At 60.0% G+C, this 57,671-nt stretch carries 45 protein-coding genes (1 of these 45 running past the window's edge); 28 read left to right on the top strand and 17 right to left on the bottom strand.

Annotation, left to right across the window (positions count from 1 at the left end):
- From AACY49_RS13740 to AACY49_RS13720, 5 genes are all read left to right on the top strand, one after another.
- Positions 1–821, top strand: partial view of an amino acid adenylation domain-containing protein gene (locus AACY49_RS13740; protein WP_339524416.1) — the 3' portion only. The gene continues 781 nt to the left of window position 1, outside the view; 821 of the gene's 1,602 nt are visible here — the last part of the coding sequence; its start codon lies off the left edge, out of view; the stop codon is at positions 819–821.
- Positions 818–2,152: a hypothetical protein gene (locus AACY49_RS13735; protein WP_339524414.1), complete on the top strand. Its 1,335-nt coding sequence runs from the start codon at positions 818–820 to the stop codon at positions 2,150–2,152. The genes AACY49_RS13740 and AACY49_RS13735 overlap by 4 nt, the downstream gene beginning before the upstream one ends.
- 56 nt (positions 2,153–2,208) lie before the next feature.
- Positions 2,209–2,973: an enoyl-CoA hydratase-related protein gene (locus AACY49_RS13730; RefSeq protein ID WP_339524545.1), complete on the top strand. Its 765-nt coding sequence runs from the start codon at positions 2,209–2,211 to the stop codon at positions 2,971–2,973.
- 123 nt (positions 2,974–3,096) lie between these two features.
- Positions 3,097–4,188: a catalase family peroxidase gene (locus AACY49_RS13725; protein ID WP_339524412.1), complete on the top strand. Its 1,092-nt coding sequence runs from the start codon at positions 3,097–3,099 to the stop codon at positions 4,186–4,188.
- The gene (locus AACY49_RS13720; RefSeq protein ID WP_258699983.1) at positions 4,185–4,733 is read left to right on the top strand and encodes a cytochrome b; all 549 of its coding nucleotides are present in this window, start codon (positions 4,185–4,187) and stop codon (positions 4,731–4,733) included. The genes AACY49_RS13725 and AACY49_RS13720 overlap by 4 nt, the downstream gene beginning before the upstream one ends.
- Positions 4,734–4,756: 23 nt before the next feature.
- Here AACY49_RS13720 and AACY49_RS13715 read toward each other — a convergent pair whose 3' ends face one another.
- Positions 4,757–5,956: an MFS transporter gene (locus tag AACY49_RS13715; protein WP_258699984.1), complete on the bottom strand. Its 1,200-nt coding sequence runs from the start codon at positions 5,954–5,956 to the stop codon at positions 4,757–4,759.
- A 96-nt stretch (positions 5,957–6,052) separates the two neighbouring features.
- Here AACY49_RS13715 and AACY49_RS13710 point away from each other — a divergent pair, with 96 nt between their 5' ends.
- A complete protein-coding gene (locus tag AACY49_RS13710; RefSeq protein WP_339524409.1) occupies positions 6,053–6,499 on the top strand; it encodes a winged helix-turn-helix transcriptional regulator in 447 nt (148 codons plus the stop codon).
- 63 nt (positions 6,500–6,562) lie between these two features.
- Here AACY49_RS13710 and AACY49_RS13705 read toward each other — a convergent pair whose 3' ends face one another.
- Positions 6,563–7,714, bottom strand: coding sequence for a M14 family metallopeptidase (locus AACY49_RS13705; protein WP_339524407.1), 1,152 nt, complete (start codon positions 7,712–7,714; stop codon positions 6,563–6,565).
- Between the two features lie 480 nt (positions 7,715–8,194).
- Positions 8,195–8,536 carry a DUF6124 family protein gene (locus AACY49_RS13700; protein WP_339524405.1) on the bottom strand — a complete coding sequence of 114 codons (342 nt, stop codon included), beginning with the start codon at positions 8,534–8,536 and terminating at the stop codon, positions 8,195–8,197.
- A 129-nt stretch (positions 8,537–8,665) separates the two neighbouring features.
- Here AACY49_RS13700 and AACY49_RS13695 point away from each other — a divergent pair, with 129 nt between their 5' ends.
- Positions 8,666–9,331, top strand: a complete 666-nt coding sequence (locus AACY49_RS13695) for a LexA family protein (RefSeq protein WP_258699988.1) — start codon at positions 8,666–8,668, stop codon at positions 9,329–9,331.
- A 39-nt stretch (positions 9,332–9,370) separates the two neighbouring features.
- On the opposite strand, the gene AACY49_RS13690 is transcribed toward AACY49_RS13695, so the two are convergent.
- Genes AACY49_RS13690 through AACY49_RS13675 form a run of 4 tightly spaced genes read right to left on the bottom strand, consistent with a single transcriptional unit; the run spans position 9,371 to position 14,938 of the window.
- The gene (locus tag AACY49_RS13690) at positions 9,371–11,326 is read right to left on the bottom strand and encodes an acetyl/propionyl/methylcrotonyl-CoA carboxylase subunit alpha (protein ID WP_339524403.1); all 1,956 of its coding nucleotides are present in this window, start codon (positions 11,324–11,326) and stop codon (positions 9,371–9,373) included.
- Positions 11,326–12,141: a gamma-carboxygeranoyl-CoA hydratase gene (locus tag AACY49_RS13685; protein ID WP_258699990.1), complete on the bottom strand. Its 816-nt coding sequence runs from the start codon at positions 12,139–12,141 to the stop codon at positions 11,326–11,328. Before AACY49_RS13685 ends, AACY49_RS13690 begins: the two co-directional genes overlap by 1 nt.
- A gap of 13 nt (positions 12,142–12,154) precedes the next feature.
- Entirely contained in the window at positions 12,155–13,762 is a 1,608-nt protein-coding gene (locus tag AACY49_RS13680) for a carboxyl transferase domain-containing protein (RefSeq protein ID WP_339524402.1), read from the bottom strand.
- A gap of 12 nt (positions 13,763–13,774) precedes the next feature.
- Positions 13,775–14,938 carry an isovaleryl-CoA dehydrogenase gene (locus AACY49_RS13675; RefSeq protein WP_223489832.1) on the bottom strand — a complete coding sequence of 388 codons (1,164 nt, stop codon included), beginning with the start codon at positions 14,936–14,938 and terminating at the stop codon, positions 13,775–13,777.
- Between the two features lie 328 nt (positions 14,939–15,266).
- Between AACY49_RS13675 and AACY49_RS13670 the strand changes: the two genes are divergently transcribed.
- Entirely contained in the window at positions 15,267–16,964 is a 1,698-nt protein-coding gene (locus tag AACY49_RS13670; protein ID WP_339524401.1) for an AMP-binding protein, read from the top strand.
- 679 nt (positions 16,965–17,643) lie between these two features.
- On the opposite strand, the gene AACY49_RS13660 is transcribed toward AACY49_RS13670, so the two are convergent.
- The 3 genes from AACY49_RS13660 to AACY49_RS13650 all read right to left on the bottom strand — a co-directional run bounded on the left by AACY49_RS13660 (position 17,644) and on the right by AACY49_RS13650 (position 20,227).
- The gene (locus tag AACY49_RS13660) at positions 17,644–18,543 is read right to left on the bottom strand and encodes a hydroxymethylglutaryl-CoA lyase (RefSeq protein ID WP_258699994.1); all 900 of its coding nucleotides are present in this window, start codon (positions 18,541–18,543) and stop codon (positions 17,644–17,646) included.
- Between the two features lie 146 nt (positions 18,544–18,689).
- Positions 18,690–19,091, bottom strand: coding sequence for a MerR family transcriptional regulator (locus AACY49_RS13655; protein WP_339524400.1), 402 nt, complete (start codon positions 19,089–19,091; stop codon positions 18,690–18,692).
- A 206-nt stretch (positions 19,092–19,297) separates the two neighbouring features.
- On the bottom strand, positions 19,298–20,227 hold the full coding sequence (locus tag AACY49_RS13650; protein ID WP_223489839.1) for a LysR family transcriptional regulator: 930 nt from the start codon (positions 20,225–20,227) through the stop codon (positions 19,298–19,300).
- A gap of 205 nt (positions 20,228–20,432) precedes the next feature.
- Between AACY49_RS13650 and AACY49_RS13645 the strand changes: the two genes are divergently transcribed.
- Complete coding sequence (locus tag AACY49_RS13645) at positions 20,433–21,662, top strand: acyl-CoA dehydrogenase (protein WP_339524399.1); 1,230 nt, start codon at positions 20,433–20,435, stop codon at positions 21,660–21,662.
- Between the two features lie 113 nt (positions 21,663–21,775).
- Here the strand turns inward: AACY49_RS13645 and AACY49_RS13640 are convergent, their stop codons facing one another.
- Both AACY49_RS13640 and xthA read right to left on the bottom strand, forming a co-directional pair.
- The gene (locus AACY49_RS13640) at positions 21,776–23,116 is read right to left on the bottom strand and encodes a phosphate ABC transporter substrate-binding/OmpA family protein (protein WP_339524398.1); all 1,341 of its coding nucleotides are present in this window, start codon (positions 23,114–23,116) and stop codon (positions 21,776–21,778) included.
- 152 nt (positions 23,117–23,268) lie between these two features.
- Complete coding sequence (gene xthA / locus AACY49_RS13635) at positions 23,269–24,081, bottom strand: exodeoxyribonuclease III (protein ID WP_339524397.1); 813 nt, start codon at positions 24,079–24,081, stop codon at positions 23,269–23,271.
- Positions 24,082–24,411: 330 nt separating this feature from the next.
- Between xthA and AACY49_RS13630 the strand changes: the two genes are divergently transcribed.
- The 7 genes from AACY49_RS13630 (at position 24,412) to AACY49_RS13600 (ending at position 35,525) form a co-directional block, all read left to right on the top strand.
- Entirely contained in the window at positions 24,412–25,062 is a 651-nt protein-coding gene (locus tag AACY49_RS13630; RefSeq protein ID WP_339524396.1) for a GNAT family N-acetyltransferase, read from the top strand.
- A gap of 64 nt (positions 25,063–25,126) precedes the next feature.
- Positions 25,127–26,854, top strand: a complete 1,728-nt coding sequence (locus AACY49_RS13625; RefSeq protein WP_339524395.1) for an autotransporter assembly complex protein TamA — start codon at positions 25,127–25,129, stop codon at positions 26,852–26,854.
- Positions 26,851–30,519: a translocation/assembly module TamB domain-containing protein gene (locus tag AACY49_RS13620; RefSeq protein WP_339524394.1), complete on the top strand. Its 3,669-nt coding sequence runs from the start codon at positions 26,851–26,853 to the stop codon at positions 30,517–30,519. Before AACY49_RS13625 ends, AACY49_RS13620 begins: the two co-directional genes overlap by 4 nt.
- Positions 30,520–30,759: 240 nt before the next feature.
- Positions 30,760–31,239: a MarR family winged helix-turn-helix transcriptional regulator gene (locus tag AACY49_RS13615; RefSeq protein WP_339524393.1), complete on the top strand. Its 480-nt coding sequence runs from the start codon at positions 30,760–30,762 to the stop codon at positions 31,237–31,239.
- A complete protein-coding gene (locus AACY49_RS13610) occupies positions 31,229–32,698 on the top strand; it encodes an efflux transporter outer membrane subunit (RefSeq protein WP_339524391.1) in 1,470 nt (489 codons plus the stop codon). The genes AACY49_RS13615 and AACY49_RS13610 overlap by 11 nt, the downstream gene beginning before the upstream one ends.
- Before the next feature lie 15 nt (positions 32,699–32,713).
- Complete coding sequence (locus AACY49_RS13605; RefSeq protein WP_339524389.1) at positions 32,714–33,916, top strand: efflux RND transporter periplasmic adaptor subunit; 1,203 nt, start codon at positions 32,714–32,716, stop codon at positions 33,914–33,916.
- Between the two features lie 79 nt (positions 33,917–33,995).
- Positions 33,996–35,525 (top strand): DHA2 family efflux MFS transporter permease subunit, encoded by a 1,530-nt coding sequence (locus AACY49_RS13600; protein ID WP_258700010.1) that lies wholly within the window; start codon positions 33,996–33,998, stop codon positions 35,523–35,525.
- A gap of 124 nt (positions 35,526–35,649) precedes the next feature.
- Here the strand turns inward: AACY49_RS13600 and lpxH are convergent, their stop codons facing one another.
- Together lpxH and AACY49_RS13590 are read right to left on the bottom strand one after the other, a co-directional pair.
- Entirely contained in the window at positions 35,650–36,402 is a 753-nt protein-coding gene (lpxH, locus tag AACY49_RS13595; RefSeq protein WP_258700011.1) for a UDP-2,3-diacylglucosamine diphosphatase, read from the bottom strand.
- The gene (locus tag AACY49_RS13590) at positions 36,399–36,902 is read right to left on the bottom strand and encodes a peptidylprolyl isomerase (protein WP_320393957.1); all 504 of its coding nucleotides are present in this window, start codon (positions 36,900–36,902) and stop codon (positions 36,399–36,401) included. Before AACY49_RS13590 ends, lpxH begins: the two co-directional genes overlap by 4 nt.
- 262 nt (positions 36,903–37,164) lie before the next feature.
- On the opposite strand from AACY49_RS13590, the gene AACY49_RS13585 reads away from it, so the two are divergent.
- A complete protein-coding gene (locus AACY49_RS13585; protein WP_339524386.1) occupies positions 37,165–38,862 on the top strand; it encodes a glutamine--tRNA ligase/YqeY domain fusion protein in 1,698 nt (565 codons plus the stop codon).
- A gap of 20 nt (positions 38,863–38,882) precedes the next feature.
- Complete coding sequence (cysS, locus tag AACY49_RS13580) at positions 38,883–40,265, top strand: cysteine--tRNA ligase (RefSeq protein WP_258700014.1); 1,383 nt, start codon at positions 38,883–38,885, stop codon at positions 40,263–40,265.
- A 214-nt stretch (positions 40,266–40,479) separates the two neighbouring features.
- Here the strand turns inward: cysS and AACY49_RS13575 are convergent, their stop codons facing one another.
- On the bottom strand, positions 40,480–42,327 hold the full coding sequence (locus tag AACY49_RS13575; protein WP_339524382.1) for a sigma-54-dependent Fis family transcriptional regulator: 1,848 nt from the start codon (positions 42,325–42,327) through the stop codon (positions 40,480–40,482).
- A 338-nt stretch (positions 42,328–42,665) separates the two neighbouring features.
- On the opposite strand from AACY49_RS13575, the gene AACY49_RS13570 reads away from it, so the two are divergent.
- From AACY49_RS13570 to AACY49_RS13545, 6 genes are read left to right on the top strand one after another with little or no spacing between them, the layout of a single operon-like run.
- Entirely contained in the window at positions 42,666–43,760 is a 1,095-nt protein-coding gene (locus tag AACY49_RS13570) for an ABC transporter ATP-binding protein (RefSeq protein WP_018925486.1), read from the top strand.
- On the top strand, positions 43,760–44,857 hold the full coding sequence (locus AACY49_RS13565) for an ABC transporter ATP-binding protein (protein WP_320393961.1): 1,098 nt from the start codon (positions 43,760–43,762) through the stop codon (positions 44,855–44,857). Before AACY49_RS13570 ends, AACY49_RS13565 begins: the two co-directional genes overlap by 1 nt.
- Positions 44,854–45,720 carry a carbohydrate ABC transporter permease gene (locus AACY49_RS13560; protein ID WP_339524376.1) on the top strand — a complete coding sequence of 289 codons (867 nt, stop codon included), beginning with the start codon at positions 44,854–44,856 and terminating at the stop codon, positions 45,718–45,720. Before AACY49_RS13565 ends, AACY49_RS13560 begins: the two co-directional genes overlap by 4 nt.
- Before the next feature lie 8 nt (positions 45,721–45,728).
- Positions 45,729–46,529, top strand: coding sequence for a carbohydrate ABC transporter permease (locus AACY49_RS13555; protein ID WP_018925489.1), 801 nt, complete (start codon positions 45,729–45,731; stop codon positions 46,527–46,529).
- Positions 46,530–46,539: 10 nt separating this feature from the next.
- On the top strand, positions 46,540–46,812 hold the full coding sequence (locus AACY49_RS13550; RefSeq protein WP_052967033.1) for a DUF2160 domain-containing protein: 273 nt from the start codon (positions 46,540–46,542) through the stop codon (positions 46,810–46,812).
- 47 nt (positions 46,813–46,859) lie between these two features.
- The gene (locus tag AACY49_RS13545) at positions 46,860–48,602 is read left to right on the top strand and encodes an ABC transporter substrate-binding protein (protein WP_007940906.1); all 1,743 of its coding nucleotides are present in this window, start codon (positions 46,860–46,862) and stop codon (positions 48,600–48,602) included.
- Positions 48,603–48,799: 197 nt separating this feature from the next.
- Here AACY49_RS13545 and AACY49_RS13540 read toward each other — a convergent pair whose 3' ends face one another.
- Both AACY49_RS13540 and AACY49_RS13535 read right to left on the bottom strand, forming a co-directional pair.
- Complete coding sequence (locus AACY49_RS13540; protein WP_339524366.1) at positions 48,800–50,209, bottom strand: heavy metal sensor histidine kinase; 1,410 nt, start codon at positions 50,207–50,209, stop codon at positions 48,800–48,802.
- The gene (locus AACY49_RS13535; protein ID WP_320393964.1) at positions 50,206–50,880 is read right to left on the bottom strand and encodes a heavy metal response regulator transcription factor; all 675 of its coding nucleotides are present in this window, start codon (positions 50,878–50,880) and stop codon (positions 50,206–50,208) included. Before AACY49_RS13535 ends, AACY49_RS13540 begins: the two co-directional genes overlap by 4 nt.
- 480 nt (positions 50,881–51,360) lie before the next feature.
- Here AACY49_RS13535 and AACY49_RS13530 point away from each other — a divergent pair, with 480 nt between their 5' ends.
- The 4 genes from AACY49_RS13530 (at position 51,361) to AACY49_RS13515 (ending at position 57,502) form a co-directional block, all read left to right on the top strand.
- Positions 51,361–52,641, top strand: a complete 1,281-nt coding sequence (locus AACY49_RS13530; protein ID WP_339524362.1) for a TolC family protein — start codon at positions 51,361–51,363, stop codon at positions 52,639–52,641.
- A gap of 49 nt (positions 52,642–52,690) precedes the next feature.
- Positions 52,691–53,896, top strand: coding sequence for an efflux RND transporter periplasmic adaptor subunit (locus AACY49_RS13525; protein ID WP_339524360.1), 1,206 nt, complete (start codon positions 52,691–52,693; stop codon positions 53,894–53,896).
- 52 nt (positions 53,897–53,948) lie between these two features.
- Positions 53,949–57,101, top strand: coding sequence for a CusA/CzcA family heavy metal efflux RND transporter (locus AACY49_RS13520; RefSeq protein WP_339524358.1), 3,153 nt, complete (start codon positions 53,949–53,951; stop codon positions 57,099–57,101).
- Positions 57,102–57,301: 200 nt separating this feature from the next.
- Entirely contained in the window at positions 57,302–57,502 is a 201-nt protein-coding gene (locus tag AACY49_RS13515) for a co-regulatory protein PtrA N-terminal domain-containing protein (protein ID WP_339524356.1), read from the top strand.
- Positions 57,503–57,671 lie beyond the last annotated feature (169 nt).

Genomic DNA, 57,671 nt, shown 5'->3' with positions numbered 1-57,671 from the left:
AGGACATCGGCCAGACTGCCGAACAATGCGATGTACTGATCGCCACCCCCTCGATTCTCGGCACACTCGATCCATTGCGTTGTCAGCAAGTCAAGGTCGTGGCCCTTGCAGGGGAACCGTGCCCGCAACCCCTGGCCGATCGCTGGTCTTCGTTCTGCACTTTTTACAATGCCTGCGGCCCGACCGAAACCACCATCGTCAACACCATGCAGCATTACAAGGGCGCAGGTGCGTTGACGATTGGCAAACCCACGCCCAACAACACGGTGTACGTGCTCGATGAGGCGGGCCAGCCCTGTAAGGTGGGTGAGCAAGGCGAGATGTGGGCCGGTGGCGACTGTGTGACGGCTGGCTATTTGGGTAACCCGGCGCTGACCACCGAACGCTATCGCCCCGACCCGTTTCTGGGGCAGGGCCGGATGATGTTCCGCACACGTGATCTGGGGCGCTGGACAGCGAACGGCGAACTTGAACACCTGGGACGCGTCGATGATCAGGTCAAGGTCAGAGGGTTTCGGGTGGAGCTCGACGCTGTTTCTGCGACTCTGGAGTCATCCGGTCGCTGCGAGCGGGCGGTCACGCTAAAACTCGACAGTCGCCATCTGGTGGCCTTCGTCTATCCCGTCACCACGGACATCGATGCGGCAAGACGTCGCTGTGAAGAGCGGCTTGCCTACTATTGCGTCCCTTCGCTGATCATCGCCGTGGATCAAATTCCGCTGACATCACGGGGTAAGGTCGACAAACGTTTGTTGCTGGAGTGGGCGGTGGCGCATCAGGCCGACCTTGCCGCGGCCACCAGGCAAGGGGTGAGCGCATGAAGGGGGGGAATCCGGATACCGCGCTGCCTGCCAGGCGCGCGCTGTGGCGGCGATGGGGAACGTTGCCGATATTTTCTCATTACAACCGCCTGGTAGCCCTGGTGCTTGCACTCAATATTGCGGCACTGGCGCATGGGCTGACCGCCGGGCAGTGGTGGACATCCTCGGGGATTGTCCTTGAGGCGCTGTCGGGTTTGGTGGTGGCCAATCTGTCGATGGCGATTTTGATTCGCCAGCAATACATCATCAATCTGCTGTTCTGGCTGGCAACCCGGGCGCCCACTTGCTGGCCGCTTGCGATTCGCCGCTCACTGGCCAAGGTTTACCACTTCGGCGGCTTGCACAGCGGCGGCGTGCTGGCAGCCATTGGCTGGTTCGCGGTGTTGAGTGGCTCCTTGAGCTGGCATTGGATTGAGGGTCTGAATGGGGTTTCTCTGGCGCTGCTAGGGGTGAGCGCCGGGTTGCTGGGCATCTTGCTGTTGGTGGCGATCATGGCTCATCCACGGATTCGCGCACGTTTTCACAACGGGTTCGAGCGAATGCACCGCTTTGGTGGATGGACCGCGCTCGCCCTGTTCTGGGTATGGACCGTTCTGTTTGTCCGGGACCAGAATCTGCAGACTCCCGTGCATGAGGCGCTGTCGACGTCGGTGGCATTCTGGATGCTGATTGCGCTGACGTTCAGCATCGCCTTGCCATGGTTTCGTCTGCGTAAAGTGCCGGTGCAACTGATCAGGCCTTCTCCTCATGCGGTAATAGCCCGTTTTGGCCATGTCACGCCGTTTGCCGGCTCGTCCAACGCTATCAGTCGCAACCCGCTTATGGAGTGGCACTCCTTTGCCAATATTCCCACACCAGGTGAGGCGGGTTTTCGCCTGATCATTTCCCGGGCAGGTGACTGGACCGGCGAGTTCATCGAACAGATGCCGACTCATGTCTGGGTCAAAGGCATTACCACTGCCGGCGTGGCACACATTGAAACCCTGTTCAAATCGGTGGTGTACATCGCCACGGGCAGCGGCATCGGACCGGTATTGCCCCATTTGCTGGCTAAACAGGTACCGATACGGCTGGTCTGGTCGACCCGCAGCCCCCGAAAAACCTACGGTGACGAACTGGTGGAAGAGATCCTGCGGGCCAATCCTGATGCCTTGATTTGGGACACTGACGTGCTCGGCAAGCCAGACCTTGTGCAATTGGCCTATGACGCGGTGCGAACGTTCGGTGCCGAGGCGGTGATCTGCATTTCTAACCAGACGCTCACTCAGCGAGTGGTTGAGGAAATGGAGGCACGGGGCATTCCGGCTTATGGCGCGATCTGGGATTCCTGATGTTTGCCAAAAGCATTTTTCAGTCAAACCTTTCACAGGTATTCAATGAGGTCACCATGCACACACTGATCGAACGTCATGATCGAGTTGTATTGATTCGTCTCAATCGCCCCCAAGCCAGGAATGCTTTGAGCTCGGCCCTGATGCGCGAACTGCTGGACACATTGCAACAGCTGGACCGCGACCCCGGGGTCGGCTGTTTCGTGATCACCGGGACGGCGGATTTTTTTGCGGCTGGCGCCGATATCAAGGAAATGTACGAAAAGTCTTATCTGGACATGGTCCACGAAGACTATTTTGCTGAGTGGGAGGCCTTTGCTGCGTTACGTACGCCCAAACTGGCCGCTGTTGCCGGTTATGCGTACGGTGGCGGTTGTGAGTTGGCGATGATGTGCGATCTGATCTTTGCTGCGGATACCGCCCGCTTTGGCCAACCGGAGATCAGGTTGGGGGTGATGCCTGGTATGGGAGGAACCCAGCGTCTGACACGGCTGGTAGGCAAGTCGAAGGCCATGGATATGATTCTGACCGGACGCTCGATGTCGGCTGAGGAGGCTGAGCGAGCAGGGTTGGTATCGCGTGTGATTTCTGCCAGCGATCTGCTGGAACAATCCTTGGCCGCGGCGCAGATAATTGCCGGTTTCGCCAAGACAGCCACACTGGCTGCGCGAGAAGCAGTGGACCGTGCACTGGAGTCAGGATTGCGCGATGGCCTTCTTTTCGAGCGAAGAGTGTTTCATGGTTTGTTTGCCACGGGGGGGCAAAAGGAAGGCATGCAGGCTTTTTTGGAGAAGCGTGAGCCGTGTTTCAACCCGGTTTGACCCAACCTTGAGGATTCGTCGCTAGCGGTGCTTTGAAAGAAACTACAGTTCAGGGGGAATAATCCTACGTGACGTTCGTCTCATAGCTCTTTTCCCCTGTGGCCCACGGCCCTGGAGACTTTCATGGTTGATCGCTCATCTACAACAGGGCCGTCTCGGCCGCCCCTGAGCACCGCGAGCCTGACGTTGCGCCTGACCGGTATTGCCGTGGTGGTCGCTGCGCTGGTCGGGGCTTTTGCCTACGTCAACGGCACACTCGACCCACAGCGTCTGACGCCGAAAGCGTTGATCAATGTGTTGGAGAAAAACAACGGTGTGCACCCGGGGTTCCGTCGTAACCACGCCAAAGGGGTGTGCGTGATCGGGCATTTCGAGAGCAGCGGCCAGGCGCGCGAGTACTCCAGCGCCCAAGTGTTCAGTGAAGCGCGGACCCCGGTGGTCGGGCGTTTCGCACTGCCTGCCGGCAACCCTTACGCACCAGACAACAGTGTGCCGATCCGCAGCCTGGCGTTGCGTTTCACCCAGGCCAACGGTCAGCAGTGGCGCACCGGGATGAACAGCATGCCGGTGTTCCCGGTGGGCACGCCCGAGGCGTTCTATCAGTTGCAACAAGCGCAGGCGCCGGACCCTGCGACCGGCAAACCGAACCCTGCGGCTGTTCCGGCGTTCTTCGGTTCTCACCCGGAAGCCGCGCCGTTCCTTGCCTGGATCAAAACCGCCAAACCTTCTGCCAGTTATGCGACGCAGACTTATAACAGCGTCAACGCGTTTTACCTGGTGAACGCAGCCGGTCAGCGGCAAGCGGTGCGCTGGAGCATGACACCAGTGGCTCAGGACGCGGCGGGTGCGACGGCAGCGGAGGGCGCTGACTTCCTCGAAAAAGATTTGGTTCAGCGCTTGTCCGCCGGACCATTGCGTTGGCAGTTGAACATTACCCTGGCGAACCCCGGGGACCCGGTCAACGACGCGAGCAAGGCCTGGCCCGACGGCCGAAAAGTGCTGAACGCCGGCACCTTGGTGCTCGAAAGCACCCAACCGCAACTCAATGGCGAGTGCCGTGACATCAACTACGACCCACTGGTATTGCCCAGCGGTATCGAAGGCTCCGACGACCCGCTGCTCGCCGCTCGTTCAGCGGGGTACGCCAGTTCCTACCTGCGCCGCACCAGCGAAGTCAGCCAGTTGCCCGCCGCCAAACAGGAGTCTCGTCAATGAGCGCTCAACCGAACCATTTCGCGCCCTTGGCGCGGCTTCTGCACTGGCTGATGGCGCTGATGATCATTGCGATGCTGTTTATCGGCGCGGGCATGGTGGCCTCGGTGTCCGAGCGTCATGAATGGCTGATCCATCTGCACAAGCCTTTGGGCATTGCGATTCTGCTGTTGGTGGTCGTGCGCCTGGCCGTGCGTTTTTCGACCCGGCAACCATCGCTGCCGGCGGACTTGCCGGGTTGGCAGGTGCTGGCGGCGAAGGCCTCGCATGTTTTGCTGTACGCCTTGATGCTGATTTTGCCGCTGCTGGGCTGGGCGATGATTTCGGCGGCTGGCGATCCGGTAATGCTCAGTCGTTCGTTGCAGTTGCCGTCGATCCTGCCGGCCAATGCGCAAGTGTTTGCGTTTCTGCGCAAGGCGCATGGGTATTTGGCGTATCTGCTGTTTCTGACCGTGCTGCTGCACCTGGCGGCGGCGTTGTTTCACGGTTGGGTGCGCCGCGATGACGTGCTGGACAGCATGTTGCGAGGCAGGGAGCGCGATTTGTAGCAGCCTGCGGCAGCTGCTACAGGTCAGCGTGAAGCTGCTTCCACAGGTTGGTCCTTCGGGGCCAACGTCAACCACCAATAGATCAACGCCACGGCGTTGATACCTGCACCCAGCCAGCACACCGCGATCCAGCCGCCCAAGGCATACATCGCCGTCGAACCGATCGAGCCCAAGGCGCTGCCGATCGAATAGAACAGCATATAGCCGGCGGTGAGTCGGCTTTGCGCTTCGGGGCGCACGTTGTAGATCATGCTCTGACTGGTGACATGAACGGCTTGCAGCCCCAAGTCCAGCGTAATGACCCCCAGCAATAACGCCCACAGCGACGATTGAGTGAGGGCGATGGGCAGCCATGAGGCGAGCATCAGCAACAACGACAGTCCGCTGGTCCATTGACCCAGCCCGCGATCGGCTAAGTGCCCGGCTCGGGCGGCGGCCAGTGCGCCGGCGGCCCCGGCCAGGCCAAACAATCCGATTTCGGTGTGGGACAGTGAAAGCGGTGGGGCGCTCAGCGGTAATACCAGAGGGGTCCACAGCACCATGGCGCTGGCGAAGGTCAACAGGGCGAGCATAGCCCGTTGACGCAACACCGGTTCTTCCTTGAACAACGTGAAAACCGAGCCGATCAATGCACCGTAAGCGCTATCCGGTCGCGGATCTTCGTGCTTGGGCAGCACGCGAAACAACAGCAACGCCATCACCAGGGTTAATCCGGCGGACAACAGATAGATCGAGCGCCAACCGGCCAGATCAGCCATGCCGCCTGCCACCGTTCGTGCCAACAGAATACCGACGACGATGCCGCTGGTGATAACCCCCACCACACGTCCACGTTGCGCCGGGATGGCCAGGGTCGCGGCGTAGGCCACCAGAACTTGCGTCACCACCGCCAGCAACCCGGTCAGCGCCATGCCGAGCAGCAACCAAGCGCTGTTCGGTGCTAACGCGATCATCAACAAGGCCAGTGCCGACAGCAGGGTTTGCAGGACGATTAATCGGCGACGGTTGAGCAGATCCCCCAGAGGGACCAGCAACAACAGGCCCACGCCATAGCCGATCTGGGTGAGGGTGACGACGATGCCGATGGTTGCCGGGTCCATGGCGAAGGCCTCAGCCATGGCATCGAGCAGCGGTTGTGCGTAATACACATTGCCGACGGCTAAGCCGCAGGCCACGGCAAATAGCAGCACTACGGCGCCGCTTAACGGATGATCAGGTTTCATCATGGGTTTCCTTGTGTGGTTTCAAAATAAAACCAGTTGTACGGTAGAGAGTCTGGTTTTATATTGCAACCACATTGGTTGTCGGCGGACGCGGTTATGGTTAAACGTACAAGCATGGAAGGCGCCGAGTGCCCGGTCGCCCGTTCACTGGACGCGATAGGGGATTGGTGGTCGCTATTGATCGTGCGCGATGCGTTCGATGGTCTGCGGCGATTTGGTGAGTTCCAGCGCAATCTGGGCATGGCCAAGAACATTCTCTCGGCGCGCCTGCGCACATTGGTGGCCCACGGGATTTTCGATCTGGTGCCGGCGTCGGACGGCAGTGCGTATCAGGAGTACGTGCTGACGGAGAAGGGCAAGGGTCTGTTCCCGTTGATCATCGGGTTGCGGCAGTGGGGCGAGGCGTTTTTCTATGAGACGGGGGAGGCGCATTCGCGGGTGGTCGATCGTGAGAACGGTCGACCGGTGCGGTCGCTGGAATTGCGCGCCGAGGATGGGCGGTTGCTGGGGCCCCAGGATTGTGTGCGGATCCCGGCTGAGTAAAACATCAAAAAATCGCAGCCTTGTTGGAACTGCTGAAGGCTGCGATCTTCGATATTCAAATAATCAACGCAGAGCATCGACCATGTCGGCAATGGTCGTCAGCACATCCTTGCCCAACTGCTTCGATCGCTTACCCGACCAGCCAGTCAGCGCATTTGGCGCGTCGTTGTTATCTTTGAAGGGCATTTCCAGGGTCAACGACAGGCAGTCGAACTTCTGACCGACACTGTTACAGGCCAGAGTCATGTTGGCTTTACCGGGCTCGTCGCGGGTGTAGCCGTGTTTGGTCTGGAAGTCTTTGGTCAGGTGCTTCAGATGGCTGCGGAAGCGCTCTTCGAGTTTTTCGATCCGCGGTGTATAGCCAGGGTTGCCTTCACAGCCGGCGGTGAACACGTAGGGGATTTCTTCATCGCCATGGATGTCGAGGAACAGGTCGACGCCATACTTTTCCATCTGTTGCTGAACGAACAGCACTTCCGGGCTGATTTCCTGGCTGGCGCTCTGCCAGGCACGGTTCAGGTCCTGGCCCATGGCGTTAGTACGCAAATGACCGTGGAAGGCACCGTCCGGGTTCATGTGCGGCACCAGGTACAGGTCGGCGCTGGCCAGGAGTTTCTTCAGAACCGGGTCGTCGTGTTTTTCCAGACGCTCGATCACGCCTTCCATGAACCACTCGGCCATGTGTTCGCCGGGGTGTTGCTGGGCGATGATCCAGACCTTGCGCTGGCCTTCGGCGCCAGTGCCTTTGCGTAATAGCTGGATGTCGCGACCTTCAACGCTCTTGCCGGTGGCCAGCAGTTCGGTGCCGGCCTTGGACAGTGCCTGCTCGATCAGCCAATCGTGACGGCCACGGCTGTAGGGTTCGAAATAGGCGAACCAGGCGTGGGTGGCGGTGGCTTCCAGGCTGAAACGCAGGCAGTCGCCTTCGAAGATGGTCGGCACGCGGAACCAGTTGACGTGGTCGTAGGATGCCACCGCCTGATAGCCATCCCAAGCCTTGTTATACGAGGATTTACTGGCGTTGTTCAGACGAAACCAATGCTCCTGACCGACGTGCAGACCGCTGGCCTTGAAGTGGAACCACTGGAAATGCTGGCTGCGGGTGTCTGGCCTGATGGCCAGCAGCGCTTGCAGAGGATTGCTGATGTCCAGCACTTCAATGTTGCCGCTGTCGAAGTTTGCGCTGATGTCGAAAGAAGATTTAGCCACGGCCATAGTCGGTTCCTGAATATGATTTTTATGGCTGCTACTTTACACGCAAGGGAGGGAGAAACCGGGGGAAATTGCGGGGTTGAAAGGGGGGCGTCCTCCTTGACGCCGATGCAGCTTAGAGACTGCGCGATTGATTCTCAAGTGCTATTTTCATTAGTTTGGCCCAATGCTGCCGGGCGTCTCTTGCTAACAGATATTGTTTTGATATCATCCGCGCCAATCGAATTTGCAGCACCCACAGACTTCATTAGCCTGAAGCCAAAGCCAGACTAACTGGCAAAAAAAAGACCCGGCAAAAAGCCGGGTCAAAAACCGTGATTAGCCTGATGAGGAGATAGTCCAGGAGACCGACCTAAGGTCTCTTGGTCCATCGACTGATCTCGCGATCAGCCGATGCAATAATAATCATTATCATTTGCAAGTCAAATTTTTTTACCTGCTCGATTGGAAAGTTTTTCCTGTCCCCTCCAAAGCGCTCCCGCCTCAATCGTTCCGATCGCCCTCCAGGGATCGGTCGAGCATCGCCTTGGCCATGTCGATCATATGCACCGTAGAAAACGCCAGATCCCGGCTTGCGCCCTGCAGCTGGTTGGCTGATTCATTCGCGGTGGCGGCGGCACACCGCAACAGATCCGAAGCATGGACCAGCGCCTCTTCGCAACTGATGCTACGGTTCACATCAAAGAAGCGTTCTTCGTGGGTCACTTCTGACACAGCTGGTTTCAAGTAATAGTCCAGTGCCCGTTGCGCGGCGGCAGAGCCTTTTGGCGAGGTGAGGCTGGTGTCGATTTGCATGTCGGGCAGGGTATTGCTGGGGATGGTCATGATGATGGCAAGCTCCGTGATAGATTCAAATCCGTGAGCCCAGCTTAGTACGTACTGTATTTGTGTCTTGAATTTAAATACTACAATTTGTGTTTTGTTGGTCGGAGTACCCCCCGTATCGTGCCGCACATGGATAAATGGATTGAATTGGTCAAGGCCAAAATGAGTGAACTCAAAGTCACTCAGGAAATACTCGCCGAGCGCATAGGGATGTCCCAGGGTGGCGTCGGCCACTGGCTCAATAAACGTCGTCAGCCCGGCCTCGAGGAGATGAACCGTGTCTTGCGGGCGCTGGGCATGGACTATCTGGAAGTCGCGATGGTGATCAGGGAGCCGCAGATCTCACAGGATGAGGGGATCCCTCTGACGCAAAAGTACAACCCGTACTTTCGCTACCCGGTCAGTGACTGGCGGGAAACCGCAGAGGTGCGCGACGGAGAGCTATCGACGTACGGCGCTTCAACGGCAGTCAGCAAGCCACGTTTCGAGCTGTCCGACTACCACGCACAGGGCGCGGCGTTCTGGCTGGTGGTGGTCGGCGATGCGATGACGGCACCCTCGGGTGCGAGCATTGCCGAGGGCATGCTGATTCTGGTCGACCCGGCTATCGTGCCGGAGCCTGGCAAACTGGTGATCGCCCAATGGCCCGGAAGCGCCGAGGCGGTCTTTCGCAAACTGATCGAAGAGGGCGGGCAGCGTTATCTGGTCCCGCTCAATCCGACGTATCCGAAAGCCCTTTACACCGAAGAGTGCCGAATCATCGGCGTGGTGGTTCAGGCGACTGCCAAATTCTAATCAGATCGGTCCTCGCAACGCGTAGGACCGATCTTCATTTCACACGTGTTCCAACGCCACCAACGCACTGCCTTCGCTGACCATTTCGCCTTCCTGGCAATACAGCGCCTTGATCACCCCGGCATGGGGCGCGCGAATGCTGTGCTCCATCTTCATCGCTTCCAGCACCACCAGTTGCGCCCCGGCTTCGACCGTTTGCCCGGCCTCCACCAGCACTCGCACGATGCTGCCGTTCATCGGCGCGGTGAGCCCGCCCTGATGGCTGTGGCTGGCTTCGACGGCGCCGATCGGGTCATATGACTCGATGCGACGCAGCTCACCGTCCCATTGCAGATACAGCGTATCGCCACGACGGATGGCCCGGTGCTGACGGCGCAAGCCGTTGTGTTCGGTCAGCAGGTATTCACCCTTGAGCTGTGCTGTATGAGCGTCGGCATCGCCCAGAGTCAGCGCCCGGTCTTGTTCTTCGCAACTCAAATGCAGGGTGATTTCGGTCGGTAGTCCGGCACGCAAACCGTTGTTGATGGCCCAAGGCGAGCTCGGATCATCGGTGCGCGAAACAGTCGGCTGGCTTTGCGCAAACGCCTGGGCCGCCGCTTGCCAGAACTCATCACTCAGCTGTGAAGGTTCTGGCAGTAGCTGTTCCTGATAACGCGGAATGAACCCGGTATCCAGTTCGGCTGCGGCGAACGCCGGGTGGCCGATGATCCGGTGCAGGAAGTTGATGTTGGTCTTCAGCCCGCCAATGGCAAACTCATCGAGCATGCTCAACAAACGCAGCCGGGCCTGTTCACGGTCTTCGCCCCAGGCAATCAGCTTGCCGAGCATCGGGTCGTAGAACGGCGAAATCTCGTCGCCTTCTTCGACGCCACTGTCCACGCGACGCCCCGGCCCTTCAGCGGATTCGCGGTACAACGCCAGACGCCCGGTGGCCGGCAGAAAGTCGTTGCCTGGGTCTTCGGCGTACAGCCGCACTTCGATCGCATGGCCGTTCAGTGGCACCTGATCCTGGGTCATCGGCAGCGCTTCACCACGGGCCACGCGAATTTGCCAGGCCACCAGATCAAGGCCGGTGATGGCTTCGGTAACCGGGTGTTCGACTTGCAGGCGCGTGTTCATCTCCATGAAGAAGAACTCACCGCGTGCATCCAGCAAAAACTCCACGGTGCCGGCACCGACGTAACCGATGGCCTGCGCCGAACGCACGGCGGCTTCGCCCATGGCCCGACGCAATTCCGGGCTCAGGCCTGGAGCGGGCGCTTCTTCGACGACTTTCTGATGCCGCCGCTGAATCGAGCAATCACGTTCGTTGAGGTACAAGCAATTGCCATGCTGGTCGGCGAATACCTGGATTTCCACGTGACGCGGCTTGAGCAGGTATTTCTCCACCAACATCCGCGAGTCGCCGAACGACGACTGTGCTTCACGTTGCGCCGAGGCCAGGGCTTCGGCCAGTTGGCTGACATCCTCGACCACTTTCATGCCTTTGCCGCCGCCGCCCGCCGTGGCCTTGAGCAGCACCGGATAACCGATGCGTTCGCAGGCGTCGCGGAAGGTGTCCAGGTCCTGAGCCTCGCCGTGATAGCCGGGCACCAGCGGCACACCGGCCGTTTCCATCAAGGCTTTGGCCGCGGACTTGCTGCCCATGGCGTCAATGGCCGAGGCGGGCGGGCCGAGGAAGATCAGACCGGCCGCTTCGATCGCGCGGGCGAACCCGGCGTTCTCCGAGAGAAAACCATAACCGGGATGAATCGCCTGAGCGCCGCTGGCTTTCGCGGCGGCGATCAGTTTGTCGATTTGCAGGTAACTGTCGGCGGCTTTGCTGCCGCCCAGATCCACGCGGATATCCGCTTCTCGGCTGTGCCGGGCGTCACGGTCGGTAGCGCTGTGCACGGCCACGGTGGTCAGGCCCAGGGCCTTGGCGGTGCGCATCACCCGGCAAGCGATTTCGCCGCGGTTGGCCACCAGCAGGGTGGTGAGGACTGGTGCGCTCATCAACGCGGCTCCTTGAGGGTGGTTTCGGCTTGCCAGGTGGGCGAGCGTTTTTGCAGGAATGCGCGCAATCCTTCCTGACCCTCGGGGCTGACGCGGATTCGGGCGATGGCGTTCTCGGTGTAGCGCCGCAGCGCCGGGGTCAACGCGCCGCTGCCGACTTCGCGCAGCAAATCCTTGCTGGCGCGCATGGCCGCCGGACTGTTGAGCAGCAGGTTGTCGATCCACTGATCGACTTTCTGCTCCAGTTCAGCCATCGGGTAGCTCTCCGACAACAAGCCGATTTCCCGCGCCCGTTGCCCGCCGAATCGTTCGGCGGTCAAGGCATAGCGCCGTGCCGCACGCTCGCCGATCGCCTGCACCACGAACGGGCTGATGACCGCCGGCGCCAGGCCGATGCGCACTTCCGACAGGCAGAATTGCGCGTCGTCGGCACCGATGGCCATGTCACAGCAACTGATCAGGCCCAGCGCGCCGCCATAGGCCGCGCCTTGCACCACCGCCACGGTCGGGATTTTCAGCTTGGCGAGGTTGTACATCAACTCCGCCAGTTCCCGGGCGTCGTCGAGGTTGGTGTGGTAATCGAGTTCGGCCGATTGCTGCATCCAGGCCAGATCGGCGCCAGCGCTGAAGTGCTTGCCGCGTCCACGGATCAGCAGGAAACGCAGGCTGGCATCGCTCGACACTTTGTCCAGCGCGAGGATCAGTTCGCGGATCATTTCGGCGTTGAAGGCGTTGTTCTTTTCTTCACGGCTGAGCCACAAGGTCGCAAAACCCCTTGGATCGCTCAGCAGTTCGAGGGTGTTGAAGTCGCTCATGGTTTTCTCCAGATCACATCCGGAACACGCCGAAGCGGCTCGGTTCGATTGGCGCGTTCAGCGACGCCGACAAGGCCAGCGCCAACACGTCGCGGGTCTGCGCCGGGTCGATGACGCCGTCGTCCCACAGCCGGGCGCTGGAGTAGTAGGGGTGACCCTGTTCTTCGTACTGATCGAGGATCGGTTGCTTGATCTCGGCTTCCTGCTCGGCGCTGAACGGATGTCCGCTACGCTCGGCCTGCTCACGCTTGACCTGCACCAGCACACCCGCCGCCTGTTCGGCACCCATCACGCCGATCCGCGCGTTCGGCCACATCCACAGGAAGCGTGGATCATAGGCCCGACCGCACATGCCATAGTTACCGGCGCCGAAGCTGCCGCCGATGATCACGGTGAATTTCGGTACTTTGGCGCAGGCCACGGCGGTCACCAGTTTCGCGCCGTGCTTGGCGATGCCGCCGGCCTCGTATTTCTGGCCGACCATGAAACCGGTGATGTTTTGCAGGAACAGCAATGGGATGCCGCGTTGGCAGGCCAGTTCGATAAAGTGCGCGCCTTTCTGCGCGGCTTCGGCGAAAAGAATGCCGTTATTGGCGAGGATCGCGATCGGGTAACCGTGCAGATGGGCAAAACCGCACACCAATGTCGTGCCGAACAATGCCTTGAACTCATCGAACACCGAGCCGTCCACCAGGCGCGCGATCACTTCGCGCACGTCGAAGGGTTGCTTGGCATCCGCCGACACCACGCCATACAACTCATCGCTGCTGTACAGCGGCGCGATCGGCGTACGTTGCTGGAGTTCACCGAGCTTGCGCCAATTGAGGTTGGCGACGCTGCGCCGGGCCAATGCCAGGGCGTGTTCATCGCTCTCGGCATAATGGTCGGCGACCCCGGAAATCTTGCAGTGCACATCGGCCCCGCCGAGGTCTTCGGCGCTGACCACTTCACCGGTCGCGGCTTTCACCAGCGGTGGGCCGGCGAGGAAGATCGTTGCCTGCTGACGAACCATGATCGCTTCATCGGCCATCGCCGGTACGTAAGCGCCACCGGCGGTGCAGGAACCCATGACCACCGCGATTTGCGGGATGCCCATGGCACTCATGTTGGCCTGGTTGAAGAAGATCCGCCCGAAGTGTTCGCGGTCCGGGAACACTTCATCCTGACGCGGCAGGTTGGCACCGCCGGAGTCCACCAGATAAATGCAGGGCAGGCGATTTTGCTGGGCGATGGTCTGCGCGCGCAGGTGTTTTTTCACGGTCAGCGGGTAGTACGAGCCACCTTTCACGGTGGCATCGTTGGCGACGATCATGCATTCGACGCCTTCCACCCGGCCAATACCGGCAATTACGCCAGCGGCGGGAACGTCTTCGCCGTACACCGCGTAGGCCGCCAGTTGGCTGATCTCGAGAAACGGCGAGCCGGGATCGAGCAGACGATTGATCCGCTCCCGGGGCAACAACTTACCCCGCGAGGTGTGGCGTTCTTGAGCCTTCGGGCCACCACCTTGCTGCACTTGCGCGAGCAGGGTGTGCAGGGCGTCGACCTGTTTGAGCATCGCCGCGCTGTTGGCCGCGAACTCCGCCGAACGGGGGTTGAGCTGGGTATGCAGGATAGCCATGGACAGCTCCGTTTAGCGGGTTTCGTTGAACAGTTCGCGACCGATGAGCATGCGACGAATCTCACTGGTGCCGGCACCGATTTCATACAGCTTGGCGTCACGCAGCAGACGACCGGCCGGGAATTCGTTGATGTAGCCGTTGCCACCGAGGATCTGGATCGCGTCGAGGGCCATTCGGGTCGCGCATTCGGCGCTGTAGAGGATGACTCCGGCGGCGTCCTTGCGGGCGGTTTCGCCGCGCTCGCAGGCCTGGGCCACCGCGTAGAGGTAGGCGCGGCTGGCGTTGAGTTGGGTGTACATGTCGGCGACTTTGCCCTGGATCAGCTGGAACTCGCCGATGCTCTGGCCGAACTGTTTGCGGTCGTGGATGTACGGAACGATCAGGTCCATGCAAGCCTGCATGATCCCTGTCGGGCCGCCAGACAGGACAACGCGTTCGTAATCGAGGCCGCTCATCAGCACTTTCACGCCGCCGTTGAGCACACCGAGAATGTTTTCTTCCGGCACTTCGACGTCATCGAAAAACAGCTCGCAGGTGTTCGAGCCACGCATGCCGAGCTTGTCGAACTTGTTGCTGCGGCTGAAGCCTTTCCAGTCACGCTCGACGATGAACGCGGTGATGCCGTGCGGGCCTTTTTCCAGGTCGGTCTTGGCGTAGATCACGTAGGTGTTGGCGTCAGGGCCGTTGGTGATCCAGGTCTTGCTGCCGTTGAGCACGTAATGGTCGCCGCGTTTGTCGGCGCGCAGCTTCATCGAAACCACGTCGGAACCGGCGTTCGGCTCGCTCATGGCCAGGGCGCCGATGTGCTCGCCGCTGATCAGCTTCGGCAGGTATTTGCTTTTCTGTTCGTGAGTGCCGTTGCGGTTGATCTGGTTGACGCAGAGGTTGGAGTGGGCGCCGTAGGACAGGGCGACCGAGGCCGAACCGCGACTGATTTCTTCCATCGCCACCACGTGCGCCAGATAACCCAGGCCAGCACCGCCATACTCTTCCGGCACGGTAATGCCCAGCAGGCCCATGTCGCCGAATTTACGCCACAAGTCGGCCGGGAACAGGTTGTCGATGTCGATCTGAGCGGCGCGCGGGGCGATCTCTTTGGCGACGAAGGACTGAACCTGATCGCGCAGCATGTCGATGGTTTCACCGAGGGCAAAGTTCAGGGAGGGGTAGCTCATGGGGCACCTTTTGGCTTTTTTGTAGGGTGGGGAGGGCAGTGATTCGGCTCTCACCTTTACGTTAACGTAAGCCTGTGATGAATGGCTGTCAATCACCCTTTACGTTAACGTCAACTTGAGCGAGAGTAGAGCCAGTTCTGAAAGACCAGCGTCGCACTCTGTGGCGAGGGAGCTTGCTCCCGTTCGAGCGCGAAGCGGTCGCAAATCGGTAAATAAGGTGCATCAGACAGCACCTGATTGGCTGATAACGACTGTTGCGCAGCCGAGCGGGAGCAAGCTCCCTCGCCACACAAGCCACGCTCCTACAATAAAGACAATAGGGGTCGTCATGGATCAACCCAGTGCAAGCCCGCAGCGCAGCTATACCCGTGGTTCCCAGGACAAAGCCTTGCTGGCGATGACCATCGGTCAGGCGTTCGATAACACGGTCGCGCAATATCCGACCGGGGAGGCGCTGGTCGTGCGCCATCAACAGCTGCGCTACACCTGGCAGCAGCTGTCAGAGGCCGTCGACTTGCATGCCAGAGCATTTTTGGCGCTGGGCTTGCAAACCGGTGACCGGCTCGGCATCTGGGCACCGAACTGTGCCCAGTGGTGCATCAGCCAGTTTGCCAGCGCGAAAATCGGCGTGATCCTGGTCAACATCAACCCGGCTTACCGCAGTTCCGAACTCGAATACGTGTTGAAGCAATCCGGTTGCCAATGGCTGGTCTGTGCCGGGGCCTTCAAGACCTCCGACTACCACGGCATGCTGCAAGGATTGGTACCGGAATTGGCGGAACAATCCATCGGTCGCTTGCAGAGCGAACGCCTGCCGGAACTGCGTGGGGTCATCAGCCTGGATGCGCAGCCACCCTCGGGTTTCCTGCCATGGTCGCAATTGGCCGATCTGGCGGCCAGCGTGTCGGTCAAGCAATTGCACGAACGCCAGGACAGCCTGCATTTCGATCAGGCGGTAAACATCCAGTACACCTCCGGCACCACCGGTTTCCCCAAGGGCGCGACCCTCAGTCACTACAACATTCTCAACAACGGTTACATGGTCGGCGAAAGCCTCGGGCTGACTGCCCGTGATCGGCTGGTGATGCCGGTGCCGCTGTATCACTGCTTCGGCATGGTCATGGGCAACCTCGGCTGCGTCACCCACGGCAGCACCATGATTTACCCCAACGATGCCTTCGATCCGCTGCAGACCCTGGCCACGGTCGCCGAAGAAAAAGCCACCGTACTCTACGGCGTACCCACCATGTTCATCGCCATGCTCGATCAGCCCAAACGCGCCGAGTTTGATTTGTCGAGCCTGCGCACCGGGATCATGGCCGGGGCAACGTGCCCGATCGAGGTGATGCGCCGGGCTATCAGCGAAATGCACATGAGTGAAGTGCAGATTGCCTACGGCATGACGGAAACCAGCCCCGTGTCTTTGCAGACCGGTCCGTCAGACGAGCTGGAATTGCGCGTCACCACCGTCGGCCGCACCCAGCCGCAACTGGAGAGCAAGATCATCGACGAGGCAGGCAACCCGGTGCCCCGAGGCACCATCGGCGAGCTGTGCACTCGGGGCTACAGCGTGATGCTCGGCTACTGGAATAACCCGCAAGGCACCGCTGAGGCTATCGATGAGGCGGGCTGGATGCACACCGGCGATTTGGCGAGCATGAACGATGGAGGTTATGTGTGCATCGCCGGACGTAACAAGGACATGATCATCCGCGGCGGTGAGAATATTTACCCAAGGGAGCTGGAAGAGTTCTTCTTCACCCACCCGGCGGTAGCCGACGTGCAGGTGATCGGCATTCCTTGTTCCCGGTACGGCGAAGAGATCGTTGCCTGGATCAAATTCCACCCCGGCCACAGCGCTACCGAGCAGGAACTGCAAGCCTGGTGCAAAGAGCGCATTGCGCACTTCAAGACGCCGCGTTACTTCAAGTTCGTGGAGGAATTTCCGATGACCGTGACCGGCAAGATCCAGAAATTCCGGATGCGCGAGATCAGCATCGAGGAGCTGCGAGGTCATCCCGTCTGACCACAACTCCTTGTGGGAGCGAGCTTGCTCGCGATGACGGCAGCGCATCCAATATAGATGTCGACTGAACCACCGCTATCGCGAGCAGGCTCGCTCCCACAGGGGGCGCAGTGGAAATGGCAAACACGAGAAAGCACAAAGGGGAGCCGAAGCTCCCCTTTAATTTTGTCGTTACGTGCTCTTTTTTTATTATTGAGGGGCGGTCTGTTGTTGTTTTTGGCAACCGTGGCCCTTTACCGCTGTTTTTGTCGATCCCCATCCGGGATCAAGAGCAAACGTATTTTTTTGAGCGCTGATCTACTTTTTCGCCAAGCGATCCAACCAGTTCGGGAGCTACCTGACGGTAGTTTTATTGTTCTCTGCCCGGTTGCGGGTTACTCCGAAAAGCACCCTGAAAAGCACATCTTCTCCAAAAAAATCTGTTAGCTGCGTCTCTGCCGTGTTGTTCTTGTTATGTCAGAGTCGTTACGTCTTATTTTTATTGGTTTGCAGCTTTTTATTCTTGTTATGCCATAGAGATAGCAGAAGCCGTGCCAACTTTAAAAATCCTTTTAAAATCAATGGATTGAATTTTTGTTGGATTTTTTCATCCGTGCCAAACCTGACAATTTGTTTCCGTGTTACTCGTTTCCACCCCACGAGCCAGAACACGCGGTAACACCCGGATACATCCACGTTGTCACTGTGCGCTGCGGGCCTTGGCCACGCGCGAACCGGTAGGGCGCCCCAGCACCGCGCAAATCTGCTGGCCGGCCCGAATCAAGGCGTCCAGATCGATGCCGGTCTCGATGCCCAGGCCGTTGAGCAGGTAAACCACGTCTTCGGTCGCGACGTTACCGCTGGCGCCCTTGGCATACGGGCAGCCGCCGAGGCCGGCGACCGAGCTGTCGAACACCGCGATGCCTTCCAGCAGGCTGGCGTAGATGTTGGCCATGGCCTGGCCATAGGTGTCGTGAAAGTGCCCGGCCAGTTTGTCCCGTGGCACGTCGGCCGACACCACTTCGAACATCTTGCGGGTTGCGCCGGCAGTGCCGGTGCCGATGGTGTCTCCCAGCGAAACTTCGTAGCAACCCATGGCATAGAGCTCGCGAGCGACCCGGGCAACTTGCGCAGGCGCGACATCACCCTCGTAAGGGCAGCCCAGCACACAAGACACATAACCGCGCACGCTGACGCCGTGTTGTTTGGCGGCGTCCATGATCGGCACGAAACGCTCCAGGCTCTCGCTGATCGAGCAGTTGATGTTGCGCTGGGAAAACGCTTCGGACGCTGCGGCGAACACGGCGACTTCCTTGACCCCGGCCGCAACGGCGTCTTCAAAGCCCCGAAGGTTGGGGGCGAGGGCGCCATAGGTCACGCCCGGCTTGCGCTGGATTTGCGCGAAGACCTCGGCGGAACCGGCCATTTGCGGCACCCATTTGGGCGAGACGAAACTGCCGACTTCTATATAGCCGAGGCCGGCGGCGGTCAGCGCGTCGACCAGTTGCACCTTGTCCGCAACGCTGATGGGCTGGGCTTCGTTTTGCAGACCGTCGCGGGGGCCGACTTCGACCAGGCGTACGTGGGTGGGTAGGGACATGGAATCGACCTGTTGTGATTGTCTGAATGCTGAGAAAACCCTGTGGGAGCGGGCTTGCCCGCGATGGCAGTGGGTCAGTCAGCATCAATGTTGAATGTCATGCCCTCATCGCGGGCAAGCCCGCTCCCACAGGGAATTGTATAGATCTACTGGACCGATTCCTGGCTCTTGATCGTTTGCTCCAGCGCCTGGGTACAGCGCTCTTCGGCCGTGTCGAGTTCCAGTTTCATCTGTTCGATGTCCAGCAGTTGCTGTTCGAGTTGGTCCCGACGCTCGGCAATTTTCGCCAGCATACTGTGCAGTTGCTTGGTGTTACCGCTGGAGGGGTCATAAAGTTCGATCAGCTCGCGGCATTCGGCCAGGGAAAAACCAATGCGCTTGCCCCGCAGGATCAGCTTCAGGCTGACCTTGTCACGGGGCGAATAAATGCGTTCCTGGCCGCGACGCTCGGGGCTGAGCAGGCCCTGCTCTTCATAGAAGCGAATGGCCCGGGTGGTGACGTCGAGCTCGCGGGCGAGGTCGGAAATGCTATAGGTCTGGCTGCTCATGGAAGCGCTCGAAAAAGGTCATGGCGCTAAGCTAATGGTAGGTTGACGTTTACGTCAAGGGCTATGGATTCTCAGTGTGCTTGCGGGCCTCTTCGCGAGCAGGCTCGCTCCCACAATAGATCTACGGTGAACACAACATTTGTGTGAAACAGCGATTCCCTGTGGGAGCGAGCCTGCTCGCGATGAGGGCGCTGTGGTCTAAAGCCCTACACCTTATCCAGCTTCTTCTCATGGGCCGTGACCTGCTGGCACAACTCGATCATCTGTTCGCGCATCCAGCGGTTGGCCGGGTCCTGGTCAGTGCTTTCGTGCCAGTAGAGGTGGGTTTCCACCGGCGGCACATCATTGACCGGCAGGTTCACCGAGTACAAGTCATGGCGACGGGCGAAGCGTTCCGGCACGGTCATGACCATGTCGGTCTGTTGCAACACCTGGGACGCCATCAGGTAATGCTGGGAGCGCAGGGCGATCTTGCGCTGGATGCCCATTTTGCCCAGGGCCAGGTCGACATAACCCAGGCCACTGCGGCGGCTGGAAATATGGATGTGGGTCAGGGACAGGTAATCGTCGAGAGTGAATTTTTCTTTGCCCGCCAGCGGATGGCCCTTGCGCATGGCGCACACATAACGGTCCTCCATCAACTTGACGTGACGCACCTGCGGGTCGGTGTTGAGCGGCGCATCCACCGCGAAATCGAGACGCCCGGCCGCCAGTTCCTTGGTGGTTTCGCGACGTTTGGACAGGAAGCTTTCGATGATCACCGTCGGCGCCAGGCGCCGCAGGCGCTGGAACAGCGGCGGCAGGATCACCGCCTCGGTGAGGTCGGTCATGCTGATGCGGTAGGTCTTGACCGCCTGCAACGGGTTGAAGATGCGGCTTTCCTGCACCGACACCCGCAGCAAGGAAAGGGCGTTGCGCACGGGGCCAATGATGTTCTGCGCCATTGGCGTCGGCACCATGCCTTGGGCGGTGCGCACGAAAAGCGGATCGTTGAAGGTCTCGCGCAGGCGAGCCAGAGCGTTCGAGACTGCCGGTTGAGTAATGCCGACAATCTGCCCGGCGCGAGTCAGGTTGGCTTCGGTGTAGATCGCGTCGAAGACGATGAAAAGGTTGAGGTCGACCTTGCTCAGATTCATGCGCTGCACTCTTTTTTTATAGGGGCATCTGTTTTTAGCGGCGTTTTGATCGGACCCGAGGGCCTTGGCAATCAGCCGATCATATATCGGTGATGAATGTTAATACACGCCGAGAATAGGTTAGGTAAATTATCAACGCTGTTCTAGCATCGATTGCATGACCTGAACAACTCCTCTGAACCCCTGATAAAAAGGTAGAGCTGCCATGGATTTCGCTTATTCGCCCAAGGTCCAGGAACTGCGTGAGCGCGTGACTGCGTTCATGGACACCTACGTTTACCCCGCCGAAGCGGTGTTCGAACGCCAGGTCGCCGAGGGCGATCGCTGGCAGCCAACGGCAATCATGGAAGAACTCAAACTCAAGGCCAGGGCCGAAGGCCTGTGGAATCTGTTTCTGCCTGAGTCCGAACGCGGTGCCGGCCTGACCAACCTCGAATACGCGCCATTGGCGGAAATCATGGGCCGCTCATTGCTGGGTCCTGAGCCGTTCAACTGCTCGGCGCCAGACACCGGCAACATGGAAGTGCTGGTGCGTTACGCCAGCGAAGAACAGAAGCAACGCTGGCTCGAACCACTGTTGCGCGGCGAGATCCGCTCGGCGTTCGCCATGACCGAACCGGACGTGGCCTCGTCTGATGCCACCAACATGGCCGCCCGCGCCGTGCGTGATGGTGACGAATGGGTGATCAACGGCAACAAATGGTGGACCTCAGGTGCCTGCGATCCGCGCTGCAAGATCCTGATCTTCATGGGCCTGAGCAATCCGGATGCACCGCGCCATGCGCAGCACTCGATGATTCTGGTGCCGGTGGACACCCCAGGTGTGAAAATTGTGCGCCCGCTGCCAGTGTTCGGTTACGACGACGCGCCTCACGGCCACGCCGAAGTGCTGTTCGAAAACGTCCGGGTGCCGTACGAAAACGTCCTGTTGGGTGAAGGGCGCGGCTTCGAAATCGCTCAGGGTCGCCTTGGCCCGGGCCGGATTCACCACTGCATGCGTTCGATCGGCATGGCCGAGCGTGCGCTGGAGTTGATGTGCAAACGTGCGGTCAACCGCACCGCATTCGGCAAACCCCTGGCGCGGCTGGGCGGTAACATCGACAAAATCGCCGACTCGCGGATGGAGATCGACATGGCACGACTACTGACATTGAAAGCGGCGTACATGATGGACACCGTCGGCAACAAGGTGGCGAAAAGCGAAATCGCACAGATCAAAGTCGTCGCGCCGAACGTGGCATTGCGGGTGATCGACCGGGCGATCCAGATACATGGCGGGGCAGGGGTTTCCAACGATTTCCCGCTGGCCTACATGTATGCCATGCAACGCACCCTGCGCCTGGCCGACGGCCCGGACGAAGTGCACCGTGCGGCGATCGGCAAGTTCGAGATCGGCAAGTATGTGCCGAAAGAGATGATGCGCAGCGGGCAGTAACACCGTGTCATCGTTCTTCGCGGGCAAGCCCGCTCCCACAGGATTGGTGGTTACCTGCAGGAGCGAGGCTTGCCCGCGATGGCGTCGGCCCATTCAACCCATCAGCATCAGACTCAATACACCCAAACCTCAACCCGCCGATTCTTGATTCGCCCCTCATCCCCGCTGTTGGCCGCCACCGGCATCTCGGCGCCGAAACCGCGAATCTCGCGAAACACCACGCCGTTTTTCACCAGTTCTCGTCGCACCGCCATGGCCCGCAGTTTCGACAGCAGATCGGCCCGCGCGGGGTCGCTCTTGGCGTCGCCAAACCCTACCAGCGTCACCTGCCGATTGGTTTTGTCGTGCTGCTTTATATAGTCGAGCACCCGCGACAGGTCCTGTCGGGCCTTGTTGTCCAGCGTTGCGCTGCCTTCTTCGAAACGAAAATTCACCGTCAGACGCTGGGCATGGCGACTGAGTGCCTGATAACCCTCGGGCATCAGCGCATTCGGTGTGACCGCCATGGCCTGAACGGTCTGCGCGATAAAGCCATTGGCCGCGACGATCGCCTGGCCTTTGCTGCTTTGGGCAAACGTCACCAAGGCCTTGGCCCAGGGATTTTTCCCATTCGGTGGTAGGTAAAAGAACAGCCGACGGGACAGCGGGTAATCTTCCGTCGCGATCAGGCTATTGAGCGGCAACATGGCCTGGGAGTCGCCATCGACAATGGCCACGGCCTTGGCCTGGCGCACATAAGGCAAACCGATGAAGCCGATGGCTTGCGGGTCCAGACTGACCGCGTCGGACAATTGCTCGCTGGATTCGAAGCGTTTCGCGTTACCGCTCAGCATTTTCCCATGTGGACTGAGGACCAGCTCCTTGAACGTGTCGTAGGTGCCTGATTGGTCATCCCGCGCATAGAGATGAATCGTCCCACCGGTGCCGCCGAGTTCTTCCCAGGTTTTCGCTTCGCCGCTGAAGATTCGCGCCAGTTGCTCGGTGTCGAGTTGCTTCAGCGGATTGTGCGGATGAAGGATGATGGCCAGCCCATCGATGGCGATGACTTGCTCGGCAGCCGGGCTTTTCAGGTCGCCCAATGGTTCGAGATCCACCCGTTCGCTGTCCTTGATCGGGCGCGATGAGGCCGCGAGATCGGCAGAGGCGTTTTTCAGGGCTTTGAACCCGGTGCTGGAGCCGTGGGCCGCGACCTCCACCTCGACTCGGCGGCCCTGAGCGGTTTCGCCGACGATGCGTTGTTCGTTGGCCTTGTCCGGGGCTTCGCGGTGAACCTTCAGCAAGCCCTGTTCACGCATCAACCCCTCGACCAGCGCCGGGCCCAATGCCGCGCCGATGGTGTTGGAACCCTGGATGCGCAGCACCGGGCCACGTTCGGGCGTCGGCAAATCGCCAGCCGACACCGTCAGCGGCAGCACGGCGCCGAGCAGTAACAGGAACAACACGCGCAGGGTCATGCCGGCACCTTATAAGCCAAAGAAAGTGCCGGGAGAATAAGTCAGTAAGGTTTCTGAACGATGACAGATCAAAAGATCGCAGCCTTCGGCAGCTCCTACCGGATGTACGCCGAACCCATGTAGGAGCTGCCGAAGGCTGCAATCTTTTGCTCTTAGCTCAACTCAAGCCAGATCGGCGCGTGATCGGAGGGCTTTTCCATCCCGCGCAGTTCATAATCCACGCCCGCGTCTTTAACCCGTGGCAACAATCCATGGGACGCCATGATCAGGTCAATCCGCAGCCCGCGCTTGGGCTCATCCTCGAAACCGCGGCTGCGGTAGTCGAACCAGCTGAAACGGTCGGCAACGTCCGGGTTCAGGTGACGGAAACTGTCCACCAGCCCCCAGTTCTTCAGGCGGGCCATCCATTCGCGCTCTTCGGGCAGGAAGCTGCATTTGCCGGTTTTCAGCCAGCGTTTCATATTGTCCGGGCCGATGCCGATGTCGCAGTCTTCCGGGGAAATGTTCACATCGCCCATCACCACAATGGGTTGGTCGTTGCTGAACTGGCTTTCCAGCAACTGCTGCAAATCACCGTAGAAACGTTCCTTGGCCGGGAACTTGGTAGGGTGATCGCGGCTTTCGCCCTGTGGGAAATAGCCGTTCATGATGGTCACCGGCAGGCCATTGGTGTCGGCGAACGTGCCCCAGATGAAGCGCCGCTGAGCGTCTTCTTCGTCAGTGACGAAACCTTTGTGCAGCGCAATCGGCTCCTGGCGCGAGAGCAGGGCCACGCCGTAATGACCCTTTTGCCCGTGGAAATACACGTGATAACCCAGCGCCTGAACCTCGTCCAGGGGGAATTGGTCGTCGTGGACCTTGGTTTCCTGCAACCCGATCACGTCCGGTTGATGCTTTTCAATCAGCGCCGCCAGCTGATGCGGGCGAGCGCGCAGCCCGTTGATGTTGAAGGAGACGATCTTCATGGTCGGCAGTCCTGGCAAAAGTGCGATGCTAGCTGACATGTAGGAATGGGGCCAGCCTTGGGGTGAGGCGATTCGCTTTCCCCCGTCAGCTTTGTGTTGGCATATAGGGCCTCTTCGCGGGCAAGCCCGCTCCCACAGTTTCGGTGGTGTTCACAGATTTTGTGTACGACACGGACACTGTGGGAGCGAGGCTTGCCCGCGAAGGCGTCAGCCCAGTCGATGAAGATCCTGGCTTGGTCTATACCTGTCTGGGGAACTGTGAAGCCACCCCAAGGTTCGTACCAAGAAGAGCGCAGCCATCTGAGCTGTGCCCCAGGGAGATCCGCCGTTATGCCCGAAACCTCGACCGCCACCGCCGATATTCACATGCTCGACAGCGGCTATTCCCGCGAAGCACGTTCCCTGTTGTACCAGGCGTACCGGCACGAGCCGACGTTCGGCTACCTGTTCGAAGCCGAACGCCCCGGTTATGAACAGCGGGTACGGGCGACGGTGCGCGAACTGGTCAAACAACATTTTTTTCAGGAGTTGCCGGCCATCGGCCTGCTGGTGAATGACCGCTTGATCGGCATCGCCCTGATCGCGCCGCCGCAACGCCGCCTGGGCATCACCGAAAGCTGGGCCTGGCGCCTGCGGATGGTGCTCAGCACCGGGTTTCGCTGCACCCGACGTTACCTCGAATACCACGCGGCCGTGATGGCGTGCGTGCCGTCCGACTCGGTGCACGTCCTGCCATTGCTGGGGGTTCACCCGCAATTTCAGGGCAAGCACTTTGGCGAACAATTGCTGCAAGCGGTGCACAACTGGTGCGCGGTCGATGAGCACTCCCAGGGCGTGATCCTCGACACCGGGAATCCTCGTTATCTGGAGTTCTATAAACGTCAGGGCTATGAGGAAATCGGCGAAGTGGCCGTAGGACCGATTCGTGAGCACGTGTTTTTCCACGCCAACCCGCAGGTGTTACAAACAGCAACGGCGTAAAGGTAGAACTTTCGCGGCAGGTCAGGCTCTATCACGATCCCAGCCTCGTGATAGCATCCGCGCCATGAAGTTTCCAGGAAGAATGACCAGCGGCCTGCTGATGCTGTTATCCAGCTGCGCGGCGCTGGCACAAAGTGAATTGGATGTGCGGATCAAACCGTCCAACGATGAACTGAAGGCCAATATAGAGGGCTATATCGGTAGCCTCGGCGATCGCGATGAAGAAGCCTTGCTGCGCTTCAGTCGCGGCGCCGAAGAACAGGCGCGCAAGGCCGCCCAGGCCTTGGGGTATTACCAGCCGCAAATCGACAGCGACGTAAAGGGCGGCAAGACGCCGCGCCTGGTGCTGAACATCGATCCCGGCGAGCCGATCCATTTGCGCAACGTCACGGTGCGTGTCGAGGGGCCTGCGGCCGACCTCAAATCCTTTCGTGTGCCGAAAGGCGACCTGCTGAAGCCTGGCGCGGTGCTTAACCATGGCCGTTACGAAGACGCCAAGCGGCTGATCCAGAACCAGGCCTCGCGCTTCGGTTTTTTCAGTGGGCGTTTCACTCGTCAGAAGCTGTTGGTGGACCCGCGTGCGGGCGTCGCCGACATCGAATTGATCTACGACAGCGGCCCGCGTTATGCGCTGGGCAAGGTCAGTTTTGAAGGCGACACGCCGTTCGACGAAGACCTGCTGCAACGCATGGTGCCGTTCAAGGCCGGTACGCCCTATGACTCCGAACTGATCGCCGAACTCAATCAGGCGCTGCAATCGAGCGGTTATTTCGAAGGCGTGCGCGTCGACGCGGCGCCGACCGCGTCCAGGGACGAGGTGATCCCGGTGGCGGTCAAACTCGACACCCGCAAGCCTCGGACCATAGGCTTGGGTCTGGGGTTTTCCACCGACGTCGGCCCGCGAATCAAGGCCAACTGGACCCGGCACTGGGTCAACCCGCAAGGCGACAGCTATGGCTGGGAAGCCGAACTGTCGGCACCGCGGCAGAACGTCGGGGTGTTTTACGACATTCCCCTGGACCCACCGCTGACCGACAAACTGCGCTGGGCCGCTGGCTATCAATATGAAGAAATCGCTGGCACCGATTCCCTGAGCAAACTGCTGACCCTCGGCCCCGAATGGCACAGCAAGTTGCCCAGCGGCTGGCAGCGGGTGGTGTCGCTCAAGTGGCAGCGCGAGGAATACACACTCGGCGACGACTCGGGGCTCAGTACCTTGCTGATGCCCGGCGTGAGCTATTCGTACCTGAAAAGCGACAACCGCATCGATCCGCATAACGGCTATCGCCTGCAATTCGAAACCAAAGTCGCCAAGGAAGGGTTGGGGTCAGACACCAACCTGATCTACGGCACGGCGTTGGTCAAAGGCCTGACCACGGTCTTCGACAAACACCGCTTCCTTGGTCGGGTGCAGGTCGGCGGCAGCGCCACCAATGGCTACAAATCGGTGCCGCCGTCTCTACGCTTCTTCGCCGGTGGCGATCAGAGCGTGCGCGGTTACGACTACCAGAGCCTGTCCCCGGAGAACTCTGAGGGCGACCGTATCGGTGGCCGTTACATGGTGGCCGGCAGCGTCGAGTATCAATATTCCATCGCCGAAAAATGGCGGGTCGCAACCTTTATCGACCAGGGCAACTCCTTCAACACCCTTGAACTGCCGAACCTCAAGACCGGCGTCGGTGTCGGCATACGCTGGGTCTCGCCGGTGGGGCCGATTCGCCTCGACCTGGCCCGTGCGATGGACGACGACGGCGGCATTCGACTGCACTTTTCCATGGGGCCTGAGCTGTGAAGCGTGGTTTGAAAATAGCGCTGCTGGCGATCCCGGCGCTGCTGATACTGGTCGTGCTGGCCTTGATCACCGTGCTGGGCACGGCGACGGGCAGCCGCTGGGCGCTCGGGTTTGTGCCGGGTTTGACCGTTGAGAATTTCCAGGGACGCTTGGGGGGGCAGTGGAGCGCCGACCATCTGCTGTGGCAGCAGGACAACAGCCGGGTTGAGCTGAACCAAGCGATTTTCGCCTGGTCGCCGCTGTGCCTGACGCGCATGACGCTGTGCATCGAGCAATTGCAGGCCGAGCAGGTCAGCCTGCAATTCCCGCCCGGCGCGCAAGAGCAAAACAGCGGGCCGATCAGTCTCCCTGACTTGAAGTTGCCGCTGGCCATCGAATTGGGCGACGTCAAGGTCGGTCGTCTGCTGTTCAACGGCAGCGAAGAACTTAAAGGCCTGCAACTGGCGGCGCACTGGACCGCCAAAGGTTTGCAGATCGACTCGGTAAACCTGCAGCGTGATGAACTGAGCCTGAACCTGTCCGGCCTGTTGCAACCGAGCGGCAACTGGCCGCTCACAGCCGAAGGCAAACTGACCCTGCCGGCTCCCGAGCCTTGGGCTCTGGCCTTGAAGGTTGACGGCGACCTGCTGAAAACCCTGAAGCTGAAAGCCGACAGCAGTGGTTACCTGAATGGGCAGCTCACCGGTGAACTGCAACCGCTGGTGGAAAACCTGCCGGCCAAATTGCGCATCACCGCTGACGGCTTCAAGGCCAGCGCCGATCTGCCGGACACCCTGCAACTCAATCAACTGGAGCTCACCGGCGACGGCGACCTGAAAAACGGCTACCAGTTGCTCGGCAAAGCCACGTTGCCCGCCGAGCTTGGCCCGGTCGCGCTGTTGCTGCAAGGCAAGGTCGACGCCAAGGGCGCGCAGATCGCCGCCCTTGACCTGACAGCCAACGACAAACAAAGCCTCAAACTCACAGGGCTTGTGGACTGGAGCAAAGGCCTGAGCGCTGATGCAAAAATCGACTGGCTGGATTTCCCGTGGCATCGCCTCTATCCGCTGATCGACGAGCCGCAAGTGGCACTGCGCAGCTTCAACGGTGAAGTCTCCTACACCGACGGCAACTACATCGGTAACTTCAAGGCCGCACTGGATGGCCCGGCCGGGGCGTTCAGTCTGAACAGCCCGCTCAGCGGCGACCTGAGCCAAATCCATCTGCCGCAATTCAAGCTCGAAGCCGGGCAGGGCAAGGCCGAAGGGCACCTGAACCTGCAATTTGCCGATGGTATCGCCTGGGATACGGCGCTGGACCTCTCGGCGATCAACCCGGCGTACTGGCTCGCGGAGTTGCCGGGTACGTTGGCTGGCCCGTTGCGCAGCAAAGGCGAAATGAAGAATGAAACGCTCAGCCTGACCGCCGACCTGGACCTGAAAGGCAAACTGCGCGGGCAACCGGCGGTGTTGCAAGCCAAGGCCGATGGCGGCGGCGAGCAATGGAACCTCAGCGCGTTGCAGATTCGCCTCGGTGACAACAGCATCAATGGCAAGGGCAGCCTGCAACAGAAACTCGCCGGCCAGATCGACATCAAGCTGCCGCGACTGGCCCAGCTCTGGCCGCAACTGCGCGGCCAGCTCAATGGTCGGGTCGATGTCGCTGGCACGCTCAAGGCACCGCAAGGCAAGCTCGCCCTGCAAGGCACGCAACTGGTTTTCGAAGACAACCGCCTGCAAAGCCTCAATCTGGACGCCACCCTCGACAGCGCCCAGCGAGCGAAGGTCGACCTCAAGGGCAGCGGCATTCAGACCGGCGACACATCACTGGGCACGTTGACCGCCAGCGGCCAGGGCGACATCAAAAACCAGAAACTGATGCTCGACCTGCAAGGGCCGAAGCTGAAACTGGCCCTTGGTCTTGACGGCACGCTGGATAAGGGCAACTGGCGCGGGCGTCTGGCCAGCGGCGATATCCAGGCCGGCGGTCAGGACTGGAAGCTGCAAAGTCCGGCGAAACTTGAGCGGCTGGCGGACGGCAAAATCAATTTCGGCGCCCATTGCTGGATGTCCGGCCCGGCCAGCCTGTGCGGCGAAGATCAGCGCTTGATGCCTGAGCCGAAGCTGCGTTACCACCTCAAGCAATTCCCCATCGACAGCCTGGCGCAATGGTTGCCGAAGGATTTCGCCTGGCAGGGCAAGCTCAACGCCGACCTGCAACTGGACGTGCCGGCCAGTGGCCCGAATGGCCAGATCAGCGTCGATGCCAGCGGCGGCACATTGCGCATGAAGGAAAAGGAGCAATGGCTGGACTTCCCGTACCAGACCCTGAAACTTACCAGCAAGCTCACGCCCAAACGCATCGACACCGACCTCAACTTCGTCGGCGGCAAGCTCGGTGAGCTGATGCTTCAGGCGCAGATCAACCCGTTGCCGAAGAACAAACCGCTGACCGGCTCGTTCCGCCTCAGTGGTCTGGATTTGTCGGTGGCGCGGCCGTTTGTGCCGATGGTCGAGAAACTCACCGGGCATTTGAACGGCAGTGGCACGCTGTCCGGCGGGTTGCTGGCGCCGCTGGTCAACGGCAACTTGTTGCTCAGTGACGGCGAAATCTCCGGCTCTGAATTACCGATGGATTTGGAGGCCTTGCAACTTCAAGCCGTGATTGTCGGCGAAACCGTTCAGTTGAACGGCGGCTGGAAGAGCGGCAAGACCGGGCAGGGCAGCCTGAACGGCAACATCGCCTGGGGGCAGGCATTGATCGTGGATCTGGCGCTCAAAGGTTCGCAGTTGCCGGTCACGGTCGAGCCTTATGCCAAGCTGGAAATGGCACCGGACCTGAAAATCTCCATGAAGGACGACAAACTGGCGGTCGTCGGCAAGGTGCTGGTGCCCAAGGGCGAAATTACCGTGCGCGAGTTGCCGCCGTCGACGGTCAAGGTCTCCGATGACACGGTGATCGTCGGTCAGCAGACCGAAGAGGGCAAGCCGCCGATGGCCATGGCGATGGACGTCGATGTGGTGGTCGGGGAAGACAAACTCAGCTTTGCCGGGTTCGGCCTGACCGCCAATCTGCAAGGCCATGTGCACATCGGCGACAACATGGACACCCGAGGCGAGCTGTGGCTCAACGACGGGCGTTATCGCGCCTACGGTCAGCGGCTGACGGTGCGCCGGGCGCGTCTGTTGTTTGCCGGCCCCATCGATCAGCCGTACCTCGATATCGAAGCGATTCGCCAGACCGACGACGTGATCGCCGGCATTCGCCTGAGTGGCAGTGCCGAGCAGCCGACCACGCAGATCTTTTCCGAACCGGCGATGAGTCAGGAGCAGGCGTTGTCCTATCTGGTGCTGGGGCGTCCGCTGAGCACCACGGGTGAAGACAACAACATGCTCGCCCAGGCCGCCCTCGGGTTGGGCTTGATGGGCAGCTCCGGCGTGACCAGCGGCTTGGCCAAGGATCTGGGCATTCAGGACTTCCAGCTCGATACTCAGGGCAGCGGTACTAACACCGCGGTGGTGGCCAGCGGCAATATTTCGGAAAAACTCAGCTTGCGTTATGGGGTTGGGGTGTTCGAACCAGCCAACACCATCGCCTTGCGCTACAAGCTGAGCAAAAAGGTCTACCTCGAAGCCGCCAGCGGCGTGGCCAGTTCGCTGGACATCTTCTACAAGCGGGATTTCTAACCCCGCTTTCCCTTCCAGATACCGCGTCGCCCCCAATCGCGGGCAAGCCCGCTCCCACAAGGTTCAGTGTGATCCCTGTGGGAGCGGGCTTGCCCGCGATGGCGTCAGAGCGTCCACCGCATAATCCGGCCCCGTTTATCAGCTAAATACAAAGCAGCCTAACTATTGCGTTGACATTGGCTGCCTAGGCAGTAATATCTCGACATACATTCACTGCCTAGGCAGCTAATTGGTGGTCAGATGAAACATTTCTCCTCATACGATTTCCATAATTGCCATCTCGGCCTCTTGCTCGGCCGCGCCGCGCTGCTCAAGGACCGGATCATCGACACGCACATGGAACCCCACGGCATCACCGCCGCGCAGTTCAAAGTGCTGATCATCATGGCCCAGTTCGGCGTCGATACCCCGGCCGAGCTGTGCCGTCACTTGTCGCTGGACAGCGGTTCGATGACCCGCATGCTCGATCGTCTGGAACAGAAAGGTTTCCTTGCCCGCCAACGCTCCGAGGCAGACCGCCGTCAGGTGCAACTGATGCTGACCGAACAAGGCCAGCAGTTGACTGACCAGCTGCCGCAGATCGGCGCCGATGCCATGAACGAACTGGCTGGCGCCATCACCCCGGAAGAATTGAAAACCCTGGAAAAGATCCTGAAGAAAATTCTGGTAGCGGCGGGTGACTCGATCACCTTGCTGCGGGTAGGTGGCAATGAACAGTAAAAGCCTGCGTAGCGGCCTGAGCCTGGTGCTGTTGGCCATGAGCCTCGCCGGCTGCGCCAGCTACAGCGGCCTGACCACCGAAGGCGTCAGCCTCGATGCGAAAAATCTCAAGGCCGGGCAATCCCTCAACGGCGTGACCCTGTCGCCCGCGGCTTGGCCAAAAAGCGACTGGTGGAAAAGCCTCGGCGACCCGCAGCTCAACGGCCTGATCCGCGAAGCCCTGCACGACAGCCCCGACATGCAAATCGCCGACGCCCGCGCTCACCAGGCCAGCGCTGCCGCCTATGCCGCCGACGCCGCGCGCATGCCGACCCTCGATGCCAGCGCCGGTGTCAGCCGTTCGCGTCTGGCTCGCGATCAGGACCCGAGCGGGCAGGGTGGAACGTATTCCACCGTGCGTAATCTCGGCGCCAGCTTCAATTACACCTTCGACCTCTGGGGTGGTCAGCGCGACGCCTGGGAAGCCGCATTGGGCCAGGCCCGTGCCGCCGAAGTCGATCAGCAGGCGGCGCAGTTGACCTTGTCTGCCGAAGTCGCCCGTGCCTACAGCGATCTGGGGCAGGCGCACGTCATCCATGACCTGGCCAGCGAAGACCTCAAACGCACCAAGCAAATGCTCGACCTCAGCCAGCGTCGCCTGAGTTCGGGGATCGACAGTCAGTACCAGTTCCAGCAGACCGAAAGCCTGGAAGCCAGCGCCGAAGCCAGCCTGATCGACGCCGAGAAACGCCTGCAAAGCGCGAAAATCGCCTTGGCGGTGCTGCTGGGCAAAGGCCCGGATCGCGGCAATGAAATCGCCCGACCGCAAGTCCTTCAGGCCAGTGCAGTCGCGTTGCCGTCGGTGTTGCCTGCGGAATTGCTCGGTCGTCGCCCGGACCTGGTGGCGGCACGCTGGCGGGTTGAAGCGGCGAGCAAAAACATCGCGGCGGCCAAGACCCGGTTCTACCCCAACCTCAACCTGAGCGCGGCGGCCGGTGTCGAGTCGTTGCTAGGCGATGCGATGTTCGGTTCCGCCAGTCGCTTCTTCAACATCGCTCCAACCCTCTCGGTACCGATTTTCGACGGCGGCCGCCTGCGTGCCGACCTCGATTCCCGCGACGCCGATTACGACCTCGCGGTGGCGCAGTACAACAAAAGCCTGGTGAGCGCTCTGGGTGATGTCAGCAACACCATCAACCAGTTGCACGATATCGGCCGGCAAATCGGTGCCCAGCAACACGCCACCGACATTGCCCAGGATTCTTACAACACCGTGGTCCAGCGCTACGGTTCCGGCATCGGGAATTACCTGGACGTGCTCAGCATCGAGCAGCAATTGCTCCAGGCCCAGCGTCAGCTGGCCAATCTGAATGCCGAGCAGATCGACCTGTCGATTCAACTGATGCAGGCGCTGGGTGGCGGTTTTCAGGGCGAAACCCTGACCGCAGCCAACGCAACCCCAGCCACGCAGCACAACTAATTCAAGGTACTTGTCATGGCCACTGCCAATACAATTTCAACCCCTGACGACACTCAAGACACGAGCAACCCGCGCAAGCGCAAAGTGATGCTGTTTGTCCTGACGATCATGGTGATTTTTGCCGGAGCCGGCGTCTGGGGTTATCACCAATTCTTCGGTCGCTGGAGCGAAAGCACCGACGACGCCTATGTGAACGGCAACGTGGTGGAAATCACCCCGCTGGTCACCGGCACGGTGGTCAGCATCGGCGCCGACGATGGCGACCTGGTTCACGAAGGCCAGGTGCTGGTCAATTTCGACCCGAACGATGCCGAAGTCGGCCTGCAAAGTGCCCAGGCCAATCTGGCCCGCACCGTGCGCCAGGTACGCGGTTTGTACAGCAACGTCGACGGCATGAAAGCCCAGGTCAATGCCCAGCAGGCCGACGTGCAAAAGGCTCAGGACAACTTCAATCGCCGGAAAAACCTCGCCGCTGGCGGAGCGATTTCCCAGGAAGAACTGTCCCACGCTCGCGATGACCTGACCTCGGCGCAAAACGCCCTGGCCAACGCCCAGCAACAGCTCAAGACCACCAGCGCACTGGTCGATGACACCGTGGTTTCTTCGCACCCGGACGTGATGTCCGCCGCCGCGCAATTGCGTCAGGCGTACCTGAACAACGCCCGCAGCACCTTGATCGCGCCGGTCACCGGTTATGTCGCCAAACGCACCGTGCAACTCGGCCAGCGAGTCCAGCCGGGCACGGCGCTGATGGCGGTGATCCCGCTGGATCAGCTGTGGATCGACGCCAACTTCAAGGAAACCCAGCTGCGTGACATGCGCATCGGTCAGCCGGTGGACATCGAAGCCGACGTTTACGGCGGCGACGTCAAATACCGCGGCACCATCGACAGCCTCGGCGCCGGGACCGGCAGCGCGTTTGCCTTGCTGCCGGCGCAGAACGCCACCGGTAACTGGATCAAGATCGTGCAGCGGGTGCCGGTGCGGATTCACATCAATGCCGAAGAGCTGGCCAAACACCCATTGCGGGTCGGCCTGTCGACTCAGGTCGCTGTGAACCTGCGCGACCAGAGCGGCCCGGTGCTGGCGCAACAGCCGCCGCAAAAGGCGTCGTTCAGCACCAGCGTCTACGACCGTCAGTTGGCCGAGGCCGACGCGATGATCACCCAGTTGATCCACGACAACAGCGCCGCGGTCAGCAAAACCGCGCAACGCTGATTCGCCAATCCGTCAGCTGCGCCTGTAACGGGCGCAGCGCGAGCCCCGCTCCAAAAAATTCAGCACCAAAGGATTCGCGATGAGCAATAACGCCTCTTTCTCGCCCCCCAGCTTGCTGCTCAGCACCATCGGCCTGTCGCTGGCGACCTTTATGCAGGTGCTCGACACCACCATCGCCAACGTGGCCTTGCCGACGATTTCCGGCAACCTGGGCGTGAGTTCGGAGCAGGGCACCTGGGTGATCACCTCGTTTGCGGTGAGCAACGCTATCGCGCTGCCGCTGACCGGTTGGCTCAGCCGGCGTTTCGGTGAGGTGAAGTTGTTTCTCTGGGCGACGATGCTGTTCGTGCTGGCGTCGTTTCTGTGCGGTATCTCAACCTCGATGCCGGAGCTGATCGGCTTTCGGGTGCTTCAAGGCCTGGTGGCCGGGCCGTTGTACCCGATGACCCAGACGCTGTTGATCGCGGTCTACCCGCCCGCAAGGCGCGGCATGGCCCTGGCGTTGCTGGCGATGGTCACGGTGGTGGCGCCGATTGCAGGGCCCATCCTCGGCGGCTGGATTACCGACAGCTACAGCTGGCCGTGGATTTTCTTTATCAACGTGCCGATCGGGATCTTTGCGGTGATGGTGGTGCGCCAGCAACTCAAGGCGCGTCCAGTGGAGACCAGTTACCAGCCGATGGATTACGTGGGACTGATCACGTTGATCATCGGTGTCGGGGCATTGCAGGTGATCCTCGACAAGGGCAATGACCTGGACTGGTTCGAATCGAACTTCATCATCATCGGCGCGGCTATTTCAGTGATTGCGCTGGCGGTGTTCGTGATCTGGGAAATGACCGACAAACACCCGGTGGTCAACCTGCGGCTGTTCGCTTACCGCAACTTCCGCATCGGTACCATCGTGCTGGTGGGCGGTTACGCCGGGTTCTTCGGCATTAACCTGATCCTGCCGCAATGGCTGCAAACCCAGATGGGCTACACGGCCACCTGGGCCGGACTGGCGGTGGCACCGATTGGCATTCTGCCGGTGCTGCTGTCGCCGTTTGTCGGCAAGTATGCGCACAGGTTCGACCTGCGGCTGCTGGCTGGTGGCGCGTTCCTCTGCATCGGTTTGAGTTGCTTCATGCGTGCCGGGTTTACCAACGAAGTGGACTTCCAGCACATCGCGCTGGTGCAGCTGTTCATGGGCATCGGCGTGGCGCTGTTCTTCATGCCGACCCTGAGCATTTTGATGTCGGACTTGCCGCCGAGCCAGATTGCCGACGGCGCGGGTCTCGCGACTTTCCTGCGGACCCTGGGCGGTAGTTTTGCGGCGTCGTTGACCACTTGGATCTGGATTCGCCGGGCCGATCAGCACCATGCGTATTTGAGTGAAAGCATCACCACCTATGAGCCGGCGACCCGGGATGCCTTGAATGCATTGGGCGGTGCGGGCAATCCGGCCTACGCACAGCTGGATCATGTGCTGACCAGTCAGGCGTACATGCTCTCCACCGTGGATTACTTCACGTTGCTGGGGTGGGCGTTCATGGGGTTGATTCTGTTGGTGTGGTTGGCGAAACCGCCGTTTGCGGCGAAGGCGGGGCCGGCTTCTGCCGGTCACTAAGTCAAACACAATCCCTGTGGGAGCGAGCCTGCTCGCGAATGCGGTGGCATATTCAACATCATTGTTGACTGATCCACCGCTTTCGCGAGCAGGCTCGCTCCCACAAGGGTTTTGTGTTCGGCCGTTAGTTTGCGGGTGCTGCGAGTTGTGGCGGCGGGGCGAAATCAAACGGCGCCAGCGCAAACCCTTGCTCATCCACCTGCAACGCCCAACCCTGACGATCCCAATCCCCCAACACAATGCGTTTGGCAGCCTGCGCGCCAATCTGCAACTTGTGGATGGCCGGGCGATGGGTATGGCCGTGGATCAAGGTTTTCACGCCATATTGCTGCATGATCCGTGGAATCTCTTCCGGTGTGACATCGACAATGTCATTGGCCTTCATCCGCGTCTGCGCACGGCTTTCACTGCGCAGCTTGCGCGCCAGTTTATGCCGGGTGCCCAAGGGCAGGTGGCGCAGGATGAACAGGGTGATCGGGTTACGCAGGTAGCGCCGCAGCTTCATATACGCTTCGTCGCGGGTGCAGAGGCTGTCGCCGTGCATCAACAGCACCGGCTCGCCGTAAAACTGCACGACACTCGGATCTTTGAGCAAGGTACAGCCGGCTGCTTTGCAGAAGGCCTTGCCGAGCATGAAGTCGCGATTGCCGTGCATCAGAAAAATGGCCGTGCCGCTGTCGCTGAGATCGCGCAGGGCCTGGCAGATGGAACGCTGGAACGGCGTCATGGCATCGTCGCCAATCCACGCCTCGAAAAAGTCGCCCAGGATGTACAGCGCACTCGCTGAGCGGGCGCGTCCAGCGAGCAAATCCAGAAACGCCCGGGTAATGTCCGGGCGCTCCTCTTCCAGATGCAAGTCTGAAATCAGCAGTATCACTCAATGATCTCGGCTTTCTCGATGATCACGTCTTCTGCGGGTACGTCCTGGTGGCCGGCTTTGGAAGTCGTGGCCACGCCTTTGATCTTGTCCACCACGTCGGTGCCTTCGACTACTTTGGCGAATACGGCGTAACCCCAACCCTGAACGGTTTTGGCGCTGTGGTTCAGGAAGCTGTTGTCAGCCACGTTGATGAAGAACTGGGCGGAAGCCGAATGCGGCTCCATGGTGCGGGCCATGGCCACGCTGTACTTCACGTTCGGCAGGCCGTTGTCAGCTTCGTTCTGGATGCTTGGACGCTTGTCTTTCTTTTCTTTCATGCCTGGCTCGAAACCGCCGCCCTGGATCATGAAGTTACCGATGACGCGGTGGAAAACAGTGTTTTCGTAGTGACCGGCTTTAACGTACTCGATGAAGTTGGCAACGGTCAGCGGTGCCTTTTCAGCGTTCAGTTCCAGGACGATGTCGCCATGGTTGGTGGTCAGTTTGACTTGGGTCATGATGGGTACTCTTTCAAGAAATTCGTGGGTTTCGGGGCGCTTTGGCCCTCAACCGGTCCGGCCAGTGTCGGCCAAGGCACGCAGTTTAGCGTGCCGGGCGCGAATTTCGAGGCTGTTTTTCATCGGCAGCCGATTAAATGCAACCGATTGCCGGCCTGCTCTGTCAGCCACTTGACAGCATCGGCTATGATAAGCCCCTTTGATTTATAACAGCCGCTTTGATTTGGCCAACTGGCCGCGCACTTGTACGTTCAAGGATCCTATGAGCAAGCCCACTGTCGACCCTACCTCGAATTCCAAGACCGGCCCTGCCGTGCCGGTCAATTTCCTGCGCCCGATCATCCAGGCGGACCTGGACTCGGGTAAGCACACGCAGATCGTCACCCGTTTCCCGCCTGAGCCCAACGGTTACCTGCACATCGGTCACGCCAAGTCGATCTGTGTGAACTTCGGTCTGGCCCAGGAATTCGGCGGCGTCACGCACCTGCGTTTCGACGACACCAACCCGGCCAAGGAAGACCAGGAGTACATCGACGCGATCGAAAGCGACGTCAAATGGCTGGGCTTCGAATGGTCCGGTGAAGTGCGCTATGCCTCGCAGTATTTCGACCAGTTGCACGACTGGGCGGTAGCGCTGATCAAGGCCGGCAAGGCTTACGTCGACGACCTGACCCCTGAACAGGCCAAGGAATACCGTGGCAGCCTGACCGAGCCGGGCAAGAACAGCCCGTTCCGCGACCGCTCGGTTGAAGAAAACCTCGACCTGTTCGCCCGCATGAAGGCCGGCGAGTTCAAGGACGGCGCACGCGTGCTGCGGGCCAGGATCGACATGGCCTCGCCGAACATGAACCTGCGCGACCCGATCATGTATCGCATCCGTCACGCGCACCACCACCAGACCGGTGACAAGTGGTGCATCTACCCGAACTACGACTTCACCCACGGTCAGTCGGACGCCATCGAAGGCATCACGCACTCGATCTGCACCCTGGAGTTCGAAAGCCACCGTCCGCTGTACGAGTGGTTCCTCGAGAACCTGCCAGTACCGGCGAACCCGCGTCAGTACGAGTTCAGCCGCCTGAACCTGAACTACACCATCACCAGCAAGCGCAAGCTCAAGCAGCTTGTGGACGAGAAACACGTCAATGGCTGGGACGATCCGCGCATGTCCACGCTGTCGGGCTTCCGCCGCCGTGGCTACACGCCGAAATCGATCCGCAACTTCTGCGAAATGATCGGCACCAACCGTTCCGACGGCGTGGTGGACTTCGGCATGCTCGAATTCAGCATCCGTGACGACCTCGACCACAGCGCTCCACGCGCCATGTGCGTGCTGCGTCCGCTGAAAGTCGTGATCACCAACTACCCGGAAGGTCAGGTCGAAAACCTCGAACTGGCGTGCCACCCGAAAGAAGACATGGGCGTGCGGGTTCTGCCGTTCGCCCGCGAGCTCTACATCGACCGTGAAGACTTCATGGAAGAGCCGCCAAAAGGCTACAAGCGCCTGGAGCCGAACGGCGAAGTGCGTCTGCGCGGCAGCTACGTGATCCGTGCCGACGAAGCGATCAAGGACGCCGAGGGCAACATCGTCGAACTGCGTTGCTCCTATGACCCGGAAACCCTGGGCAAGAACCCTGAAGGCCGCAAGGTCAAAGGCGTGGTGCACTGGGTGCCGGCCGCGGCCAGCGTCGAATGCGAAGTGCGTCTGTACGATCGCCTGTTCCGTTCGGCCAACCCTGAAAAGGCCGAAGACAGCGCCAGTTTCCTGGACAACATCAACCCTGACTCGCTGCAAGTTCTCACCGGTTGTCGTGCTGAACCCTCGCTGGGCAATGCACTGCCAGAAGACCGTTTCCAGTTCGAGCGCGAAGGTTACTTCGTCGCGGATATCAAGGACTCGAAACCGGGCGCTCCGGTGTTCAACCGTACCGTGACCCTGCGTGATTCGTGGGGCCAGTGATCAAGTCTTAAGGAACTGTCGTGCTTACGATCTACAACACGCTCACCAAGAGCAAAGAAGTCTTCAAGCCTCTGGATGGCAACAAGGTGCGCATGTACGTCTGCGGGATGACCGTGTACGACTACTGCCACCTGGGCCATGGCCGCAGCATGGTCGCGTTCGACCTGGTGACCCGCTGGTTGCGGTTCAGCGGTTACGACCTGACCTACGTGCGCAACATCACCGACATCGACGACAAGATCATCAATCGCGCCCGTGAAAACGGCGAGTCGTTCGAGGCGCTGACCGAGCGCATGATCGCGGCGATGCACGAAGACGAGTCGCGTCTGAACATCAAGAAGCCCGACATGGAACCGCGCGCCACCGGCCACATCGCCGGCATGCACGCGATGATCCAGACCCTGATCGACAAGGGCTACGCCTACGCACCGGGCAATGGCGACGTGTACTACCGCGTCGCCAAGTTCATGGGTTACGGCAAGCTGTCGCGCAAGAAGATCGAAGACCTGCGCATCGGCGCGCGGATCGAAGTCGACGAGTCCAAGCAGGACCCGCTGGACTTCGTGCTGTGGAAAGGCGCCAAGCCGGGCGAGCCGAGCTGGCCATCGCCTTGGGGCGACGGTCGTCCGGGCTGGCACATCGAGTGCTCGGTGATGTCGACCTGCTGCCTCGGCGAGACCTTCGACATTCATGGCGGCGGCAGCGACCTCGAGTTCCCGCACCATGAAAACGAAATCGCCCAGAGCGAAGCGGCCACCGGCAAGACCTACGCCAATGCGTGGATGCATTGCGGCATGATTCGCATCAATGGCGAGAAGATGTCCAAGTCCTTGAACAACTTCTTCACCATTCGCGACGTGCTGGAAAAGTACCACCCGGAAGTCGTGCGTTACCTGCTGGTGTCGAGCCACTACCGCAGCGCGATCAACTATTCGGAAGACAACCTCAAGGACGCCAAGGGCGCGCTCGAGCGTTTCTACCATGCGTTGAAAGGCCTGCCGAACGCGGCGCCGGCGGGCGGCGAAGCCTTTGTCGAGCGTTTCACCCAGGTGATGAACGACGACTTCGGCACGCCGGAAGCCTGTGCGGTGCTGTTCGAGATGGTCCGCGAGATCAACCGTTTGCGCGAGAGCGATCTCGATGCCGCGGCGGGTCTGGCGGCGCGCTTGAAGGAACTGGCAAGTGTCTTGGGTGTGTTGCAGCTTGAGGCCGATGACTTCTTGCAGGCCGGTGCCGAAGGGCGGGTCGATGCGGCGCAAGTCGATGCTCTGATTCAGGCGCGTCTGACGGCTCGTGCCAATAAAGACTGGGCCGAATCCGACCGCATCCGCGACCAGCTCACCGCCATGGGCGTGGTGCTGGAAGACGGCAAGGGCGGGACGACCTGGCGTCTGGCTGACTGATCGCTGTATTGGCTACAAACAAAACCCGCCTTGTGCGGGTTTTTGTTTATGCGCAGGGCGCAAATGCGGCGGTGCCCATGCTGGCGCCATCGCGGGCAAGCCCGCTCCCACAATGACCGAGGTAGATTCCGATTTTGTGTACGACACAAATCCCTGTGGGAGCGGGCTTGCCCGCGATGGTCTCAAGCCGAACGCCGCTAGTGCGGTTCGCTCGTCACTCAACCTGACGCAATCGCTTGTAAAGGGTATTGCGGCTCACCCCCAACCGCCGGGCCAGGTGCGAAATATTCCCCCCAGCCGCCTGCAATTGCCGACTCAATGCCTCGGCATCATTCAAATCAACGGCTACCGGCTCTGGCGAATCCACCGGTTCCATCTCCAGATCGACAAAAAAATCATCCGGCAAATGCTCCGGCCGCACGGGTTGTTCCTCGGCCATGGCCAGTGCCACCTGCATCACACTGCTGACCTGACGCAAATTTCCCGGCCATGGATGACGACTGAACAGCTCCATCACTTCGGGGCTCAACCCAGCCCACTGCGATGGTTCACGATGCTGTTCCCACAAGCGCTTGAACAGCGCCTGCTTGTCGCTGCGCTCCCTGAGTGGCGGCAGCTCCAGGGTCAGGCCACCGATGCGGTAATAAAGATCTTCGCGAAACCGCCCCAGCTGAACCTGCTCGCGCAACGAGCGGTTGGTCGCTGAAATGATCCGAATGTCCACTGGGAACAACTCGCTGCTGCCCACCGGTTGCACGCAACGTTCCTGTAAAACCCGTAACAACCGAGCCTGGGTCGGCAACGGCATGTCGCCGATTTCATCGAGGAACAGCGTTCCTTTATCGGCCTTGCGGATCAGCCCGATGCTGCCTTTCTGATTGGCGCCGGTGAACGCGCCTTTCTCGTAGCCAAACAGTTCGGATTCCACCAGTTCGGCGGGGATCGCCGCACAGTTGACGGCAATGAACGGCTGTTTTCTGCGCGAACTGGCCTGGTGCAGCGCTTTGACGAAGACCTCCTTGCCGACCCCGGTTTCACCGTGGATCAGCAGGGGGATGTCTTTCTCCAGCAAGCGTTCGGCCTGACGCACGGCCTTTTCTACGCGGCTGTCGCCGAAGTGCAGGGTGTTGAGGCTAATCGCGTTCGATGCGGCGACGTTCGGCTCGGTACTTTTGGGCTCAGCAAACACCCTGGGCTGAATCGATGCCTGCTTCGGTCGCTTCAACAAACACTGAAAACGATTACGCCCGGATGTCTGCAAGGCGAACGGCAATCCATCGGGTTGATTGATCAATTCCAGCAGTGACACCTTGAACAGACTCTCGACACTCACCCGCGACAGGCTGATGCCCAACAGATTGTCGGCCCGACGGTTGGCCGACAGCACCTGACCGGTCTCGTCGAAGATCAGCAACCCGGCCCATTGGCTGTCGAGGTTGTTCAGCCCGGTGTTGAAGGTCAGCTGGAAATGCTGGCCGTGGAACAGGTTGAGGATCAGCCGGTTTTCCACGGTCTGGCTCATCATCTTGACCATGCCCAAGGTGTGGGAGGGCGGCAGATAGCTGTCACTGGATACGTCCAGTACCGCGATCACCTTGCGCTCGGCATCGAAAATCGGCGCGGCGGAACCGGTCATGAAGCGGTTGGCTTTCAAGAAGTGTTCATCGTGTTCGATGTGCACGGCCTGTTCGCAGGCGAGGGCGGTGCCAATGGCGTTGGTGCCGCTGCAACGCTCCATCCAGCTGGCGCCCGCGCTGAAACCACGGGTCAGGCTCGGCTCGATAAACCGCTGGGTGCCCCACGACGTCAGGACCTGGCCCTGATTGTCGGCGAGCATGATCAGGCAGTTGGAGTTGCTGAGGATGTTCTCGTAATACGGCAGGACTTCCTGATGAGTGGTCTGCACCAGTGAGTGCTGGCTTTCCAGTAACTGGGCGATGCCATCGGCCGGCAACTGATCGAACGCCGGCGCGCTCTGATGATTGAGCCCGAACGCGCGGCAACGGGACCAGGAGTCCTGGATGAGGGTGTCGTGGGAGAGCGGCAGGGCAGGTGCGGCCATGGCATTCAGCCTCTGAAACAGCATTTTTATTGTTGTTATGAGATTCCATGTGGGAGCGGGCTTGCTCGCGAATGCGGACTGTCAAACACCAATAATGTGTCTGACAGCCCGCATTCGCGAGCAAGCCCGCTCCCACAGAGTGTTGTTCACTATTGTTCATTGTCAACCGGTGGATTGTTCAATTGTTCAGTCACGGTTGTTCATTTCTGTTCAGCAACGAAAGCGGTTTTACCACTGTTTTTAAGATTTTCGAGCTGTATCAAAGGCTTGCAGTTTCTGGCACGAAAGTCGCTCTATAGCTCCGGTCGCTTGACTCCAAATAATAAAAAGGCCGAGCCATGTCACTAATCCTGGAGCACGTCAGCCGCACCATCGAGGGCCAGACCTGGATCGACGATGCGTGCCTTAATTTCGAACCCGGATCCTTCAACGTTTTGCTGGGTCGCACGCTGTCCGGCAAAACCAGCCTCATGCGCCTGATGGCAGGTCTGGACAAGCCTGACAGCGGCCGCATCCTGATGAACGGTGTCGACGTTACCCAACGCCCAGTGCGTTTGCGCAACGTGTCGATGGTGTATCAGCAGTTCATCAATTACCCGACCATGACGGTGTTCGAGAACATCGCCTCGCCGCTGCGTCAGGGCGGCGTTGCCAATGAACTGATCCAGAGCAAAGTGCTGGAAACCGCGAAGATGCTGCGCATCGAGAAGTTCCTCCAGCGCCATCCTTTGGAACTCTCCGGCGGCCAGCAACAACGCACGGCGATGGCCCGGGCGCTGGTCAAGGACGCTGAGCTGATTCTGTTCGACGAGCCGCTGGTCAACCTCGACTACAAGCTGCGCGAAGAGTTGCGTCAGGAAATGCGCGAGCTGTTCAAGGCCCGCAACACCATCGCGATTTACGCCACCACTGAACCCAACGAAGCCCTGGCGCTGGGCGGTACTACCACGATTCTTCACGAAGGTCGGGTGATTCAGAGCGGCAAGTCCTCCGAGGTGTATCACCAGCCGCAAACCGTGCTGGCGGCGGAGCTGTTCTCCGAGCCGCCGATCAACCTGATGCCGGGGCGCATCGCCGGCAATGAAGTGAGCTTCGCCAATTTCGTGCACTTCCCGTTGAACGTCGATCTACGCCCGGTGGGCGAGGGCGAGTTCCGTTTCGGCGTGCGCCCCAGCCACATCTCGCTGGTGCCGAGCAACGATGACGATCTGGAACTGGCGGTGACCGTCGAGGTGGCCGAGATCAGCGGCTCGGAAACCTTCCTGCACGTGCGCAACGAGTATTTCCTGCTGGTGCTGCATTTGCCGGGTGTTCATGAGTACGACGTCGACGCGCCGATTCGCATCTATATCCCGACCCATAAACTGTTTGTGTTCGATATGCAGGGGCGGCTGGTTCAGGCGCCCGGTCGCCGCATTGCGAGGGTTGCCTGATGGCCGAAATCCGTTTGCAGAGCCTTGCCCACAGCTACACCCCTACGCCGACCGGCCCTGAGGATTACGCGATTCGCGAAATGGACCACGTCTGGGAGCAGGGCGGCGCTTATGCGCTGCTCGGCCCCTCGGGGTGCGGCAAGTCGACCTTGCTCAACATCATTTCCGGGTTGCTCAGCCCGTCCCAGGGCCAAGTGCTGTTCGACAGCAAAGTGGTCAACGAACTGACCCCGGAAAAGCGCAATATCGCCCAGGTTTTCCAGTTTCCGGTGGTCTACGACACCATGACGGTGTTCGATAACCTGGCCTTCCCGTTGCGCAATCAGGGCATGGCGGAAGCGAAAATCTTCAGCAAGGTGCATGAAATCGCCGAAGTCCTCGACCTTCAGGCGTTGTTGCACAAGAAGGCGCGCAACCTCACCGCCGATGAAAAACAGAAAGTCTCCATGGGCCGTGGGCTGGTGCGCGATGACGTGTCGGCGATCCTCTTCGATGAACCGCTGACGGTGATCGACCCGCATCTGAAATGGAAGCTGCGACGCAAGCTCAAGCAGATCCACGAGCAGTTCAACATCACCATGGTCTACGTCACCCACGATCAGCTCGAAGCTTCGACCTTCGCTGACAAGATCGCGGTGATGTATGGCGGGCAAATCGTGCAGTTCGGTACACCACGGGAATTGTTCGAGCGGCCGAGCCACACCTTTGTCGGCTACTTCATCGGCAGCCCGGGGATGAACCTTATCGAGGTCCAGCCGCAAGCCGGCGGTGTCGGTTTCGCCGGGACCCACTTGCCGTTGTCCGATGCGATGCAGAAACGAATCGCCGACACCGAATGGAAATCTCTGAAGGTTGGCATCCGTCCGGAGTTCGTCCATGTGTGGGAAGAGGCCTTTGATGACGCGATGCAGGCACAGGTCGTACACGTCGAAGACCTGGGCACCTACAAAATCATGACACTTAACCTTGATGGCGCGCCGCTGAAAGTACGCCTGGCCGAAGACAAGCCGGTGCCCGAAGGCACGGCGTACATCAGTTTTCCGGCCCAGTGGCTGATGGTCTATGCCGATGATTACTTGCTGGAGGTGCTGCCATGAACAAGGTGCAGAACAACAAGGCCTGGTGGCTGGTGCTGCCGGTGTTCCTGCTGGTGGCATTCAGTGCGGTGATCCCGATGATGACCGTGGTCAACTATTCGGTACAGGACATCTTCGACCAGTCCAGCCGCTACTTCGTCGGCGCCGACTGGTACAAGCAGGTGCTGCTCGACCCTCGGTTGCATGACTCGTTGCTGCGCCAGTTCATCTACTCCGGCTGCGTGTTGCTGATCGAAATCCCGTTGGGCATCGCCATCGCCCTGACCATGCCGATCAAGGGCCGCTGGTCGTCGCTGGTGTTGATCATTCTGGCGATTCCGCTGCTGATCCCGTGGAACGTGGTCGGCACCATCTGGCAGATCTTCGGCCGCGCGGACATTGGTCTGCTCGGCGCCAGTCTCAAGGCCATGGGCCTGAACTATAACTATGCATCCAACACCATGGACGCTTGGGTCACGGTGTTGGTGATGGATGTCTGGCACTGGACCTCGCTGGTGGCGCTGTTGTGTTTCTCCGGTCTGCGGGCGATTCCGGACGTGTACTACCAGGCCGCACGGATCGATCGGGCGTCGGCCTGGGCGGTTTTCCGACACATCCAGTTGCCCAAGCTCAAGAGCGTGTTGCTGATCGCCGTGATGCTGCGGTTCATGGACAGTTTCATGATCTACACCGAGCCGTTCGTGCTGACCGGTGGCGGTCCGGGCAATGCCACGACTTTCTTGAGTCAGACCTTGACCCAAATGGCCGTAGGGCAATTCGACCTTGGCCCGGCGGCGGCATTCTCGCTGGTGTACTTCCTGATCATCCTGTTGGTGTCGTGGCTGTTCTACACCGCCATGACTCACTCTGACGCCAATCGGTGAGGCCCGCCATGAGCAAGAGAAAGCTTATTCCACTGCTGGTCTACATCCTGTTCCTGCTGGTGCCGATCTACTGGCTGTTGAACATGTCCTTCAAGAGCAACACCGAAATCCTCGGCGGTCTGACGCTGTTTCCCCAGGATTTCACCTTCGCCAACTACAAGGTGATTTTCACCGACCCGAGCTGGTACACCGGTTACCTCAACTCGGCGTACTACGTCAGCATGAACACGATCATTTCCCTGACCGTGGCGTTGCCGGCGGCCTATGCGTTTTCGCGTTACCGCTTTCTCGGCGACAAGCACCTGTTCTTCTGGTTGCTGACCAACCGCATGGCACCGCCGGCGGTGTTCCTGCTGCCGTTCTTCCAGCTGTACTCCTCGATCGGGTTGTTCGACACGCACATCGCGGTGGCATTGGCTCATTGCCTGTTCAACGTTCCGTTGGCGGTGTGGATTCTCGAAGGTTTCATGTCCGGGGTGCCGAAGGAAATCGACGAAACCGCCTACATCGATGGCTACAGCTTTCCCAAGTTCTTCGTGAAGATTTTTGTCCCCTTGATCGGCTCCGGGATCGGTGTCACGGCGTTTTTCTGCTTCATGTTTTCCTGGGTCGAACTGTTGCTGGCGCGAACCCTGACTTCGGTGAACGCCAAACCCATCGCCGCGGTGATGACCCGCACGGTCTCGGCGTCCGGTATCGACTGGGGCGTGCTGGCGGCGGCGGGGGTGTTGACCATCCTGCCGGGCATGCTGGTGATCTGGTTCGTTCGCAACCACGTGGCCAAGGGCTTTGCCCTGGGCCGGGTATGAGGAACTGATGATGGAATGGATGAGTTGGACTGGCCCCACGGCGGCGTTCTTCAGCGTCATTGCCTTGATCCTCGCGGGTATGACGACCTGGGAGTTGCGTTCGCCGAGTGTTCCTCGGCGTGGTTTTCTGCCGATTGCCACTACCCGTGGCGATCGGCTGTTTATCGGTCTTCTCGGCAGCGCCTACCTGCATTTGCTGGTAATCGGCGTCACCGACTGGAGCATCTGGGTAGCGTTCGCGTTGTCCCTGGTGTGGCTGTTGGCTGTGATGCGTTGGGGCTAGTCGAATCGCTCGGCAATGTTGCTCCGAAAATCAAACAGGAGGTCTCTATGTTCGACAAAAACAATAAGCTGCGACATAGCATTTCATTGGCAGCCATGCTGGCACTCAGCGGTTTGAGCGCATCGGCCTGGGCTGATGCCTACGAAGACGCCGCGAAAAAGTGGATCGGCGGCGAATTCAAACCGTCCACCTTGACGGCCGATCAGCAACTCGCGGAATTGAAATGGTTCATCAAGGCGGCCGAGCCGTTTCGCGGGATGGACATCAAGGTTGTCTCGGAAACCCTGACCACCCATGAATACGAGTCCAAGGTGCTGGCCAAGGCCTTCACCGAGATCACCGGGATCAAAGTCACCCACGACCTGCTGCAAGAAGGCGATGTGGTGGAAAAACTGCAGACCGTGATGCAGTCGGACAAGAGCATCTATGACGGCTGGGTCAACGACTCGGACCTGATCGGTACGCATTTCCGTTACGGCAAGACCGAAGCCATTACCGACCTGATGGCCAATGAAGGTAAAAACTTCACCTCGCCAACCCTCGACATCAAGGACTTCATCGGCACCTCCTTCACCACCGCGCCCGATGGCAAGCTCTATCAATTGCCTGATCAACAGTTCGCCAACCTCTACTGGTTCCGCGCCGACTGGTTCGAGCGCCCGGAGCTGAAAGCCAAGTTCAAGGAAAAGTATGGCTATGAACTGGGCGTGCCGGTGAACTGGTCTGCCTATGAAGACATCGCCAAATTCTTCAGCGAAGACGTCAAGGAAATCGACGGCAAGCGGGTCTACGGGCACATGGACTATGGCAAGAAAGACCCGTCTCTGGGCTGGCGCTTTACCGATGCCTGGTTCTCCATGGCCGGCGGCGGTGACAAGGGCTTGCCCAACGGTTTGCCGGTGGATGAGTGGGGCATTCGTGTCGAAGACTGCCATCCGGTCGGCTCCAGCGTGACCCGCGGAGGCGATACCAACGGCCCGGCAGCGGTTTTTGCCACCACCAAATACGTCGACTGGCTGAAGAAGTACGCGCCACCGGAAGCGGCGGGCATGACCTTCTCCGAATCTGGCCCGGTGCCGTCCCAAGGCAACATCGCCCAGCAAATTTTCTGGTACACCGCGTTCACCGCCGACATGACCAAACCGGGCCTGCCGGTGGTGAACGCCGACGGTACGCCGAAGTGGCGCATGGCGCCGTCGCCGAGAGGGCCGTACTGGGAAGAGGGGATGAAGCTGGGGTATCAGGACGTGGGTTCCTGGACTTTCATGAAATCCACACCTGAGAAACAGAAGCTCGCAGCCTGGCTGTACGCGCAGTTCGTGACCTCGAAAACCGTGTCGCTGAAGAAAACCATCGTCGGCCTGACGCCGATCCGCGAGTCGGACATCAACTCTCAAGCCATGACCGACCTGGCGCCGAAGCTGGGTGGCCTGGTCGAGTTCTATCGCAGCCCGGCGCGGGTGCAATGGACACCGACCGGCACCAACGTGCCGGACTATCCGCGTTTGGCGCAGTTGTGGTGGAGCCACATCGCTGAAGCCGCCAGCGGCGAGAAAACCCCGCAACAAGCGCTCGATGGTCTGGCCAAGGATCAGGACGCGATCATGACCCGTCTGGAACGCTCCAAGGCCCAGGCCACTTGCGCGCCGAAAATGAACCCGGAGCGCGACGCGCAATACTGGTTCGACCAACCGGGCGCACCGAAGCCGAAACTGGCCAACGAGAAGCCCAAGGGTGAAACCGTGAGCTACAACGAACTGCTGAAATCGTGGGCGGATGCGCGTAAGTAAAAGCTGAACCGTGAAAGGCGAACGGCACCGCGAGGTGCCGTTTTCTTTGGTGTTTTTTTGCCGCCAATCGCGAGCAGGCTCGCTCCCACAAGGGGCTCGGTTGTTCGCAAGGTTTGTGAACACCGGTGAAACCTGTGGGAGCTGGGCTTGCCCGCGAAGAGGCCGGCCCTGACGGTGCAGATCTGAAGCCTGACACCTCAGCGCGCCACCCCTTCAACCGCAGGAAACCCCAACCTGAACACCGTCATCGTACCCGGCAAGCTCTTCACCTCAGCCACCCCCTGATGCAGGCTCATGATCGAGCGCACGATGGCCAGGCCCAGTCCGGTGCTGCCTTGCGAGCGGGACCGGCTGCTGTCGACCCGGTAAAAGCGGTCGAACAGGTGCGGCAGATGCTGCGCTTCGATCCCCATGCCGGGGTTGCTGACCAGCAGCGAGACCTGTGTCGCCCCTTGTTCAATCAGCAGTGAAACCGTTTGCCCGGCCGGGCAGTGGCGCAGGGCGTTGGACAGCAGGTTGGAGATCGCCCGTTGAATCATCAAGCGGTCGCCCAGCACCCGAGCGCTACCGACCACGATCAGATCGATCTGCTTATCCTGAGCCGACAGGGAAAACAGATCGGCGACTTTCAGCGCTTCATCCTCCAGTGCAATCGACTCGAAAGGCGTGAGCGCCGACGGGTGACTGACCTGGGCCAGAAACAGCATGTCCGAGACAATTCGCGCGACGCGCTCCAGCTCTTCAGTGCAGGACACCAACACGTTTTTGTATTCCTCGGCCGTGCGCTCCCGGGACAGTATCACCTGCGCCTTGCCCATCAAGTTGTTGATCGGCGTGCGCAGTTCGTGGGCCAGATCGTCGGAGAACTGCGACAACTGCTGCACGCCGCTGTCGAGGCGGTGCAGCATGAAGTTGATGCCTTGTGCCAGTTCACTGAGTTCCTGAGGCATGTTCACCACCGACAGCCGATGGTCGAGGTCTTGCGTCGAAACCATCGCCGCCACCTTGCGAAACTCGCGCATCGGCGCCAGACCGCGCTGCACCGCCGCCCAGGCACTGAGACCGATGAAGATCAGCAGCAACGGTAGCGCAATCAATGTCGAGCGCAGATAAGCATTGAGCAGCGCCTGATCGTGGGCATTGTCCATCGATAGCAGCACCGGGACGCTGGTGCCGTCCTTGATGCGGATCAGTCGGGAGGCGGTGAGGAATTTTGCGTCCTGAGCGTCGGTGCTGACGGAGTAGGCCAACTGATCGGTCACCGACCGGACCGCTTTGATTTGTTGGCGCGGATCGGCCATGCCTGAGCCGGATTTGAGCAGCGGCGTGCGCCAGTTGGTCCGGTCGTAAATGGTCAGGGTGAGGTTGTCGTGCCCCATGACTTGATCGAGCAAGATATGCGGTTTCGTACTGATTTCGCCGGTATCGGTGTACAGCGACAGGCTGTGTTCAACCTGCTCCATTTTCCTTTCCAGACTGTCTCTGGATAACGCGTTCAGCTCATGGGTCAGGGCGAAATACGCGAGAATCGCCAAGAACACCACCAGCAGCGCCCCGAGAATACTGACCGTCAGACCTAGCCGCAGCGACAGGCTGGCAGGCTTCATTCCCGTGCCTCCAGCACATAGCCGACACCGCGCAGGGTATGGATCAATTTGTTGTCGAACGGGTCGTCGATTTTCGCCCGCAGACGGCGGATCGAGACTTCGACCACGTTGGTGTCGCAATCGAAGTTCATGTCCCACACCAGCGAGATGATCTGGGTGCGGGTCAGCACTTCGCCAGACTGGCGCATCAGCAGGTGCAGCAGGGCGAACTCCTTGGTGGTCAGGTCGATGCGCTGTTCGCCACGGAACGCGCGATGGCGTCCGGGATCGAGTTCCAGATCGGCGACTTTGAGCACCTGCGGCACCGGAGTGTTCTCGCTGCGACGCATCAGGGTGCGCACCCGCGCCAGCAATTCCGGAAACTCGAACGGCTTGACCAGATAATCGTCGGCACCCAGGTCGAGGCCACGGATCTTGTCCGCCAAACGACCCCGTGCAGTCAGCATCATCACCCGGGTGGAGTGGGTGCGACGCAGTTGTTCCAGCACGCCCCAGCCGTCCAGCTCCGGCAGATTGACGTCCAGTATCACCAGGTCATACACCTGCTGTCGGGCCAGGTGCAGTCCATCGGCACCGGTGGCCGCGTGGTCAACGATATAACCACTTTCCGTCAATCCCTGATGTAAGTATTCGGCAGTTTTAAACTCGTCCTCGACGACAAGAATTCGCATGATCAGTCACCCTGTTTATTCAATGGGTATTTAATTAAGGTGGCCGGGAAAGTTGTTGTTTTTGTAGGGGCTTCCGGACGTGTTTCAGTAACAGCTAATTGTTTGATTTTCTGTTTTCCTACAGAAAGATCTCCATCTGAAGGCGTGCACGATAAAGTCTGTAGTGGCTACAGAGTCAACTGAAGAGCTTGATTTCTAGCCTTTAATTTCGTTCTCTGCGACGGCATGTTGCACCGGATGAAGCGGAAAGTTCATCTGCCTCATGGGAATTGAATTCAGACAAGTGCTGTTCGACGGATAACGATAGGGTATTTGTTTCTATGTATTGCGATATCGGATTTTGCACTTTTCATGCTAAAGCAAAACAACTTGTCGTGACCGTGGATAACGAATTTGTAATGTTCCAGTCACCTTGTCGATAAGTTCAAAACCCTACCGTGGCGGCATCGAATTTTCTTGATTTAGAAAGGAAGTATTCAATTGCTCGGTTTAAGAGAACTGACGGCGCGATCACGCCTGAAAAAAACAGGAGCGGTGGTCACGGCCAGCTGCCTTTTGTTGCTGGCCGGCCCCGGTTTGGCGGCGGTTTCGTCCGGCTCGACGCTGACGCTGGATCAGGCCTTGCAAACGGCGTTTGCTGGCAACCCTGACTTGGCTGCCGCCCAGTGGGAAATCGGTATTGCCCAAGGGGATCGGCAGCAAGCCGGTTTGATCCCCAACCCCGAACTGTCGTGGGAGGCCGAAGACACCCGGCGCGATTCGCGAACCACAACGGTGCTGATCAGCCAGCCAATTGAGCTGGGCGGCAAGCGCGGCGCACGTATCGGCGTCGCGAGCCGCGCGCAGGATGCGGCCGGGATCGAACTGGAGCGCAAGCGCAACGCTCTGCGCGCCGATGTGATTCAAGCGTTCTCCAGTGCACAGACCGCGCAGCAGCGGTTGCAGTTGTCGCGTCAGTCGCTGCAACTGGCCGAGCACGGTTTGCGGGTGGCGCAGGGGCGTATCGAGGCGGGCAAATTGTCGCCGGTCGAAGGCACGCGGGCGCAGGTGCAATTGTCGCAAGTGCGTCTGGAACTGAGCCGCGCCGAGCGCGACCAGGCCAATGCCTACCAGCAACTGGCGCAGGTCATGGGCGCCCCGTTGCCGATGTCGGTCAATGTGCAGACGGCCGTGCAAGGCATGTCCAGCGTGCCGCCAGCGACCCGGTTGCTTGAGCGTCTGAATGAGACCGCCGAGTTGCGACTGGCCAAATTGCAGATCGATCAGCGCGAAGCCTCATTGGGTCTGGAAAAGGCCCAGCGGATTCCCGATCTGACCGTGAGTGTCGGCAGTCAGTACAACGAACTGGAGCGCGAGCGGGTGAACGTGGTCGGGTTGTCGATGCCGATTCCGCTGTTCAACCGCAATCAGGGCAACGTGCTGGCGGCAGCGCGGCGCGCCGATCAGGCGCGGGATCTGCGCAACGCCACCGAGCTGCGTTTGCGCACGGACATCCAGACCACCCTTGAGCAGTGGCAGACCGCCAACGGCGAAGTCAACGCGTTCAACCAGACGATTCTGCCCGCCGCGCAGAGTGCGGTCGACACTGCCACGCGCGGTTTCGAAATGGGTAAGTTCGGCTTCCTCGATGTGCTCGACGCCCAGCGCACCCTGATCAGCGCCCGCACGCAGTACATCCAGGCCGTTGCTGAAGCAACGGACGCGCGGGTGCGCATTGAACGCATTTTTGGCGATCTCGGTGCGTTTGCAGTCAGCCCCTGAATTTCATCTTTTAGATCACTGCGCGATGGCCTGACGCAGAGGAGTTTCCATGGATAAAAAACTGATCGTTGTCGCGGTGGCGACGTTGGCACTGGGCATGGGTATCGGTTCGACGTGGACGGGCAACTCACCCATTGACGTCCACGCCGATGAAGCGGCGGAGCATGCCGATCATGCCGAAGAGGGCGCCGCAGCCGACGGTGAGCACGCCGAAGGTGAGGGCGAAGAGGGACACCTGACACTGAGCGTCGAGCAAATCGCCTCGGCAGGCATTCAACTGGCCGAAGCGCGGTCGCAAAGCATCAGCCTCGGCCTGCCGTTCCCCGGCGAAGTGCGTTTTGACGAAGACCGCACCGCCCACGTCGTGCCGCGAGTGCCCGGGGTGGTCGAGTCGGTGTCGGTCAATCTCGGGCAGACGGTGAAGAAGGGCCAATTGCTGGCGGTGATTGCCAGTCAGCAGGTTTCTGATCAGCGCAGCGAGCAGGCTGCCGCGCTACGGCGTCTGGCATTGGCGCGCACCACGTATGAACGCGAGAAGCAGTTATGGCAGGACAAGATTTCCGCCGAACAGGATTTCCTCCAGGCCCGACAGGCGTTGGAAGAAGCCGAAATCGCCCTGAACAATGCCCGGCAAAAAATCAGCGTACTCAGCGGCAGCATGGTCGCCAGCGGCGGCAATCGTTATGAGCTGCGCGCACCGTTCGACGGCGTGGTGGTGGAAAAACACCTGACGCCGGGGGAAGTGGTCGACGAAGCCACGAGTGCTTTCACGCTCTCGGATCTGTCCCGGGTCTGGGTGACTTTCGGCGTTTCGCCCAAGGATCTGACCAAGGTGCAGGTGGGTAAACCGGTCACCGTCAGCGCCCCGGAATTGAATGCCGAAGTCGCCGGCACCGTGGCCTACGTCGGCAGTTTGCTCGGTGAACAGACGCGCACCGCCACCGTTCGCGTCACCCTGGAAAACCCGCAAGGCTCGTGGCGCCCCGGACTGTTCGTCACCGCGCTGGTGGCGACCGACAGCCGCCAGGCCAAAGTCGCCGTACCCGAAGCCGCCATCCAGACCGTCGAGGACAAACCCACGGTGTTCGTGCGCACCGACGACGGCTTCAAGGCGCAAGCGGTGGAGCTGGGCAGTCGCGCGGCCGGTCAGGTGGAAGTCACTCAGGGCCTGGAACCCGGCGCACAAGTCGCCGCGTCCGGCAGCTTCGTTCTCAAATCGGAACTGGGTAAAGCCTCGGCTGAACACTCTCATTAAAGACGCTCACTGAAGACTCCCACTGATCCGCCCCCTCGACGAGAAGGTTCTCATGTTCGAACGCCTGATCCAGTTTGCCATCGAGCAGCGCATCATTGTGCTGCTCGCCGTTTTGCTCATGGCCGGCCTCGGCATCGCCAGTTATCAAAAACTGCCGATCGACGCCGTGCCCGACATCACCAACGTCCAGGTGCAAATCAACACCGGTGCCGCCGGGTTTTCGCCGCTGGAAACCGAGCAACGCATCACCTTCCCGATTGAAACCGCCATGGCCGGTTTGCCGGCGCTGGAGCAGACCCGTTCGCTGTCGCGTTCGGGGCTGTCGCAGGTCACGGTGATCTTCAAGGACGGCACCGATCTGTTCTTCGCCCGGCAACTGGTCAACGAGCGCTTGCAGATCGCCAAGGAGCAATTGCCCGAAGGCACCGAAGCGGTGATGGGGCCGATTTCCACGGGGCTTGGCGAGATTTTCCTGTGGACGGTGGAAGCCAGGGAAGGGGCGCTCAAGGACGACGGCTCGGCCTACACACCGACCGATTTGCGGGTGATTCAGGACTGGATCATCAAGCCGCAGTTGCGCAACGTCCCCGGTGTGGCCGAGATCAACACCATCGGCGGTTTCGCCAAGGAATACCAGATCGCCCCCGACCCGAAACGGCTGGCGGCTTACAAACTGACCCTCACCGATCTGGTCACGGCGCTGGAACGCAACAACGCCAACGTCGGCGCCGGATACCTGGAGCGCAATGGCGAGCAGTTGCTGATTCGTGCGCCCGGGCAGGTGGCGAGTACCGAGGACATCGCGAATATCGTGATGGCCAACGTCGACGGCACGCCGATCCGGATCAAGAACGTCGCAACCGTGGACATCGGCCGCGAACTGCGCACCGGCGCCGCTACCGAAAACGGTCGCGAAGTGGTGCTCGGCACCGTGTTCATGCTGATCGGTGAAAACAGTCGCACCGTCTCCCAGGCAGTGGCCAGCAAGCTTGAGCAGATCAATCGCTCGCTGCCTGAAGGTGTGGTTGCCGTCCCGGTGTATGACCGCACGCACCTGGTGGACAAAGCCATCGCCACGGTGAAAAAGAACCTGGTGGAAGGCGCGATTCTGGTGATCGCGATTCTGTTCCTGTTTTTAGGCAACATCCGCGCCGCGCTGATCACTGCGATGGTCATCCCGTTGTCGATGCTGTTCACCTTCACCGGCATGTTCAGTAACAAGGTCAGCGCCAACCTGATGAGCCTCGGTGCCCTCGACTTCGGGATCATCGTCGACGGCGCCGTGGTGATCGTCGAAAACACCCTGCGGCGGCTGGCCCATGCACAGCACCATCACGGGCGTTTGCTGAGCCGTTCCGAGCGTTTCCACGAAGTCTTTGCAGCGGCCAAAGAAGCACGCCGACCGCTGATCTTTGGCCAGTTGATCATCATGGTCGTGTACCTGCCGATCTTCGCCCTGAACGGTGTCGAAGGGAAAATGTTCCACCCGATGGCCTTCACCGTCGTGATTGCGCTGTTGGGCGCCATGCTCTTGTCCGTCACCTTTGTCCCGGCAGCCATCGCGCTGTTCGTCACCGGCAAAGTCAAAGAAGAGGAAGGGGTGGTCATGCGCGGCGCGCGGCGGGCCTATGCGCCGGCGCTGGCCTGGGTGATGTCTCATCGCGCCGTGGCGGTGGGCGCGGCGCTGGGCGTGATTGTGCTCAGCGGCGTACTGACCAGCCGCATGGGCAGCGAGTTTGTGCCGAGCCTCAGCGAAGGTGATTTTGCCCTGCAAGCCTTGCGCGTGCCGGGCACCAGCCTCACGCAATCGGTCGATATGCAGCAGCGTCTGGAAACCCTGATCCTGGGCAAAGTGCCGGAAGTCGAGCGCGTGTTCGCCCGCACCGGCACCGCCGAAATCGCCTCCGACCCGATGCCGCCGAACATCTCCGACAGCTACGTGATGCTCAAGCCGAAAGAGCAGTGGCCGGACCCGGGCAAGTCTCGCCAGACCCTGATGGCCGAATTGCAACAAGCCGCTGCGACGCTGCCGGGCAGCAACTATGAATTGTCCCAGCCGATCCAGTTGCGCTTCAACGAGCTGATCTCCGGCGTGCGCAGCGACGTGGCGGTCAAGGTGTTCGGCGATGACATGGACGTGCTCAACGCCACGGCTGCGAAAATTGCCGCTGCCATGCAAAAGGTCAATGGCGCGTCCGAGGTCAAAGTCGAACAAACCACCGGCCTGCCGGTGCTGACCATCAACATCGACCGCGACAAGGCTGCGCGATACGGGCTCAACGTCGGCGATGTGCAAGACACCATTGCGGTGGCGGTCGGCGGGCGCAAAGCCGGGACGCTGTATGAAGGAGACCGGCGTTTCGACATGGTGGTGCGCTTGTCCGATGCCATGCGCAAGGACATCGAAGGTCTGTCGGTGTTGCTGATTCCGGTGCGGGCACCGCTCAATGGGGCTGCCGATCAGATTGGTTTCATCGCCCTCAAGGAAGTCGCCAGCCTCGATCTGGTGCTGGGCCCGAATCAGGTCAGTCGCGAAAACGGCAAGCGCCTGGTGATTGTCAGCGCCAACGTGCGCGGTCGTGACATCGGTTCGTTCGTTAAAGAGGCGGGCGAGGTGATCGAGCTCGATGTTCAGGTTCCAGCCGGTTACTGGACCCGTTGGGGCGGGCAGTTCGAGCAGTTGCAATCGGCGGCCAAACGCTTGCAGATTGTGGTGCCGGTCGCGTTGCTGTTGGTGTTCGGGCTGCTGTTCATGATGTTCAACAACCTCAAGGACGGCTTGCTGGTGTTCACCGGGATTCCGTTTGCGTTGACCGGCGGCGTCATGGCGTTGTGGTTGCGGGACATTCCGTTGTCGATTTCGGCGGGTGTCGGATTTATTGCGCTGTCGGGGGTGGCGGTGCTCAACGGTCTGGTGATGATTGCGTTCATCCGCAACCTGCGGGAGGAGGGGCGCTCCCTTGGCGACGCGATCAACGAAGGCGCGCTGACGCGGCTACGACCGGTGTTGATGACGGCGCTGGTGGCGTCCCTGGGCTTCATTCCCATGGCCTTGGCGACGGGCACTGGCGCCGAGGTGCAACGTCCGCTGGCGACGGTGGTGATTGGCGGGATTCTGTCTTCGACCATTCTGACGCTGCTGATATTGCCGGTGCTGTATCAGTTGGCGCATCGGCGTGATGAGGACGCAACGCCCGCTAACTAGTTGTTCCCTGTGGGAGCGAGCCTGCTCGCGATGGCGCAAGTCCATTCAACATCAATGTTGACTGACCCACCGCTATCGCGAGCAGGCTCGCTCCCACAGGTTTTTGTGCCAGATAACGGATATGTAATTTGCGCGCCACCGTCACGAAAGGTTCGGATTGTTACCTTGATCCCGTTAGTTAATCAAACGAGGAATCAAACATGAAATTTGCACAACTGAGTGCCTTTGCAGTGGCGTTGGTGATGTCTTCTCTGGTCATGGCTGAAGGCGGCGGCGACAGAACTTTCGAGAAAATGATGGCGGCCAATGACCGCTCGGTGGAGCTGTTTGCTGCCAAGGAACAGGCACGTGATCCCGTCGTCGTGAATGAAAAGAAAAACGACAAGAACCAAGACTTGTAAGCGCATCGCACTTGAACGAGCCCGTCATCGATTGCCGATGCTGGGCTTTTTTTTGGTTCTTCACGGAATCCCGGGAAACACAGAAACAAGAACGCCGATTTGATTGATGATGTTCGTGCGAGCAAACACATCTAACAAACCGGCGTTCTTATGCGCGATATTAATACTT

The organism is Pseudomonas sp. EL_65y_Pfl2_R96, from assembly GCF_963970905.1.
Lineage (GTDB): Bacteria > Pseudomonadota > Gammaproteobacteria > Pseudomonadales > Pseudomonadaceae > Aquipseudomonas.
This window is presented reverse-complemented; position numbering and strand designations above follow the sequence as displayed.

Bases quoted from the DNA above. Each gene is read 5' to 3' on its own strand.
- AACY49_RS13735 (WP_339524414.1), top strand. From the start codon at position 818: ATGAAGGGGGGGAATCCGGATACCGCGCTGCCTGCCAGGCGCGCGCTG.
- AACY49_RS13730 (WP_339524545.1), top strand. From the start codon at position 2,209: ATGCACACACTGATCGAACGTCATGATCGAGTTGTATTGATTCGTCTC.
- AACY49_RS13725 (WP_339524412.1), top strand. From the start codon at position 3,097: ATGGTTGATCGCTCATCTACAACAGGGCCGTCTCGGCCGCCCCTGAGC.
- AACY49_RS13720 (WP_258699983.1), top strand. From the start codon at position 4,185: ATGAGCGCTCAACCGAACCATTTCGCGCCCTTGGCGCGGCTTCTGCAC.
- AACY49_RS13715 (WP_258699984.1), bottom strand. From the start codon at position 5,956: ATGAAACCTGATCATCCGTTAAGCGGCGCCGTAGTGCTGCTATTTGCC.
- AACY49_RS13710 (WP_339524409.1), top strand. From the start codon at position 6,053: ATGGTTAAACGTACAAGCATGGAAGGCGCCGAGTGCCCGGTCGCCCGT.
- AACY49_RS13705 (WP_339524407.1), bottom strand. From the start codon at position 7,714: ATGGCCGTGGCTAAATCTTCTTTCGACATCAGCGCAAACTTCGACAGC.
- AACY49_RS13700 (WP_339524405.1), bottom strand. From the start codon at position 8,536: ATGACCATCCCCAGCAATACCCTGCCCGACATGCAAATCGACACCAGC.
- AACY49_RS13695 (WP_258699988.1), top strand. From the start codon at position 8,666: ATGGATAAATGGATTGAATTGGTCAAGGCCAAAATGAGTGAACTCAAA.
- AACY49_RS13690 (WP_339524403.1), bottom strand. From the start codon at position 11,326: ATGAGCGCACCAGTCCTCACCACCCTGCTGGTGGCCAACCGCGGCGAA.
- AACY49_RS13685 (WP_258699990.1), bottom strand. From the start codon at position 12,141: ATGAGCGACTTCAACACCCTCGAACTGCTGAGCGATCCAAGGGGTTTT.
- AACY49_RS13680 (WP_339524402.1), bottom strand. From the start codon at position 13,762: ATGGCTATCCTGCATACCCAGCTCAACCCCCGTTCGGCGGAGTTCGCG.
- AACY49_RS13675 (WP_223489832.1), bottom strand. From the start codon at position 14,938: ATGAGCTACCCCTCCCTGAACTTTGCCCTCGGTGAAACCATCGACATG.
- AACY49_RS13670 (WP_339524401.1), top strand. From the start codon at position 15,267: ATGGATCAACCCAGTGCAAGCCCGCAGCGCAGCTATACCCGTGGTTCC.
- AACY49_RS13660 (WP_258699994.1), bottom strand. From the start codon at position 18,543: ATGTCCCTACCCACCCACGTACGCCTGGTCGAAGTCGGCCCCCGCGAC.
- AACY49_RS13655 (WP_339524400.1), bottom strand. From the start codon at position 19,091: ATGAGCAGCCAGACCTATAGCATTTCCGACCTCGCCCGCGAGCTCGAC.
- AACY49_RS13650 (WP_223489839.1), bottom strand. From the start codon at position 20,227: ATGAATCTGAGCAAGGTCGACCTCAACCTTTTCATCGTCTTCGACGCG.
- AACY49_RS13645 (WP_339524399.1), top strand. From the start codon at position 20,433: ATGGATTTCGCTTATTCGCCCAAGGTCCAGGAACTGCGTGAGCGCGTG.
- AACY49_RS13640 (WP_339524398.1), bottom strand. From the start codon at position 23,116: ATGACCCTGCGCGTGTTGTTCCTGTTACTGCTCGGCGCCGTGCTGCCG.
- xthA (WP_339524397.1), bottom strand. From the start codon at position 24,081: ATGAAGATCGTCTCCTTCAACATCAACGGGCTGCGCGCTCGCCCGCAT.
- AACY49_RS13630 (WP_339524396.1), top strand. From the start codon at position 24,412: ATGCCCGAAACCTCGACCGCCACCGCCGATATTCACATGCTCGACAGC.
- AACY49_RS13625 (WP_339524395.1), top strand. From the start codon at position 25,127: ATGAAGTTTCCAGGAAGAATGACCAGCGGCCTGCTGATGCTGTTATCC.
- AACY49_RS13615 (WP_339524393.1), top strand. From the start codon at position 30,760: ATGAAACATTTCTCCTCATACGATTTCCATAATTGCCATCTCGGCCTC.
- AACY49_RS13610 (WP_339524391.1), top strand. From the start codon at position 31,229: ATGAACAGTAAAAGCCTGCGTAGCGGCCTGAGCCTGGTGCTGTTGGCC.
- AACY49_RS13605 (WP_339524389.1), top strand. From the start codon at position 32,714: ATGGCCACTGCCAATACAATTTCAACCCCTGACGACACTCAAGACACG.
- AACY49_RS13600 (WP_258700010.1), top strand. From the start codon at position 33,996: ATGAGCAATAACGCCTCTTTCTCGCCCCCCAGCTTGCTGCTCAGCACC.
- AACY49_RS13590 (WP_320393957.1), bottom strand. From the start codon at position 36,902: ATGACCCAAGTCAAACTGACCACCAACCATGGCGACATCGTCCTGGAA.
- AACY49_RS13585 (WP_339524386.1), top strand. From the start codon at position 37,165: ATGAGCAAGCCCACTGTCGACCCTACCTCGAATTCCAAGACCGGCCCT.
- AACY49_RS13575 (WP_339524382.1), bottom strand. From the start codon at position 42,327: ATGGCCGCACCTGCCCTGCCGCTCTCCCACGACACCCTCATCCAGGAC.
- AACY49_RS13570 (WP_018925486.1), top strand. From the start codon at position 42,666: ATGTCACTAATCCTGGAGCACGTCAGCCGCACCATCGAGGGCCAGACC.
- AACY49_RS13565 (WP_320393961.1), top strand. From the start codon at position 43,760: ATGGCCGAAATCCGTTTGCAGAGCCTTGCCCACAGCTACACCCCTACG.
- AACY49_RS13560 (WP_339524376.1), top strand. From the start codon at position 44,854: ATGAACAAGGTGCAGAACAACAAGGCCTGGTGGCTGGTGCTGCCGGTG.
- AACY49_RS13555 (WP_018925489.1), top strand. From the start codon at position 45,729: ATGAGCAAGAGAAAGCTTATTCCACTGCTGGTCTACATCCTGTTCCTG.
- AACY49_RS13550 (WP_052967033.1), top strand. From the start codon at position 46,540: ATGGAATGGATGAGTTGGACTGGCCCCACGGCGGCGTTCTTCAGCGTC.
- AACY49_RS13545 (WP_007940906.1), top strand. From the start codon at position 46,860: ATGTTCGACAAAAACAATAAGCTGCGACATAGCATTTCATTGGCAGCC.
- AACY49_RS13540 (WP_339524366.1), bottom strand. From the start codon at position 50,209: ATGAAGCCTGCCAGCCTGTCGCTGCGGCTAGGTCTGACGGTCAGTATT.
- AACY49_RS13535 (WP_320393964.1), bottom strand. From the start codon at position 50,880: ATGCGAATTCTTGTCGTCGAGGACGAGTTTAAAACTGCCGAATACTTA.
- AACY49_RS13525 (WP_339524360.1), top strand. From the start codon at position 52,691: ATGGATAAAAAACTGATCGTTGTCGCGGTGGCGACGTTGGCACTGGGC.
- AACY49_RS13520 (WP_339524358.1), top strand. From the start codon at position 53,949: ATGTTCGAACGCCTGATCCAGTTTGCCATCGAGCAGCGCATCATTGTG.
- AACY49_RS13515 (WP_339524356.1), top strand. From the start codon at position 57,302: ATGAAATTTGCACAACTGAGTGCCTTTGCAGTGGCGTTGGTGATGTCT.